Here is a 56,687-nt window from a genome sequence, read left to right as displayed (position 1 = left end):
ACCTCGTCGACTCCGCCGGTGACACGCTGCGCCGCGCGGTCGACCTCGGCGCGTTCGCGATGATGGATGCCGACCCCTCGCCCTACGGCTTCATCTCCGCCTTCGCCGACCCCCGGGGAGCCACGATCTTCGCCATCGGCGGCAAGTGACCGGCGCGGGGAGACCGATCTAAGCACCGCGCGCGGTCGCAGATCCTGCACGGAGCGCGAACCACGGGGTGACATCGAGCACGGACTGCGCGGTATCCGAATGCGACCGCGCAATTGCGTGCTCGGTCTCGGATACCGCGCAGTTCGCGGTGCTGAGCGGGCTCAGCGCCCGGGGGTGAAGTGCAGGGCGCCGAGGGCGGGCACGGTGACCTCGGCGGAGGCGTCGAAGCCGTTGAATCCCCCGGGCTCGCCGTCGATCCACCCCATGTTGCCCACGTCGGAGCCGCCGTAGGCCTCGGCGTCGGTATTGAGGCGCTCGGTCCACACCCCGCCGAACGGCAGCGGGATGCGGTAGTCGCTCAGCGTCCGCCCGGAGAAGTTCACCACGCACACGAGCGGCTCCCCGGAGGTCGACCAGCGGACGAAGGACAGCACGGAGTTCCCGGAGTCGGCCCCGTTGAGCCACTGGAACCCGGCATGCACCCCGTCCTGCTCCCACAGCGCCGGGGTGTCCTGGTACAGCTGATTGAGGTCGGCCACGAGCCGCTGCACCCCGCGGTGGCCGGGGATGTCTGCCACCCACCAGTCGAGGCCGTGCTGCTCGGACCACTCGGCCTCCTGGCCGAACTCCGAGCCCATGAACACGAGCTTCTTGCCCGGGTGCGCCCACTGGTACGCGAAGAAGGAGCGCACCCCGGCGAGCTGCTGCCAGCGGTCCCCGGGGAACCGGGCGAGCAGCGAGCCCTTGCCGTGGACCACCTCGTCGTGGGAGATGGGGAGCACGTACTGCTCGCTGAAGGCGTAGACGAGCGAGAAGGTGATGTCGTTGTGGTGCCAGCTGCGGTACATCGGGTCGCGTCCGATGTAGCCGAGCGAATCGTGCATCCACCCCATGTTCCACTTGAGGTCGAAGCCCAGTCCGCCGCCGGACGTCGGTGCGGTGACACCGGGGAACGCGGTCGACTCCTCGGCGATGATCGCGACCCCGGGGTGCTTCTTGCCGACCGTCGCGGTGACCTCCTGGAGCAGCGCGATCGCGTCGAGGTTCTCCCGCCCGCCGTGCTCGTTGGGCAGCCACTGGCCGTCCTCACGCGAGTAGTCGAGGTAGAGCATCGAGGCGACCGCGTCGACGCGCAGCCCGTCGATGTGGAACTCCTCGATCCAGTACAGCGCGTTCGCGACGAGGAAGTTCCGCACCTCGGGCCGGCCGTAGTCGAAGATCAGCGTGCCCCAGTCGGGGTGCTCGCCGCGCCGCGGGTCCGGGTGCTCGTAGAGCGGCTCGCCGTCGAACCGGGCGAGCGCGAACTCGTCCTTGGGGAAGTGGGCGGGCACCCAGTCGAGGACGACTCCGATCCCGGCCTCGTGGAGCGCATCGACGAGGTGACGGAACTCGTCCGGGGAGCCGAACCGGGAGGTCGGGGCGTAGTACGAGGTGACCTGGTACCCCCAGGAACCGCCGAAGGGGTGTTCGGCGACGGGCATGAATTCGACGTGGGTGAAGCCGAGCTCGGACACGTAGTCGACCAGCTCGCGGGCGAGCTCCCGGTAGCCCAGGCCCAGGCGCCAGGAGCCGAGGTGGACCTCATAGGTGGCCATCGGGCGGTCGGCCGGGACCGAGGCGTCGCGCGCGGCGATCCAGCCGGCGTCGCGGAAGGTGTACTCCGAGTCGGCGATCACCGAGGCGGTGCCCGGCGGCACCTCGGCGGCCCGGGCGAGCGGGTCGGCCTTCTCCACCCAGCGGCCGCCGAGGGTGAGGATCCGGAACTTGTAGATCTCGCCGGTGCCGAGGCCGGGGACGAAGATCTCCCACACGCCGGTGGCACCGAGCGAGCGCATCGCATGAGCACGGCCGTCCCAGCCGTTGAAGCTCCCGATCACCTGGACCGCGCGGGCGTTCGGTGCCCACACGGCGAAGCTCGTGCCGGAGATCGCAGGGCCGCCGAGCCCGTCGTAGGTGCGGCGATGCGCGCCGAGGACCGTCCACAGCTTCTCGTGGCGTCCCTCGGAGATGAGGTGGAGGTCGAGCTCTCCGACGGTGGGGAGGAAGCGGTAGGGGTCGTCGGTCACGACGGGGCCGGAGCCCCAGTCGATCGACAGCCGGTAATCGGGGACGTCGGCCCGGGTCAGGCGGGCCTCCCAGACGCCGCTGCGCACGTGTTCGGCAGGGATGTGCTCGCCGTCGACGACTACGGCGACGGAGTCGGCCATGTGGGCGACGGTGCGCACGACGACGTGCTCCGCGTCGAGGCGGTGGGCGCCGAGCTCGCGGTGCGGGTCGTAGTGCGCTCCCGCTGCGATCGTGTCGAGCAGTTCGGGGGTGAGTTCGCTCATGGTTCCGTCGTCCTCCTGTGCGCGGATCCGCGTCTGGGGTGGTCCGCGTCAGCGGTCGAATCCGAAGCGCGGCGGGGCGGGCGGCCGCGCCGGCATCGGGGGCGCGGCGTCCACCGTCGGGTCGGTGTCGGGGCGCGAAGGTGCGGGCGGCTCCGCGACCTCCAGGTCGAACTCGTCGTCCGGGTCGTCGGGGTCCGCCGTCATGCCGACGAAGGCTCCCGGCACAGGGTCCGCGGGTGCGGGTGCCGGAGCCGAGGCGGGAGCCGGCTCCGGAGTCGCCGTGTCCGAGGCAGGGGCCGTGTCCGAGGCAGGGGCCGCGTCCGAGGCAGGGGCCGTGTCCGAGGCCGGGGCCGGCTCCGGACCCCCGGCAGGCACGGGATCCGCGCCCGAAACAAGCTCCGGGTCGACGTTCTCGACCGGTCCGGGACCCGGCTCAGCTGACGCCGGCTCCCCACCGGGTTCCTTCGTGGGAGCCACCTCGCCTGCGACGGCCGCCTTTACAGGGGCCGCATTCGCGGAGATCCCCTGCGAGGCCTCCGCCTGCGTGGGAGTCTCCCCCCGGGTGCGGTCCTTTTCGGGCGGGATGACGGGAACCTGGTCCACCGAGGCCTGCGAGAACTGCTCGGCGCTGACCTCCGCGGCGGTGGCCGGGGCGGCCCAGGCGCGGGCGGCGCCCTCCTCGTCCGCGGTGGGCACGTCGTGCTCGAGCCGGCCGCCGAGCAGCAGGGTGAGCGTCGCGAGCGGGACGATGAGCCAGGTGGGGCGGTTGCGGAGCTCGGTGACGACCTCGACGAGGAGGCGGTCGACGAGCACCGCGCGCAGCACCGGGTCGTGGAGGCCGACGGAGGCGTTGACCGCGTGCGAGTAGCCGGTGAGGAGCGAGTTCTGCGCCTGCGAGGACCACAGGTACTCCGGGGAGTCGACGACCTCCTGCATGGACTCGCCCGATTCCTCGAGGCCGGAGAATCCGAGCACCACGGGCTGCGCGTCGAGCTCGAGGGCGCCGGTGCGGCGGAGCCGGGCGTAGCCGGCGGCGTAGTCGATGCTGCGGAGCAGGGCGACGAGGTCGATCGCCGGGGGCTTGGGGAACTCCTGCGTGTCCTCGGAGAAGTTCACCACCCGGAAGCCGGCAGCGGGGCTCGTCACCACCTGGTTGAGGGTGAGCTCCCCGTGGATCCGCTGCAGTCCGCCCAGCGTCGTGAGCTCGCCGAGCGCATCCCGGTGGGCGCGCAGGCGGGTGCCGAGAGATCCGAGGGCGAGCGGAGCCCGGGCGAGCGCCCAGTCCACCCGCTCCTGCCACTTCTTCACCCAGTCCGCGGTGGGTTCGCCGGTGCTGCGCACAACGCCGAACTCCGCAGCGAGGTCGAGGTGGAGTTCGCCCACCCGGGCGCCGAGCGCCATCGCCCGCTTGTTGTAGGAGCCGAGCGAGCCGGAGTCCACGGTGCAGGCGATCTCGACGGCCTCGCGCCAGGCGGGCTGCGATTCGCGCTCGGTGCGGCTGAGGATCGCCAGGGGGGCGCTCTGGGTGTCGAGGTCGGCGGCGTCGAACCAGCGGCCGGCCGACCAGCCGATGACCTCGGGCACGGCCCCGGATTCGGCTTCGGTGAGTGCGACCGGGATCCGCACCGCGGAGCTCAGACCAGGGCGGATGACGCGGAAGAAGGTGAGCACGCAGGGTTCGGCCGGGTCGTCGATGACGACGCTCGACTCGTTCGTGCGGCTGTCGATGAGCCCGAGCCGGATGACCTCGGAGTGGGCCAGGAGCGACTCGAGATCGCCGAGCCGGGTGAAGGGGTGCTCGTGCTCGCCGACGCGATCGGCCTGCACCTGACCGCCCTGGAACCGGTGACCGGTCGCCATGGCCTGAGCGTAGGCGAGGACGAACACGGGGTCGGCGGTGCCGTCGTAGACGTAGCAGCGGCCGAGCGTGATGTCGTCGACGGTGCCGATGAGATGCGGACGGAGCGCGTAGTCCTCCTGCGTGCGGAACGACAGGGGGATGTTGAGGCGGCGCAGGGTGCGGCCGTCGCCCACGGAGATGATCGCCTGGTGGCCCTGCACGGTGCCGAACGCCCGCAGCGGACCGGGGGTGGGCGAAGCGCCGGCGGCCGGGAGCTGCGCCGCCGGTTCCGGCTGCGGCGTGCGGTTGTCGATGATGCGGTAGTGCTCGGTCTCGGTGCCCGCACGCCCGGCACCGGTGCGCGGGGAGTCGGCGCGTCCGGGGTCGGTGCGGTCGGCGCTCGATCGTTCGGCGAGGGGCGCCTCGGCCGCGGAGCCGCCTGCCGGATCCGCGTCCGGCGATACGGTCCCGGGGGCGTCGTGGTTCGCACCCGCGACCGCGTCGGTGTCGAACTCGAAGAGCTGGGTGACGGACATCGGGGTGATGTCCGGGTCGGCCCCGAGCTCGGTCTCGAGCTTGGGGAACCACCCCTGGCGCGGCAACCACGAGGAGAGCAGCTGCTCCAGATCACTGCTGATGGCCACCGATGTCCCCCTTGCCGTTGAAATGCCTGCCCCCACTCTAGCGAAGGCGACGGCGCACGCGGACGAACGCGCCCCGCGACCTGCGGATTCGCCTGCCCGGTCCGATCATGGGAACGAACCCCCCTGCGGCCCACGCTCGGTCGTGCAGCCGGTTCGGCGCCCCGCGGCCGGCACCCATCCCTGCAGCCGGATCCGGGCCCCTCGGCCGGCTCCCTTCCCTGGGGGCGGGCACCGACCGGCGGCCGGCGCTCAGTCCTGCGGCCAGCGCACCTCGAGGATGTGGGCGGGCTCGTCGCGCGGGTCGAGGCGGACGTAGTTGTCCGCGCCCCACGTCCATGTCTGCTCGGTGATGAGGTCGTGGGCCTCGAACTCCGTGGCCGTGCGGGAGGCCGGCAGCGGCACCGGCGGGTGGTACTCGACCTTGCCCTCGGGGTGCTCGACGTCGTCGGGGGCGATCGTCGTGTGGCCGGGGGGTGCCTCGGTGAAGAGGGAGAACGGCCGCAGCGCGTCGAGATCGAGGTGGACCATGGTCTCCCGGGTGGCATGCGGGTCGACGTTGAGGACGACGATGAGGACGTCCTCGCCGGTGCGCTTGGAGAACACGAGCACCGCATCGTCGTCCGAGGTGTGGAAGGTGATGTTGCGCAGCTCCCCGAGCGCCGCGTGGGCGCGCCGGATCGCATTGAGCCGGGTGACGTAGGGCGCGAGCGACCGGCCCTCGGCGAGCGCCCCGGCGAAGTCGCGGTCCTTGAACTCGTACTTCTCGTTGTCGATGTACTCCTCCGCCCCGGGCCGGGCGACGTGCTCGTAGAGCTCGAAGCCGGCGTACATGCCCCACAGCGGGGACGAGGTGGCCGCGAGCGCCGCACGGATCCGGAAGGCCGCCGGCCCGCCGTACTGCAGGTACTCGGTGAGGATGTCCGGAGTGTTGACGAAGAAGTTCGGGCGCAGGAACGCACCGGTGTCGTCGCGCAGCTCGGTGAGGTAGTCCTCGATCTCCTCCTTGGTATTGCGCCAGGTGAAGTACGAGTACGACTGCTGGAAGCCGGCCTTGGCGAGCGACTGCATCATCGCCGGACGGGTGAACGCCTCGGCGAGGAACACGACGTGGGGGTGGTCGGCGTTGACCTTGCGGATGAGCCACTCCCAGAAGCGCAACGGCTTGGTGTGGGGGTTATCGACGCGGAAGATCGTGACGCCGCGGGAGATCCACAGCCGCACGATCCGCAGGATCTCCTTGCGCAGGCCCTTGTAGTCGTTGTCGAAGTTGAGCGGGTAGATGTCCTGGTACTTCTTGGGCGGGTTCTCCGCGTAGGCGATGCTGCCGTCGAGCTGGGTGGTGAAGTACTCGGGGTGCTCCGTGGCCCAGGGGTGGTCGGGGGCGGCCTGGAGCGCGAGGTCGAGCGCCACCTCGAGGCCGAGCTCGTGGGCGCGGGTCACGAAGTGCTCGAAGTCCGCGACGGTGCCGAGCTCGGGGTGGATCGCGTCGTGGCCGCCGGCCTTCGACCCGACCGCCCAGGGCGAGCCCGGGTCCTCCGGACCGGCCGTCAGCGTGTTGTTCGGGCCCTTGCGGTTGACCTCGCCGATCGGGTGGATGGGCGGCAGGTAGATGACGTCGAATCCCATGTCCGCGACGCGCTGCAGGCTCTCCGCGGCGGTGCGGAGAGTGCCCGAGGTCCAGGTCTTCGACTCCGGATCGTAGTGCGCCCCCTCGGACCGGGGGAAGAACTCGTACCAGGCGGCATTGCCGGCCAGCGGGCGGGAGACCAGGAGCGGCAGCGGCGCGGAGCGGGAGATGAGCGAACGGATCGGCCGGCGCGTCATGAGCTCGAGGAGCGCGGGGCTGAGCGCGCGCTGCAGGCGTTCGAGCGGTTCGCCGTGGGAGGACTCGAGGTGCCCGAGCGCCTCCTTGAGGATGTCGCGGTCGCGGGCCACCCGGCCCGGCGCCTTCCGGTAAGCGTCGAGGAGCTCGACCCCTTCGGCGAGCATGAGCTCGACGTCGGTGCCGGCGGAGATCTTGATCTCGGCGCGGTGCTTCCAGGTGGCGAAGTCGTCGCCCCAGCCCTCGATGACGATGTGATGGAGGCCGGTGGCCCGCGGCACGACGAAGCCGGAGTAGCGGTCGACGTCCTCGATCGTGTTGAAGAGCAGTGAGCGGTGCACCTCGCGCCCGGTGTCGTCGCTGAGCACGGCGTTGACGCCGATGATGTCGTGACCCTCGCGGAACACCGTGGCGGCGACGGGCACGGTCTCGCCGACGATCGCCTTCGCGGGGAACACGCCGCCCTCGACGAGCGGCTGCGGGTCGAGGATCGGGATGCGGGAGAAATGGGTGCTCACGTGCGACACGTTAGGACGGCTCATGGTCATCACCCTAGCGGCGCGATGAATGCGGTGTGAATGCCTCCGGGCCGGTGGTGGGGTCGGTCCGTGGGCCGGTGACGGCGAGCCCGGCGCGGCTCGACTCGGCGCCGTCCCGTCCCGGCACCGTCCCGACCCGGCGCGGCTCGATCCGGCGCCGTCCCGCCTCGGCGCCTGCCGACCCGGTGCCGTCAGCCCCGCGGTGCCGGCACGACGAGGACGGGGCACACCGCGCGGGCGAGGACGGCGCGGCTGACGGAGCCGAGCAGCAGCCCGGCGAACCCGCCGCGACCCCGGCTGCCGATGACGACGAGCGAGGCGGTCCGGGTCGCCTCGCCGATGACCTCGGCGGGCAGCCCGTCGTAGAACCGCCATTCGACCGGCAGGCCGGGGTGGGAGTCCGCGACCGCGGTGGCGATCTCCTTGAGGCGGCCGACCGCGGCACCGCGCACCCGGGGTGCTTCGAGCAGGGGCCGCTGGCTGCGGGTGGGCACCCAGGTGCTCGATTCGACGCCGAGTGCGAGGGCGGAGACGAGGGCGAGCCTGCGGCCGGCCTCCTCCGCCCAGTCCGCGGCCCGCTGTACGAGGTCGCTGCGCGTGTCGCCGGGGTCGACGGCGAGCACGATCGCACCGGCGAAGTCGAGGTCGGGCGGGACCGGCGAGGTCCCCGCGGCCGGGGCAACGGAGGCTTCCGGAGCGCCGGAACGCCCGCCGGCGGCGGAGGGTTCGGCAGTGTCCGGTGTGCCAGAGGCACCGGGATCTTCGGCAGGGGCAGGCGCGGGCACCTCGGCCTCGGGTGAGCGGGCGCGGAGCTCGGCGGTGATCGCGGGCACCGGCTCGCCGGCGACTCCCTCGACCTCGGGGGCATCGGCCGCCTGAGCCGGCTCGCCGGTCCAGGCCTCGGGCACGACGAGGACCGGACAGCGCGCATGGGACACGAAGGAGGAGGACACGCTGCCCATGAACCGCCCGCCGAACGGGGTCCGGCCGCGCTTGCCGACGACGCCGAACACCGCGTCCTCGCTCGCCCGCATGAGGACGCCGGCCGCATCCCCCTCGCGGATCTCGAGCCGGGTCCCGACGCCGGCGTCCGCCGCGCGGGCGACGAGCGGGTCCGTCGCCTCACGGATCCGGGCCTCGACGGCCCGCCGGAACTCCGCGCGCTCGTCGGCGACGGCGGGGTCGGTGGGATCGACGTAGGAGAACGGGTAGGTGAAGGCGCCGACGAGCTCGATGTCGAGGTCGCGGCTCGACGCGATCCCGAGTGCGATGTCGAAGGCGCGCGAGGCGTTGAGGGAGCCGTCCACGCCGACGAGGGCCGCAGCCCGCGCAACAGGGTCAGGGGTGCCGGCCGCTGGTTCCCGGCCGGAGGTGTCCGGTGCCATGATGCTCCTCCTCGCGGCATCGCCATCGGTGCCTCCCGACAAGGGTACGTGCCGGATCCGCAGCCCCGTCGAGTGGTCCACGTCACCGTCACCGCGTTCTCACACCGTGGACCTGCGACCCCTCGGCGGACCCTCGGCGGCTCCTCGTCCGCTCCCGAGCGCGCCTCGCCCGCACCCTGCCGGCACCCCCCGCCGATCCCACAGTGCGAGCGGACGTTGTCCGAAGGTTGGTACTGACCGGGTGCGAGGGCCACAATGGTGGGGTGCTCATCAACGAAGCGACGACCAGCGAGCTCGTCACCGCGACCGAGGTGGAGGCCGCCGCCGCGCGCATCGCGGACTCCGTGATCACCTCCCCCCTCCATGTCTCGGAGCGCCTGTCGGAGGCGACCGGGGCCACGGTCTACCTCAAGCGCGAGGACCTCCAGGCGGTCCGCTCGTACAAGATCCGCGGGGCCTTCAACTTCATGCTCCAGCTCACCGCCGCCGAACGCGCCCGCGGCGTCGTGTGCGCCTCGGCCGGCAATCACGCGCAGGGCTTCGCGCGGGCCTGCAACGAGCTCGACATCGCCGGTGTGATCTTCGTGCCCAAGACCACCCCGCGTCAGAAGATCGACCGGATCCGGCACTTCGGCGGGGAGGACGTCGAGGTCGTCATCGACGGCTCGACCTACGACGACGCCTCCGACCTCGCCAAAGTGTGCGCCGCCCGCACCGGGGCGCTGCTCGTGTCCGCGTTCGACGATCCGCGCACGATCGCCGGGCAGGGCACGATCGCAGCCGAGATCCACGCCCAGCTGCCCGCTGAGCCCGACGCGATCATCGTGCCGGTGGGCGGCGGCGGGGTGCTCGCCGGGATCGCCGCCTACGCCGCGGAGCACATGCCCGACACGACGGTCATCGGTGCCGAGCCGGAGGGTGCCGCCTCGATGATCGCCGCGCTCGCCGCGGGCCTGCCGGTCACCCTCGAGGACATCGACTCGTTCGCCGACGGTGCCGCGGTGCGCCGCGCCGGCGAGATCACCTTCCGGATGATCCAGGCGCTCGGCCTGCCGATCGAGCCGGTGCCCGAGGGCCGGACCGCCTCGGAGATGCTCGACCTCTACCAGGTCGACGGCATCATCGCCGAGCCCGCCGGGGCGCTCGCCTCGGCGGCGATCGGCGCACCCGGTTCGGCCGCCCCGATCACCGTGCGCCCGGGGTCGACCGTCGTGTGCCTGGTGAGCGGCGGGAACAACGACATCTCACGGTATTCGGAGGTCCTCGAGCGGTCCCTCGTCCACGAGGGCCTCAAGCACTACTTCATCGTGAACTTCCCGCAGGAGCCCGGCGCGCTGCGCCGCTTCCTCGACGAGGTGCTCGGACCCGACGACGACATCGCGCTGTTCGACTACGTCAAGCGCTCCGACCGGGAGACCGGCCCGGCATTCGTCGGCATCACCCTGGGGCGTCCGGACGATCTGGCCGGCCTGCTCGAGCGGATGGACGCCTCGCCGCTGCAGATCGAGAAGGTCCCCCAGGACTCCCCGCTCTTCCGCATGTTCGTCTGACACCTCTCAATTCTCGACGGTTCCTGAGAGCGATTCCGCGATTCTTTGCACGGTCACGCCCGGCATCGCCACCCCCGGATCCGCTCCGGTCACACCCGGCACCGCACCCTCCGGATCCGCTCCGGTCGCCCGAGCCCCGGACGCCTCCGAGCCGCATCCCGGCCGCATCCCGTTCGCTCCCGGACGGTTCCGGGGCAGTTCCCGGGCAGCCGGCCCTGCGCCGCGTCCCCATCTGTCGCTAGGCTGAGGACATGTTCGCAATCACGATCCCGAATCCCGGCGGGCCCGCCGCCCTGGTCCTCGACGAGGCGCCGGTCCCGGACCTGGCACCCGGCTCCGTCCTCGTCAAGGTCCACACCGCCGGTGTCAATCGCGCCGACATCCTCCAGCGGCAGGGCCATTACGACCCGCCGGAGGGCGCGACCCGGATCCCCGGGCTCGAGGTGTCCGGCACGATCATCGAGCTCGGCGCCGAGGTCACCGACTGGGAGGTCGGCCAGCACGTGGCGGCCCTCCTCACCGGCGGCGGTTATGCGGAGATCGTCGATGTGCCGGCCGGGCAGCTGCTCCCCGTCCCGGAGAACCTCACCCTGCAGGAGGCCGCAGCCCTGCCCGAGGCCCTCTGCACCGTCCATTCCAATGTCTTCGCCGCCGCCCGGCTCCTGCCCGGCGAGTGGCTGCTCGCCCACGGCGGCGGCTCCGGGATCGGCACCGCGGCGATCCAGCTCGCCAGGGCACTCGGTGCCAAGGTCGCGGTCACCGTCGGCTCCCAGCGCAAGGCGGACTTCTGCACCGAGCTCGGTGCGGACGCCGTCATCAACTACCGCGAGGAGGACTTCGTCGAGCGCATCCGCGCGATCACCGCAGCGGACCAGGAGGCGGCCGGTGCGAGGCCGGGCGCGGACGTCATCCTCGACCTCATCGGCGCGAAGTACCTCGAGCGCAACATCAAGGCGCTGTCCGACGACGGCCGGCTGATGATCATCGGCCTGCAGGGCGGGGTCAAGGCCGAGATCAACCTCAACGCCCTCATGCGCGCCCGCAAGTCCGTCATGGGCACCACGCTGCGCGCCCGCCCCGGCCGCCAGAAGGCCGCGATCGTCGAGCAGGTGCGCCGCGACGTGTGGCCGCTCGTGGCCGACGGCACGATCAAGCCGATCATCCATTCGGTGCTCCCGCTCGCCGACGCGGGCGAGGCCCAGCAGCTGCTGGAGAACGGCGACAGCATCGGCAAGGTCCTCCTCGATGTGGAAGGTGTGCGATGACGGACGAGACGACCGGGCAGCCCCGGCAGAACGCGCCCGAGGCGCCCTTCACCACCCCCGCAGAGGCGCCCCGGCCCGCGGCCGAGGACCGGCTGCCGGATCCGGCAGCCGACCCGACCGAGACCGACCAGCCGTCCGGCGCGCACACCCCCAGCGACGCCGGTGACACCGGCTCCTCCGAATCCGGGGACGCCGGTTCCGGGAACGCCGGCCCCGACGGCGAGGACGACGACAGCGGCGAGGTCGCGGTCTCCGAGCCGGGCAAGGTCATGCGCATCGGCACCATGGCCAAACAGCTCCTCGAAGAGGTGCGGAACATGGAGCTCGACGAGGCCGGGCGGGCGCGCCTGGCCGAAATCTACCGGCGCACGATCGACGAGCTGTCCGAGGGCATGTCCTCCGAGCTCGCCGATGAGCTCAAGCGCCTCAACCTGCCCTTCGACGGCGAATCCGCACCGACGGCGGGCGAGCTGCGGATCGCGCAGGCGCAGCTCGTGGGCTGGCTCGAGGGCCTGTTCCACGGCATCCAGACCGCGATCATGGCGCAGCAGGCGCTCGCCCAGCAGCGCGGGGGCAACGCCCAGGGCGCGCTGCCCCCGGGCATGGTCGTCGTTCCCCAGGGCGGCGAGGGTCGGTCCTCCGGGAACCCCAAGGACGACGGCCACTCCGGGACCGGCAACTACCTCTGAGCCGCGATGGGGATCTGGGATCGGCTGTCCCGTGCGCTGCGCGGGGCGGCCCGCAACCATGCGGCGGATCCGACCGGAGCCCTGCGCAGCACAGCGGGCGGACGCGGCCGGGCCCGGGGCGCCGAGCGTCCGGGCGGTGCCCGCGCTGCTGATGCCCAGGGCCTCGATCACCGGCTCGGGACCGGTCTGTGGCGGCAGCACCACGACCGCTTCCTGCGCGCCGTCGACCGGTTCTACGCGATCGCCGTGGATCTCCATTCCACGGCCGGGTCCGTACCCGGGGAGGCGGACGCACCGGTCACCTCGGCGACGGAGTCCGCTGAGATCATCGCCCAGCAGACGCTCGTGCTCAACGGGCTCGCGGACCGGGTCGGTGCCCTGACGGAGACCGTCCACGCGCGCTTCCCGCTCGACGGCCTGGTCGTCCCCGCCGAGGTGCGGGCCCGGGTCGGGCAGCTGCCCGCACTCCTGTCGAAGGCCGCGGCGAAGACCGCCGAGGCGGGTCAGGCCGCGGCGATGGCGCGAGCCGCGCTGCGCTCCGGCACCGACCCGCTGCCCGCCGCCCGCTCCGCGCGCTCCTACGCCACTGATGCCATCACGCTAGTCGACGCCTGCGAAAGGGCACTCCACCATGACTGATCTCTCGGCCCCGGAGCAGGCGCACGCCACCGCACTGCCGGACCCGGCAGCGCGGGCCCCTGCCGGCGTCCGGCTCATCGCGAGCGATGTCGACGGCACGCTCCTCCACGACTGGCAGCCGATCCCCGCGCCCACCGTGGCCGCGATCAGGGACTGCCTGAGTGCCGGCATCCCGTTCGTCCCCGTCACGGGCCGGCCGCTGCGCTGGCTCGCCCCGATCCACGCGACCGTGCCGGAGCTCGGCCCGGTGATCTGCGCGAACGGCTCGATCGTCTACGACCTGGCGCAGGCCCGGGTGCTCACCGCGCACACGGTCGACGGCGCAGTGCTCCGGGATTTCGTCGGGCTGGTCCGCGAGCGGATGCCGGCGGCCGTGCTCGGCTTCGAGACGCTGACCGGGCTGCTCCTCGAACCGGGGTTCCGGACCCGCTTCCCCGCGGACGCCACCTGGATCGACCCGGCGGACAGCCCGGAAGTCCGCGACGTCGTCAAGGTCATCCTCCGCACCGGGTCCCGGGACTCCGACGCGATCCTCGCGCAGGTGCGCGAGGTCATCGGCCCGGTGCTCCACGCCACGCATTCCAATCCGCGCAACGGACTCGTCGAGCTGTCGGCGAACGGCGTCACCAAGGCCCGGACGCTCGCGGCATGGTGCACGGAGGCGGGGATCACCGCCGATCAAGTGGCGGCGTTCGGGGACATGCCCAACGACATCGAGATGCTCGAGTGGGCGGGGCACAGCTACGCGATGGCGAACGGCCACCCGGACGCGCTCGCGGCGGCGGACGGCATCGCACCCGCAGTGCTCGACGGCGGGATCGCCGAGGTGCTCCGCACCATCGCCGCCCGCCGCTGAGCAGTCGTCAGAGCTCGAAGTACTCCTCGAGCGCGGTCGCCAGGCCGTCGTCGACGACGGAACCGGTGACGACATCGGCGACGCCCTTGAGCTTGTCGCCGGCCTGGCCCATCGCGATGGCGTGGCCCACCCATTCGAGCATCTCCATGTCGTTGGAGCCGTCGCCGGCTCCCACCGTATGCTCCTGTGCGATGCCGAGCTCGCGAGCCACGATCTGCAGTCCGCTCGCCTTCGAGACCCCGTCCGGGGCGATGTCGAGCCAGTTGCTCCAGCCCACCGCGTAGGTCACGCCGTGCAGGCCGATCCGTTCGACGGCGGCGGCGAACTCCTCGTCAGTGCCCTCGAGCTCGCGCATGACGATGCGTGTCGCGGTCTTGGTGGTGAGCTCCTCGAACGGCACCGTGCGAAGGTTGGTGATCGAGGCGAGCTCGCCCTCAGGGAAGTTGCCCGATGCCCAGCGGGTGAGCTCGGTGTCCTCGACCATGTAGAGCGCGGTCGGCAGCACCTCCGACATCCGGCGCAGCGCGGGCTCGGGGTCGAAGCTCTCGACGTGGAAGATCTCCCAGCCGTCCTCGAGGTCCTGGCTCAGGCGGGTGATCACCGAGCCGTTGGAGCTCACGACGAATCCCTCGACGAGCCCCAGTCGGTTGGCGACCTCATGGGAGCCGCTCACCGCGCGACCGGTGGAGATGACGACGTGATGTCCGGCCTCGGCGACCCGGGTGATGGTGTCGCGGACGCGCTCGGTCATCATGTCGTCGTAGTCGACGATGGTGCCGTCGACGTCGAGGGCCACGATGTGCGGTTTCATTCTTCCTCCGGTTCAGGGGATCAGGCGTGCACGGGCCCGTCGGGGCCGTAGGCGGTCATCCCGCCGAGGTAGGGCTGGAGCGCCGCCGGGACGCGCACGGTGCCGTCGGCCTGCTGGTGGTTCTCGAGCAGCGGCACGAGCCAGCGGGTGTTCGCCATGGTCCCGTTGAGGGTCGCCACCGGACGGGTGGTGCCCTCCGGCCCGCGCTCGCGGATCTTGAGGCGGCGCGACTGGAAGGTCGTGCAGTTCGAGGTCGAGGTGAGCTCCCGGTAGGTGTCCTGGGTGGGCACCCAGGCCTCGCAGTCGTACTTGCGAGCGGCGGAATCGCCGAGGTCGCCGGCGGCGATATCGATGACCCGGTAGGGCAGTTCGCACTTGGCGAGCATGTCCTCCTGGAGCGCGAGCATCCGCTGGTGCTCGTCCTCGGCCTGCTCGACGGGGACGTAGGAGAACATCTCCACCTTCTGGAACTGGTGGACGCGGATGATGCCACGGGTGTCCTTGCCGTAGGAGCCGGCCTCGCGGCGGTAGCACGAGGACCAGCCGCCGAACCGGATCGGGCCGTCGGATAGGTCGATGATCTCGTCCTTGTAGTACCCGGCGAGCGCCACCTCGGATGTGCCCACGAGGAAGAGGTCGTCCGCTTCGAGGCGGTAGATCTCGTCTGCGTGCTCGCCGAGGAACCCGGTGCCGGCCATGATCTCCGGCTTGACGAGGGTGGGGGTGATGACGGGGATGAACCCGGCCTGCTGGGCGGCGTCGATTGCCATGGTGAGCAGCGCGAGCTCGAGCCGTGCGCCGAATCCGGTGAGGTAGTGGAACCGCGCGCCAGAGACCTTGGCCCCGCGCTGGGTGTCGATCGCCTTGAGGCTCTCGCCGAGCGCCAGGTGGTCCTGCGGCTCGAAGCCCTCCGCGGCGAAGTCCCGCGGAGTGCCCTCGCGGCGCAGCTCCACGGAGTCTTCCTCGCCACCGGGCGGCACCCCGTCGATGATGAGGTTGGGCAGCTTGGCGACGAGAGAGTCGAAGGCGAAATCGGCCTCGTCGGATTCCGCCTGGAGCACCTTGACGGAATCGGACAGGGTCTTGGCCTGCATGACGAGCTTCGCCTTGGCCTCCTTGTCCTTCTCCTGGGCGACGGTCTTGCCGAACGCCTTCTGCTCGGCGCGGGACTCCTCGAACGCGGCGAGCGCCCGGCGCCGGGCGGAATCGGCGGCGAGGACCTCGTCGACGAGCGACTCCTCCGCGCCGCGAGCGCGCTGGGAGGCCTTGAATGCCTCGGGATGGTCTCTGAGCTGCTGGATGTCGATCACGATTCCAGCCTACATTCCGGCGCGGACACGGGGTGACCCGCTCGGGGCGCGCCGGTGGTCGGGCCAAGAAGTCAGCGGGCGGCGGAGCGGGCCGCCCGCCTGACCGTGACGTCAAGGCCCCCTGCATCCGGACCGACCTGCATCCGGCACGCAGGCCCAGCGGCTAGATTGGTCACATGGACACCGGAACCGATCTGCTCATCGGCATCATCATCGTCGTCGTCATGCTGCTCGTCGGTCTGGGGGTCGGCCTCGCGGTCGGCCGCCGCTCCTCGGCCTCCCGCGGCGGGGACGGCAAGGGGCGCGACCGCAGGGTCGACCTCGCCGGCGGTGCCCAGGACCTCACGCCGATGACGAGCGCGGACGAGGATTCCGGTCAGGAGACCGTCGTCCCGCCCAAGCCGCGCGTCGCGATCATCGTCAATCCCTCGAAGCCCGATGCCGCCGGCCTCGAGGCAACCGCCGGGGCCGTGTGCCGGCAGGAGGGCTGGGACGCCCCGATCATGTTTGAGACCGAGGTCGAGGACCCCGGCTGCACGATGGCCCGACAGGCGCTCGAGCAGCAAGTCGACCTCGTCGTCGCCGCCGGCGGCGACGGCACCGTGCGCGCCGTGGCCGAAGTGCTCGCCGGGACCGGCGTCCCCATGGGCGTCGTGCCGATGGGCACCGGCAACCTGCTGGCCCGGAACCTCGACATCGTGCTCGGCCGACCCGAGTGGGCGCTGCGGATCGCGCTGTGGGGCGAGGACACCGCCGTCGACGTCGCGCACGCGCAGATCGAGCCCGGCGGCAAGGACCACGCGTTCATGGTCATGGCCGGCCTGGGCTTCGACGCCGCAGTCATGGCCGACACCGATTCCGACCTCAAGTCCAAGGTCGGCTGGCTCGCCTATCTCGAGGCCGGCAGCCGCAAGCTCGTCGGCACGCGCACCAAGGTGCGTGTGACCGTGGACGGCGGGGAGCCCTTCACCGAGAAGATCCGCTCGGTCGTCGCCGGCAACTGCGGCAAGCTCCAGGGCGGCATCACCCTGCTGCCCGAGGCCGAGCTCGACGACGGCATCCTCGACGTCATCGTCATCGCCCCGAAGAACGCCGTCCAATGGATCGGCGTCGCGGCGTCGGTGCTCGGCCGGAACAAGCGCAAGGGCCTCCACACGGAGATCCACCGGTGCAGGGAGATCATCATCGAGTCCGAGGAGGAGATCGAGGTGCAGCTCGACGGGGACGCCGTCGGCTCGTCGACCTACCTCGCGATGCAGGTCGAGGAGCATGCGCTCACCATGCGCACCGCGACCCGTCAGCAGAAGCGGGCGATCCGCGCCGAGGGCTGGCCGATCCCCGTCGGATGATCCGGCCCCGGCGGGTGCCGGTCGGGTGAGCGCGGCACCGATCCGAGCAGGACTCGGCCTGAGCGGGCAGGCGGGACGAGCAGGACGATGATCCGTACTCTGCTGGCTGAGCACCAAGCGCGATTCACCTGTTGTTCATGTTCTATTCAGCACATATTCACGCTCATTCCGCGCGATCGGATTGAATGAGGCCAAGGATCACTGCTGCTCCCGAACCGCGGGCGCGCCTTCCCTGTGAATGAGGTTGTCATGAAGAAGTCGATCGTCCTCGCTCCCGCCGTCGCCATCGCGCTCACCGGCCTGGGCACTCCCGTCGCTTTCGCGCAAGATGCCGAGCCCACCGAAACCCCCAGCGAGGCGACTCCGGAGGCGGCTGCCGAGGCCGAGGAGCCCGCCCCCGCCGAGGAGCCGAAGGCCGAGGAGACCACGGACGAGGCCGAGGAGCCGGCTCCGAAGAAGGAAGCCGAGCCGAAGCCCGCCGAGGAGCCGGTCCCCGAGAAGGCCGAGAAGGACTCGGAATCAGCACCGGACGGTTCTTCGGAGTCGGACGATTCCGAGGACCAGGATGCGAACGATGCCGAAGCCTCGACGGGTTCGATCACTACCGAGAAGACCACAGTCAACGCCGATGAGGTCGAAGCCGGTTTCGTCATCACCGTGAAGAATGATTCGACGACGGCGGGCATGTCAGTCACCGCCACCGCGGAGCCAGGCGGATCGAAAGAGCTCACCGTCGCACCCGGGGCAGAAGCACGAATCAACGTCACCGAGCTCTCAGCCGACATCGCCGCTCTGCGGACAGATGGTGGCACGATCACCGTCACGGGGACTATCCCCGATGACGGGGACGGTCAAGTCGAACCACTCAACATCACGGTCAATGCCGACGACGGCAACGAAACTCCTCCCCCGGGTGACGGCGACGAAGGCAACGAGACCCCTCCCCCCGGCGACGGTGACGACGAGACTCCCCCTCCGGGTGACAACGAGGACGGCGAAACCCCTCCCCCGGGCGACGGGGACGAGGACGACGACACCCCGAGCCCCGAGACGCCTCCGAGCGAGGACGACGATGCGGACGATGCAGCGGCCCTCAGCCTCTCGATCTCGCCCGAGCAGATCAGCGCGGCGGACTTCGTCGACGAGGACAAGGGCGTGACGATCGTCGCATCCGGCTGCGAGCCGGGCACCGAGGCCACGATCCGTGTCAACCTCGACGGGTCCGGCGACATCGACGGGCTCGACGACGTCGAGACCGTCGCTGAGGACGGCACCGTGTCGTTCCGCGTCTGGGGCGACTCCGCCCGCAACCCCGCGGCCTACGAGGGCACGTACAACGTCGTCGTCGACTGCGAGGGCGAGGACGCGCTGACCGGCAGCTTCCGCGTCGGCGATCCGACCCCGACCCCGGGCGACGACGATGACGACGACGGCGCCCGCCCCGGTGACGATGACGACGACGCGCGCCCGGGCGACGACGACCAGGACGAGGCGGTCGCGCGGTCGCTCGCGATCGACCCGGAGCGGATCTCCGCGGCGGACTTCGTCAAGGAGCAGGCCGTGTCGATCACTGCGACCGGCTGCACGCCGGGCACCGCGGCGACGCTCACCGTGACCCCGTCCGGCTCCTCGGGGGTCACCGGCCACACGGACACGCAGACCGTCGGCGAGGACGGCACGGTCACCTTCGGCGTCCGCGGCATCAACGCCGACGCCCCGCACGTCTACGTCGGCACCTACGAGGTGCGCGTAGCCTGCGAGGGCGGCGAGGACCTCACCGGCCGGTTCGTCGTCGGCGATCCCGGTCGCGGCGGATCCGACGGCGGCCACGACGACGGCCGCACCCTGCCGCGCACGGGCACCGAGCTCAGCGGTCTCGCCGCAGGGGCCGCGCTGCTCGTCATCGGCGGTGCCTCGCTCCTCGTCACCCGCCGTCGCGGCGCCGGCAGCGCTCCCGGCGACATCTGATCCCCGGCCCGCAGCTGCGGCCCCCGTCCTCTTTCGGACGGGGGCCGCAGTCGTCTTCGCAGACGTTCGGTTCGCGACCACAATGAACACAAGTTTTCACGCCGGATGCGCCCGGTTACGTTGAGGCCAGTCAATCTTTTCATCCACGAAAGGCACCACCGTGAAGAAGTCGATCATCCTCGCCCCTGCTGTCGCCATCGCGATCAGCGGCTTCGGCGCCACCGCCGTGTCCGCCGCCCCCACGCCGTCCCCGGCTCCGACCCCCACCGAGACGGAGACCGCGACCCCGGAGCCGGAGGCTGCCGAGCCGACCGCCTCGCTCAGCGCTGAGACGGTTTCCGCTGATGACTTCGTGAACGAGGACACCGCTATCAAGGGGTCCGGCCAGGACTTCCCGACCGGGACGTACACGCTCCAGGTCAACCCCTCCAGCGATTCGGTCAAGGACTACGAGCTGGACGCCACCGTCGCTGAAGACGGCATCCTCGGCGTGACCATCTTCGGCCAGAGCGCCGACAACCCGGATGCCTACGTCGGTGACTACACCGTCCAGATCATGGGCCCCGACGGCAACCAGGTCGGGGCTGCTCTGCAGTTCACCGTCACCGCCTCCGACGATGACGACGAGACCGAGACCCCGTCGCCGACCCCCACTGAGACCGAGACCGCGACCGCTTCGCCGACCCCCACCCCGACCGAGGATGACGACGCGGACGAGGACGAGTGGACCTGGAACGGTGCCGAGCTCAAGGAAGGTCTCAACCTCGAGTCCGATCGGGTCACCCCGGAGAAGTTCGTCGACGAGGGCGTCGCCTTCGCCGTCCGCGGCTGCGAGCCCGGCCAGGACGTGACCTTCGAGGTCCGCGCCGGCCGTGACGACGTCCGCCCCTACACCGAGACCGTCGCCGCCGACGAGAACGGCATCGCCGTCCACGGCGTCAAGGGACTCGACGCCGACCAGGCCGAGGCCTACATCGGCGAGTACACCGTGACCGCCACCTGCGGTGAGAACTCCTGGACCGACGCGTTCACCGTGGGCTACGGCGACGACGATGCCAACCCGGGTGACGACGACTCGAGCGACGACAACGGCTCGGACGACAACGCCGGGGGCAACGACCTGCCGCGCACCGGTACCGAGCTCACCGGCCTCGCCGCCGGCGCCGGACTCCTCGTCATCGGTGCTGCGACGATGATGCTCACCCGCCGCCGCGGCGCCAAGACCGGCCCGGCCGACATCTGAGCCAGCCCGAGCTGAGCGCTGCCGCACCGGCACCGCGCACCCGGAAGGCCCGCGAACCCCACGGTTCGCGGGCCTTCCGCATGCGCCGACGGGAGTGTGGGGCTTTCGACGAAGAGTGGTGGCGTCATCGGTCGCACTCTTCTTCGAAAGCCCCACAGTCTGTGCAACTGCCCGCAGATCGCACGCGCCGCATCCGTCGCACGCTGTAACCGGGAACACAGCGCGCCCTGCCGGAATCGTGCGCATGAGATGAGGGGAACCGCAGGTCAAGACCCCCACCCGGATCGACCGGCCGACTCCTATCCTGGTCCCGGAGACCCCCACCGGGGCCTCGCACCCGGACACGGAATCAGGTGAACCCGATGATCCCCCCGCAGAACAGCTCCCGGCTCCGCTCGAAGGCGGTCAAGCGCTCCCGGCTGCAGGACGAGGCCCGCGCAGAGCAGCAGGCCGTCGCCCGCCAGGAGACCGCGACCGCGGGCTCCCGCCAGCCCGACGGCTTCTTCGCCCACCTCAACCTCAAGCCGATCTGGTTCGGCGTCGCCTTCCTCGCGATGTTCGCCGTCATCCTCTTCGTCCCCACCGGCGACGGCCTCTCCGTCGCCGCCCAGCGCGCGCTCGCGATCCTCGTGTTCGCCGTCATCATGTGGGTGACCGAGGCGGTGTCCTACTCGGTGAGCTCGGTCCTCATCATCGGGCTCATCGCGATCCTCCTCGGGTTCTCCCCCGGCCTCGAGGACCCCTCGACCACGATCGGCTCCTCCGACGCCCTGCGGATGGGACTCGCCGGCTTCTCATCCACCGCCGTCGCGCTCGTCGCCGCCGCCCTCGCCCTGGCCGCCGCCATGCAGGCCACCGGCCTCCACAAGCGCCTGGCCCTGTGGGTCCTCCGATTCTCCGGCGAGAAGACCCGCAACGTCCTCATCGGCGGCATCGTCATCGCGATCATCCTCGCCTTCTTCGTCCCCTCGGCCACCGCCCGTGCCGGTGCCGTGGTGCCGATCCTGCTCGGCATGGTCGCCGCCTTCGGGCTTGCGAACAACTCCCGCCTCGGCGCGCTCCTCATCATCGCCGCCGCCCAGGCCGTCTCCATCTGGAACGTCGGCATCAAGACCGCGGCCGCCCAGAACCTCGTCGCCGCCGGCTTCATCGAGGATCAGCTCGGCATCACCATCTCCTGGGGCCAGTGGTTCCTCTACGCCGCCCCGTGGTCGATCCTCATGTCGATCGCGCTCTACTTCATCATGCGCTGGGCGATCAAGCCCGAGGTGGATTCGATCGCCGGCGGGCGCGAGGTCGTCAAGCAGAACCTCGCCGAGCTCGGTCCGATGACGGGCAAGGAGATCCGGCTCATCGTCATCGCCTGCCTCCTCCTGCTCATGTGGGCCACCGAGGGCATCCTCCACCCGCTCGACTCCTCGACGATCACGATCATCGCGATCGGCCTGCTGCTCGTCCCGAAGATCGGCGTGTTCTCCTGGAAGTCGCTCGAGAAGCTCGTCAACTGGGGCACCCTCATCGTGTTCGCCACCGGCATCTCGCTCGGCACCCTGCTGCTCGACACCGGCGCCGCCGCATGGCTGTCGCAGAACACCTTCGGTGCGCTCGGCATCAGCCAGATGCCGCTTCTTACGACGATCGCGCTCGTCTCGCTCTTCACGATCCTCATCCACCTCGGCTTCGCCTCGGCGACCTCGCTCGCCTCGGCCCTGATCCCGGTCTACATCGCGCTCGCCGCGACCCTGCCCGGGGCCGCCGACGGCGGATTCGGATTCGTCATCATCCAGCAGTTCGTCATCAGCTTCGGCTTCCTCCTGCCGATCTCCGCGCCGCAGAACATGCTCGCCTACGGCACCGGGGCCTTCACCGCCAAGCAGTTCCTCAAGACCGGCATCCCGCTCACCATCGTCGGCTACCTGCTCGTGCTGCTCCTGTCGGCGACCTACTGGAGCTGGATCGGCCTGGTCTGAGGGAGGCTCCGGCGCAGTCCGGCACCCGCCGCATGCCGCCGGCGCCGGCGGAGTCCGCTCGGCACCCGCAGCACCCCTCCGGCACCACCGGCACCCGCCAGGCACCCGCCCGGCGGGGAACCGCACCCGCGGCCGGGAGGCCGAGTCCACCGGCACGCACCGGCCTTCGTGTGCCCCGCGAATCCGGGGCACACCGCGACCTCCCGGCCCGGGACGCACCGCGTCCCGGGCCGGTTCGCACCCCTCGCCATCGGGCCGCACCGCCTTCTGCCAGGAACTTCACACACCGGGAGCCTTGCCGAAATCCCCCAGAAGTGGTTGGGTGAAAAGGCAAGGGCCCTTGAAAGCGGGGCCCATTTCCACCGATTCCTCAAGGAAGGTCTGATCGATGACCGACAACTACAACTCCGCGGATTCGGGCAGCGCACTCGGCTCCGACACCCCGTACCCGGGAACCGATGTGCCGCAGCAGCCGGTGCACTCCGCATCGCAGGGTGCCGCGCTCAGCAGCGACCAGCCCGCATCCTACGGACGCCACGGCGTCAGCACCGACAGCACCGGCACCGCCGATGTCGCCAAGGACGAAGGCCGCCGCCTCCAGGGCGAGGCCGGCGCCGCCGCGCAGAACGTGGCCTCGACCGCGCAGTACGAGGCCGGACAGGTGGCCGAGGAGGCCAAGCAGCAGGCTTCGAACCTCTGGCACCAGCTCCAGCGCGATGCCGGCGACCAGGCCTCGCACCAGCAGGGTCGTGCCGCCAAGTCCGTCCGCGCGGTGTCCGACGACCTCGCCGGGCTGCGCCGCGGCGAGGAGCCCAAGGACGCCGTCACGCGCGACCTGCTGAGCATGGCCGACGAGCGCGTCTCCGCGATCGCCGACCGGCTGGAGAACTCGAACCCGCAGGATCTCGTGCAGGACGTGCGCCGCTTCGCCTCCACCCGTCCCTTCACCTTCCTCGCGATCGCCGCCGGCGTGGGCCTCATCGCCGGTCGCGTGACCCGCGGTCTCGCCGACGCCAACAACGACTCGAACGGCGGAGGCACCTCGGGAACGGGCACCGGCGAGTACGGCTACCCCGTCCAGGGCGGGTACCCGACCACCGGCTACCCGGCCCAGGGCTACGGCCAGCAGGGCTATGCCGCACAGGGATACGCGCAGCAGGGCTACCCGACCGGAGGCCAGTACTCCGCCGGGCAGTACAGCGATGCGAGCGGTCAGTACGGCCAGCAGGGCTACGCCGCCGGGCAGCAGTCCGCAGGCCAGTACGGCGCGGGCCAGGGCTATGAGGCCGGCCAGTACGACGACGGCCAGCAGGGCTACGGCACCGGGGAGACCAACCGATGAGCTACGACCCCAACCAGGGCGCGCACCCGGGGCAGCACCCCGGCCAGCACCCGGGCGGCGGGTACCCGGGCCAGCAGGTCCCGCACGCGGGCCAGCCGGTCCACCCCGGCCAGCCGCATCCGGGCCAGCCCGGCGTGGTCCCGCCCGGGCCCAATCCGCAGACCGCCTACGTGGCGCAGGAGCCGCCCCGACCCGGTGAGGAGTACCCGGCGAACGCCGCCGGGCACGGCTGGGACCGCGGCTACGACCGCGAGGCCTACGCCGAGGCCCAGGCCGAGGTGCGCGCCGAGAGCCAGTCGATCGGCGAGATGTTCTCCTCCCTGAGCCGGAACACCACCCAGCTCATCCAGCAGGAGATCGCCCTCGCCAAGGCCGAGGCGACCCAGTCGGCGAAGCGCGCGGGCGCAGGTGCCGGCATGCTCGCCGGGGCCGCGATCGCCGCGCTGTTCTTCCTGCTCTTCCTGTCCAATGCCCTGTGGATGGCGCTCGCCAACCTCATCGGACTGGGCTGGGGGGCGCTCGTCGTCGGAGTCATCTGGGCGATCGTCGCCACCGTGCTCGGCCTCGTCGGCAAGAGCAAGCTCCAGCAGGTCAAGGGCATCCCCGAGACCGTGGACACTGCCAAGGACATCCCGCCCACCATGAATCCCGCAAAGGAAACGCCATGACCTACACCCATGATCACGGCTACCAGGCCGACCCCAACCGTCCCGTCGCGACCCACGGCAACGCCGGCTACGGCACCGCAGACTACCCGACGGACAACTCGAACAAGTCCCCCGAGCAGATCCGCGCGGAGATCGAGCAGACCCGTCGCAACCTCGGCTACGACGTCGACGCGATGGCGGAGAAGGTCTCCCCGGCCAAGGTCGTCGAGCGCCGCAAGAACAAGGTCGCCGATCGCCTGAACCACTGGAAGGAATCCATCATGGGCTCCGCCGACGACGCCAACGCGCAGCTCAACCACCAGCGCCAGCAGTTCGCCGACTCCGCCCACGGTGCGGCCGACCAGGCTCGCGACGCCGCCTACCAGGCCCGTGACGCCGCCTCCCAGGTGCCCGGCCGCATCAAGCAGGGCACCCGCGGCAACCCGCTGGCCGCCGGCGTGATCGCGCTCGGCGCCGGCTGGCTCATCGGCTCGCTGATCCCTGCCTCGCAGAAGGAGCAGCAGCTCGCCGGTCAGGCGAAGGACGCCGCTCAGCCGCTCGTCCAGGAGGCCCAGAGCGTCGCCAAGGACATGGGGCAGAACCTGCAGGAGCCGGCGAAGGAGGCTGCGGAGAGCGTGAAGTCGCAGGCCCAGTCCGGCGCCGAGCGCGTGAAGTCCGACGCCCAGTCCGAGGCCGACCACCTCAAGACCGAGGCCCAGTCCTCCGGTCAGACGGTCAAGGAGACCCGCGAGTGACCCTCGCCCTCCGATGAACCATCGCAGCGCCCGCGGAAGCCCCGAGCTCCCGCGGGCGCTGTGCTGTCCGGGCACTCCAGCCCGGGCACCGGCGGCATTCTCGCCCGAAGTGGATGCCGCACCGTCGCCCGGGCGCGCCTGACCTCCCCCGCCGTCGCCCAGGCGAACTAGAGTGACCACCATGGACATCGACACGAATGCGCTCGAGCGCGACCTCGGCTTCCGGCTGCTCGGCGAGACCTTCTACCTCCAGGCCCTCGATCAGCTTTCCGTCAACGGCCTCGATGAGCCGTCCCTCGTCCCCGATTGGACGCGCAAGCATGTGGCCCTCCACGTGCTCTACAACGCCGAGGGCTTCCTCCGGCTGCTCGAATGGGCGAAGACGGGCGTGCAGAATCCGATGTACCCCTCCCGGGAATGGCGCGACCAGCAGATCGCCGACGGGGTGGCGCACACCTCGGGCGCGGACACGATCACGCTCGCGCATGAGGTGGCCGACGACCTCACCGCCGAGCTCGACTCGATGTCCGACGACGACTGGGGATCACAGGTGGTGTCCGGGCGCGGTGCGGACATCCTCGCCGCGGAGATCCCCTGGCTGCGGGCCCGCGAGGTGTGGATGCACAGCCTCGACCTGGGGATCGGCATGACTGCCCGGGATTTCCCGGCCGAGGTCGTCGACCGGCTGCTCGATGACGTCGATACGGCCTGGGGTGCCCGCGACGAGCCCGTGCACTACCGGGTCCGGCTCACCGACCGCGACGACCGCTCGGAGCGGGTGATCCGCCACGGCACCGAGGGCAGCACGCCCGCCGAGCCGATCGAGGTCACCGGCGAAGCCGCCGAGGTGCTGTCCTACCTCACCGGCCGCGGCTGGCCGGCCTCGGTGTCCGGGGACACGGACAAGGGCGGCACCGGCAGCACCACGCCGCAGGACCTCCCGGCGCCCCCGAACTGGCTCTGAGCCGCCGGCGCGGCATGTGTGCCCGGGAGTGTGGGACCTTCGACGGAGTGTGGGGCCATCAACGGCACCACTCTCGTCCGAAGGTCCCACAGTTGCGCGGGGTGCCGGCGGTGGGTGCCGGTGACGGGCGTATCCGGATCCGGTGGAGCCGGGCGCGCCGCTTGCGCTGCGCCTCAGCCGGAGCGGCGGCGGTAGAGCGTGAGCTCACCGCTGCGCCGTCCGCCGGCGCGCGCGGTCGCTCCGGGTGCCAGCGCCCCGGCGATCCGGAGCTCGGGCCGGGTGCCGTGGACGATCGAGACGACGTCACCCGCGGCGCCGGCGGCGAACACGCGGCCGCCGCCGCTGCGCATCACCTTCTCGAGGCGCTGGGCGAGGGTCCGGGTATGCGCCCCGAGCGTCTCGACCTCGCGCTGCAGCTCGAGTATCCGCTTGATCCCGGCGAGGTTGATTCCCTCCTCCTGGGAGAGGCGCTGGATGAGCTGGAGCCGGGAGATGTCGGCGGCGGAGTAGCGCCGGCCGCGGCCGGCGGTGCGCTGGGGCACCACGAGCCCGAGCCGGTCGTACTGCCGCAGGGTCTGCGGGTGCATCCCGGCGAGCTCCGCGGCCACCGAGATCACGTAGACTGCGGCGTCCTTGTCGATCTGCATCGTGCTCTCCACCTCCTTCGCTCGGTCGTCGCTCTACTTGCTGTGGTCTCCTGCGCTGCGCCCCGATACTCAGGGCTCCCTGTCATCGTCCGGCCGCGGGAATCGAGTCCGGCCCGGATCCAGCCGGTGCGCGCTCAGCTCGCCTTCGCCCGGGCGTACAGCTCGGCACGCGGGTCCTCACCCTCGGTCGCCTTCCGGTAGGCTTCGACGGCCTTTCTGGCGTCCGGGCTGAGGTTCCGCGGCACGGCGACCTCGATGGTGACGAGCAGGTCACCGGTGTGATTCTTGCCCTCGATGCCCTTGCCGCGGATCCGCAGCACGCGACCCGACGGAGTGCCGGCGGGCACCTTCATCCGCACGGGCATGCCGGACAGGGTAGGCACCTCGACCTCGGCGCCGAGCGCTGCCTCGTCGAAGCTCACCGGCAGCTCCATCCTCAGGTTGTCGCCGTCGCGGCTGAACACCGGGTGCTTCTCGACGTTGATGGTGAGCACGACGTCGCCGTTCTCCCCGCCGTTGGGGCTCGGCTTGCCCTTGCCCTTGACGCGGATCTTCTGGCCGTCCTTGACGCCCACCGGGGTGCGCACGCTCAGCGGCTTGCCCGAGGGCATCGTGAGCTTGACGGTGGCACCCTTCGCCGCTTCGGTGAAGGACAGCGAGGTGCTCGCCTTGATGTCCCCGCCCTTCTGCGGGCCGGTGGAGAACCCTCCGCCGTAGGGGCTGCCGCCGTAGGGCTGACCGCCGAACAGGTCCGACAGGTCGGGCGGCACGTCACCGTAGCCGCCGTAAGGGCTGCCGCCGCCGCGCGTGGTGTAGCGCGGGTACTGGCTCCTGCCCGCGCCGGTGTTGAACAGGCCGGAGAAGATGTCCTCGAACCCGCCGCCGGATCCGCCCGCACCGGTTCCGCCGCCGGAGCCGGCGGAGAAGCGGGCGCCGCGGCCCATGGCGCGGACCTGGTCGTACTGCTCGCGGGTCTCCTTGTCGGAGAGCACCTGATTGGCCTGGCTGATCTGCTTGAACTTCTCCTCGGCGGCCTTGTCGCCGGGATTCGTGTCCGGGTGGTACTTGCGGGCCAGCTTGCGGTAGGCCTTCTTGATCTCCGCGTCCGTGGCGTCCTTGGAGACGCCGAGGGTTGTGTAGTAGTCCTTGTCGAACCATTCGTTCTGAGGTCCCGTATTCACCTGGCACCTCCTTCCTGTGAGCTCACGCTCGCATCGATCTGCTGATTCTCATGTGTCATGTGTGCTGCTGTCTTCCTCACGTGCCGAGCGGCAGGCGGTCGGATGGGCGCGTCCTGCTCGCCGGGCCCGTGCCCGAGGCGCCCCGCCGGGATGCCCAATCTCCCACCGGTGGGGTGGGCCGGGTGCCGGCGGGCGCCTCGGGAGCGGATCATTCGGCCGGCGCCTGCACACCCACGCGGGCGGCCCGGATGACGCGTTCGCCCAGCCGGTAGCCCGGCTGCATGACGAGGAAGACCGTGGCGGTCTCGACCTCGTCGGACGGCTGCTGCATGAGCGCCTCGTGGATGCTCGGGTCGAACTCCTCGCCCGGCTCCCCGAACTGGACGACCCCGACCTTCTCGAGCGACGCGATGAGCTTCTTCGCGTGCGTCTCGAAGGGACCGGTGAGGTCGCCGTTCTCCCGGGCGAGCCGGAGCTCGTCGAGCACCGGGTAGAGCGCCTCGACGACGGACTGGACGCCGGCTTCCCGGGCCCGGTCCTGCTCGCGCTTGGCGCGCATCCGGAACGCCGCGTACTCCGCGTTGATCCGCTGCAGGTCGGCGAGCCGTTCGGCCGCGAGGCGGGCGTCGGCGGACTGCTCGTCCTCGACGCCGCCCTCGACCGGGGCCGCGGTGTCGTCGATGCCGGAGATGTCGTCCGGGACCTCGACGCCGGGTTCGGCGGGCTCCGCGCCGGGGTCCGCAGGCGCTGCGGCCTGCGGGTCCGGCTCCGGGTCCCCGCCCGACCCGGCAGCTGCCTGGGCCGACGGATCAGCGGGGTTCCGGACCTCCCCGGTCTCCGGGTCGATGCGGCGCTTGTCGCTGAACGAGAAGCCCTGCTCGGCTGCGCCGTTGTCGGGATCCTCGGCAGTCATTACTTCTTCTCCTCGTCCTCGTCGTCCACGACCTCGGCGTCGACGACCTCGTCCTCGGTGTCGGCGGATCCGCCTGCGGCATCGCCCTCGGGCGCACCGGCGGACTCGTCGGGCTGCGCGTAGAGCGCCTCACCGAGCTTGGTCTGGCTCTGCGAGAGCTTGTCGACGGCGGCCTTGACGGCGTCGTCGTCATCGCCCTTGAGCGCTTCCTTGACGGCCTCGACGTCCGCGCTGACCTCGGACTTGACGTCCTCGGGCAGCTTGTCCTCGTTGTCGGAGATGAGCTTCTCCGTCGAGTAAGCGAGGTTCTCGGCGAGGTTGCGGTTGTCCGCCGCCTCGCGGCGCTGCTTGTCCTCGTCGGCGTGCTCCTCGGCCTCGCGGACCATCCGGTCGATGTCCTCCTGCGGGATCGCGGACCCGCCGGTGATCGTCATCGACTGCTCCTGACCGGTGCCCTTGTCCTTGGCGGACACGTGCACGATGCCGTTGGCGTCGATGTCGAAGGACACCTCGATCTGCGGCAGGCCGCGCGGGGCCGGCGCGATGCCGGTGAGCTCGAAGGTTCCGAGCGCCTTGTTGTCGCGAGTGAACTCCCGCTCGCCCTGGAAGACCTGGATCGACACGCTCGGCTGGTTGTCCTCGGCGGTGGTGAAGGTCTCCGACTTCTTGGTCGGGATCGGGGTGTTGCGCTCGATGAGCTTCGTCATCACTCCACCCTTGGTCTCGAGACCGAGGGACAACGGGGTGACGTCGATGAGCAGCACGTCCTTGCGCTCGCCCTTGAGGACACCGGCCTGGACGGCGGCGCCGATCGCGACGACCTCGTCCGGGTTGACGCCCTTGTTGGGGTCCTTGCCGCCGGTGAGCTTCTTGACGACCTCGGACACGGCCGGCATCCGGGTCGAACCGCCGACGAGCACGACGTGGTCGATGTCGGAGAGCTTGATGCCGGCGTCGGCGATGACCGCCTCGAACGGCTTCTTGGTGCGCTCGAGGAGATCCTTGGTGAGGTCCTCGAACTTCGCGCGGGTCAGGGTCTCATCGAGGTGGATGGGCCCGTTCTCGCTCATCGACAGGTACTGCAGCGAGATGTTCGTGCTCGTCGCGCTGGAGAGCTCCTTCTTCGCCTGCTCAGCGGCCTCCTTGAGGCGCTGCATCGCAGTGGTGTCCTTGGACAGGTCGACGCCGTAGCCGTTCTTGACCTCGGACACGAGCCAGTCGACGATCCGCTGGTCCCAGTCGTCGCCGCCGAGCTTGTTGTCGCCGGAGGTGGCGCGCACCTGAATGGTGGAGAAGTCGTCCTCGTCCTTGCCGACCTCGAGCAGGGAGACGTCGAAGGTGCCTCCACCGAGGTCGAAGACGAGGATGAGCTCGTCCTCCTTGCCGCGCTCGAGGCCGTAGGCCAGGGCGGCGGCGGTGGGCTCGTTGATGATGCGCAGGACATTGAGGCCGGCGATCTGCCCGGCGTCCTTGGTGGCCTGACGCTGGGCGTCGTTGTAGTAGGCCGGGACGGTCACGACGGCGTCCGTGACCTCCTCCTGCAGGTACTCCTCGGCATCGTGCTTGAGCTTCTGGAGGATGCGGGCGGAGATCTCCGGGGCGGTCAGGGTCTTGCCGCCGATCTCGGTGCTCCAGTCGGTGCCCATGTGGCGCTTGACGGAGGCGACGGTGTTCTTGACGTTGGTGACGGCCTGGCGCTTGGCGATCTCGCCGACAAGCCAATCGCCGTTCTTGTTCACCGCGACGACCGAGGGGGTGGTGCGCCCGCCCTCGGCGTTCGCGATGACCTTGGGCTCGCCGCCCTCGAGGACGGCGACGACCGAGTTGGTGGTGCCGAGGTCGATGCCTACTGCACGTGCCATGAGTAGAACTCCTTTTCGTAGTTGTGCGAGCCGGTGCCCCGATGTGCTCGGCCGGACGGCTCCGCGGCCGGACTTCCGACCGTGGCCCCTGGAGCGGGCCCCGCCCGGGGAGCCGGAGCGGAACCGCGCGCCCGAACACATTGAGCGCCATTGGCTCAAGTCTTGAACGCCGCGATCGCGGTGTCAAACCACGATCACGAAAGTTGCGTACACCTGACTCAACTTTGCTCAGCGGGGTTTTATTCCGGCCGTCGGAGAGGTTTCTCCGGTCCACCCGGTGATCTCCGGGCTCCGAGTGCTAGGCCGACGCTCGCCCGCGCGGCCGCACGGGCGTTCCGTCCCAGCGGCGCACGCAGCGCCAGCGGTCGACGACCGAGGCGTGGGTGAGCCGCTCGGGCTCCGACCACGGCAGGGTCATGAGCATCCAGACCACGGCGACGACGGCGATCTCCACACCGATGTACCACGGCCACCCGCCGAGCAGGTCGAGCACGGAGAAACCGGCCGGCGCCTGCGCCAGGTAGCCGTAGTTCGCTCCGGTGGCGCAGTTGACCGCCGCCGCGAGGACGGCCCAGGCGAGCGCCGACACGTAGGCGACGCCGAAGCCGCGCCAGGTGGGCCGGTAGCCCAGCCCCCAGACGAGGACGATCGGCGCCCACTGGGCGAGGGCGTGGAGGATCCAGAACACGGTGAACTCGAGCTCGGGGTTCTGCATGTAGTTGAGGTCGGGGGTGACGACCGACTGGAGGTTGAGCGTGAGCCCCCAGTAGTAGGTGATGGCGATCGCCCAGCCCGCGCGGGTGATGAGGGCGATCGCAGTGACGATGCGGAGCACGTCGGAGAAGTGGAAGGGCAGCGACTGACCGATGTCCCAGTGGCTCGGCAGCATCCCCCACACCGTCCACCCCACGGCCACGACGAGGAGCACCCATCCGGTCGCACGGGTGATCCGGAGCTCGGTGCGGGTGCCGCGCTTCCGCCGCGCCATGACCACGAGGACGACCGCCCCGACGACGATCCCGGCGAGCGCGGTCAGGTGCTCGGGGCCGAAAAGGGCCATCCGGCCGATCGGCTCCGCGATCTCCATGGGCGCCCCTTCCCTGCTCGTCCTCGACAGGCACGACGGTGGTGCCCGCACCGCTCCGGCCTCATCATGAGTGTAGAGTCTGCCCGGCCCGCAGGCGCGCCGTTCTCCGCACCGGCTTGCGCAAGACCGGCCGCTGCGGGAGAGTCCGGAGAGGACCACACGACGAGGATGAGCGGGAGCACACCATGACCGGCCCAGCACGGAACCCCCACCGGCCACCCCCACCCAGCGGGGGCCGGGGTCAGGCCCCGCCCCCTCCACCACCCGGCGCGCCGCCTGCGCCCCCGCAGCCCGGGGGAGCCCCGGGCGCGCCTCGGAAGAGGCGCCACTTCATCGCCCCCGGCGTGACGCTCCTCGTCCTCGGTCTGCTCGGCATCGCCGCGGCGGTGCTGATCTTCATCATGCCGTTCGGCCTGTTCCTCTTGGGCGGCGGCGGGAACACCGAGGCGTTCGACGATATCGCCGCGAACTTCCGCCTGGTCGCCTCCCTCGTCGCCGGAGTGAGCGTGCTGATGGCCGGCGGCGGGATCGCCCTCATCGTCGTGGCCGGCCGCCGCGGGTGACCCGAGCACCCGTTCCGCGCACCCCAGTCCGACCCGGCCCGCGAGGGTTGCCCTGACCACAGGCCGCTCCAGGACGAATTGGCAGGCGACCCAGAGCCCGACCGCCTCCGCAGGCCGTCTCGGAGAGCGGTGGCACCACCCGCCCGGCTTCACCGGCTACCATGACACGAACGCCTGCGGACCCCGGCGGGCTCCGCGCTCCTCGCGCCGCTCGATCACTCTGCGCCCACCCCGACACCGAAGGACAGACCGTGGTCCCCGAACCGTCATCCCCGCGCCCCGAATCCCCGGGCGCACCCGGCCCGGCGAGCGACAGCACCCAAGCCGAGGACACCGCATCACCTGCGGACACGGCGTCATCCACGGTCACCGCTCCTGCTGACGGCTCGGCTTCCGCGGACAGCGCAGACACCGCCGGCGGCATGAAGAAGGAGCCGCCCCAGTCCTGGGACGACCTCAAGCCGTGGAAGGGCGCGGCGGCTCCGACGGACAAGTTCCTACTGTTCGCGATCTTCGCCGTCCCAGCGTTCTACCTGGGCATGATGCCGTTCCGGCCGTTCCTCATCGCGCACCAGCCGATTCTCCTCGAGTTCCTCACCGGCGCGAAGACCGCGATCGTCGGCGCAGCCGCCTATGCGCGGGTGGGCGAGTTCCCGCTCTGGCTCGTGCTCGTCGCCGGTTTCGTCGGGATGACGAAGTTCGACTGGCTGTTCTGGCTCGCCGGCCGCCGTTGGGGCGACGGCATCCTCAGCATCTTCACCTCCACCGACCGGCAGCGCCGGCAGGTCGAGAAGTTCCGCCGGATGCCCCCGTGGCTCCTCTTCCTCCTCGTCGTCATCAGCCGCGTGCCCGGCATCCCCGGGACCCTCGTATGGCTCGTCGCCGGCTGGAGCGGGATGCGATTGTGGGTGTTCCTCATCGCCGATTTCCTCGCCTGCCTCATCCTCACCGTCGGTGTCGCACTGCTCGGCTACTCGCTCGGCCAGGCGGCCGTCGACGTCATCCAGACCATCGACCGCTACGCGCTGTGGCTCAGCCTCGGCCTCGTCGTCCTCATCGCCGTGTGGTCCGGCGCGAAGGCGAACAAGCAGGCGAAAGACGCCCAGGCCTGACCTCGTCCACGGCTTTCCCGGCTTCCACGGATCCGGCCCCGGGCCGAGGCGCCGGCACACCCCGCAGGCCCGTGCGGATCGCCGTGCTCCGCGCCGTAGACACCGTGGCCCAGCAGCGCGCCATGCGCGCCATGCGCTCCTTGCGCGGCTGAACCCGGCAGGCGCTCGAACAGCTTGGCATTGGAACCCTGAACCGGGCCTGCGGATCCCCGCACCGGATGTGCGGGGTCCCGTCGCGGCGCCGGGCGTCGACTACGATGACGAGCATGCATCCCCCGCGCCCGATGCTGCCGCTTGCCGCCGCGTCCCTCGTGCTCGCCGTCTCCGCCTGCACCCCGGCGGACTCCGCACACCAGGTGAACGCCGGGGCCACGCCGACCGCGGCCGTCGCCCCGGAATCGATCCCGGCACCCGGGCAGGCCGCCCCGGGCACTCCGACACCCACCGAGGTCCCCGTCTCCGGCAGCGGCGAGTGGGCGAGCAGCGATGAGCCGGTGGAACCGTCGACCGAGGACGGCCGGCCCTTCGCCGTCGCCATCCGGGTCGAGGACGACATGCCTATCGACGCGGATGAAGCCGCGGAGTTCGTCATCGCGACTCTCCAGGACGAACGCGGCTGGCAGACGCTCGACGGCGTCGCCTTCGAACTCGTCGTCGACACCGCGGAGGCCGACTCGGTGATCAGCATCGCGAGCCCCGACACCGTGGACCGGATGTGCGCACCGCTCATCACCGACGGCGAGCTCTCGTGCCGCAACGGCCCGAACGTCAACCTCAACGCCAAGCGCTGGATGCAGGGCACGGAGGATTTCGAGTCGCTCGAGGTCTACCGCCAGTATCTCATCAACCACGAGGTCGGGCACGCGCTCGGGCACGGCCACGTCAGCTGCCCCGGTGACGGGGAGCCCGCTCCTCTCATGCATCAGCAGTCGAAGGGGCTCGACGGCTGCCGGCCGAATGCCTGGCCCACCGTGGCCTGAGCGGAGGTAGGATCTCCTATACGCAGTTTCGAGCACCACTCGCATGATCGCCCTTCCGCACCATGAACCCGGACGGCCGCTGCCTTGCATGCGGGCCGCATGGAGCGATCCCATCTCGGTGGAATGTCATTGAACGGCAGAATGTTCAGTCAAACCGGTGTACAGTGACCGGGAATCCGCCGGATTCCGTCGGTCATCAACACGGCGCGTTGCCTCACCCCGTCCTCAAATGGCCGACCCACTGCTTTGTCCACCGAAAGGTCCTGACGTTGTTCTCCCGTGCCGAAAGCGGTACCACGCGCCCCAACCCGGTATGGAAGCGCATCCACGACGACCTCAGCTCCCGGATCTACTCCGGCGAGTTCACCGAAGGCTTCCCCGGTGAGGTGCAGCTCGCCGAGGAGTACGGCGTGAGCCGAGGGACAGTGCGCCAGGCACTGCGCCCGCTGCGCGAGGCCGGCATCATCATCTCCCACCGCGGCCGCGCGCCCCAGGTCCAGACCACCGACCCGTGGACCTCGAGCGGCCCGGTCCACAGCCTGCTGCCCCCACTCGAGGGCGACATCTCCCGGGGCACGACCCACACGACGGTCCAGCGGGCCGAGCTCAACAAGGAGGCGGCGGCGCATCTCGGCGTGGAATCCGACACCGCGCTCCTCCACCTCGCCTGGACCTACCACCCCGACGGCCCGCCGATCTCGCTGGGTCACAGCTGGATCCCGCTGCGGTACGCCGAGCCGCTCACCGATCTCGACTTCACCCATACGAGCGTGTACCGGGAGCTCAGCGTGGTCTGCGGCATCAGCGTGGACGGGGGCAGGGAGACACTCCGGGCGGTCGCGGCCGATGCGGAGGAGGCCGCGGCGCTCGAGTGCGAGCCCGGTACTCCGCTGCTCGCGTATACCCGCATCTCCGCGTCCGGCGACACCCCGGTCGAGTACCGCACCGGGTCGATGCTCGGCTCCGCGATCAGCGTCACCCACCGCTTCTGAGGCTCTCCTCCCCGAGATCGAGACGCCGACCGGTCCACCCGGCGCGCAGCCGGCGATCGTGCGAGGCGATGACGACGGCACCCGGATAGTCCGGCAGCGCATCCTCGAGCTGGGTGACGAGGAACAGCGAGAGATGATTCGTCAGCTCGTCGAGCAGCAGCACGTCCGACCGACTGAGCAGGAGCCAGACCAGCGACAGCCGCGCCACCTGGCCGCCGGACAGTTCGCCGGTGCGTCGACCGCGGGCGATCCCGCCGAGGCCGTGCCCGGTGAAGGTGGCCTCGACGTGCGCGTCGACCGACCATGCGTCGGGCCGCCGCGCGCGTTCGAGCGCGGCGACGGACTGCGCACCCTCGGGGTCTTGAGCGAGGGCCGCCGCTGAGGTGTCGACGGCGGCTGCCGCAGCGCGCGGGGGCGCGGCCGCGCGCTCGCGCTCCTCGCCCACCGTGGTCCCGGCGGTGAACGGCGGCTCCTGGTGGAGCAGGCCGGTCCGCGCCGCACCGCCGGGCGCATGGGCGACGACCACGATCGGTGTGCCGCACGGTCCACGGGCGAGCGCGGCCCAGGCGCGCACCCGGCGACGTGGACCGGGCGCGCCCCCACAGATGTGCCTCAGGCGCGCAGGGCGAGCGCGAAGGGCAGCACGGCCGCGGCGCCGGCGCGGCGGAGCTCCCGGGCGGCCGCCGTCATGGTCCAGCGGGACACGATCTCGTCGTCGACGAGCAGCACCGTGCGGCCCTCGACCGCAGCGGCGAGCTCGGGGCTCACGGCGAAGGCGTCGTGCACGTCTCGCACGCGGAACGCACTGTTGACGTCGGGGCTGCCGGTCTCCCGGCGGGCCGTCAGCGGCCCGGCCTCGTGCAGCCGGCCCACGCGGGCGAGCTCCGCGGCGAGAGAGGCGACCGTCGTAGGCCGGCGCGCGTTGGGGATGGAGACGACGACCTCGGGCCGGGCGTCCCAGCCCCAGTCCGCGAGCACGCGGAGGCAGTGCGCGCCGATCTCCGGCGGGACGGGCAGGTCCTCCGCCCCGGGCGCCAGGAATCCGCGCAGCAGCTGCCCGGGGCCGAGGTCGGTGAGCCGCGCGACGACCCGGCCGACGGCGCTGCGCTCCGATTCCGGGATCCTCCCCTTGAGGTCGACCCCGATCGACGGGAGCCCGGACGGCCACGAGGCGCGGGGTTCGACCGGCAGCCCGACCGCGCTGAGCACCGAGCGGGCGGCGGAGCGTCCGGAGTCGGAGACCTCGTCGGACCACCACTGGCCGGCGCAGGTGTCGCACCGTCCGCAGTCGGCGGCCTCCGGGTCGTCGAGCTGCTCGGCGAGGAACCGCATGCGGCAGCCGCCCGTCGCCTCGTAGTCGAGCATCGCCTGTGCCTCCCGCTTCCGCGCGGCGGCGACGTTGGCGTAGCGCTCGGCATCGTAGGTCCACCCGCGGCCGGTGGAGACGAACCCGCCGGCCACCCGATCCACGGCACCGTCGACCTGGAGGGTCTTGAGGAGCAGGTCGAGGCGGGCGCGCTTGACGCCCACGAGGGTCTCCAGCCGCGGCACGGACAGCGGCTCCCCGCCAACGTCGGTGAGGGCTGCGAGGACTGCGGCGGCATCGTCCTCCGCGGGCATCGACGCGGTCGCGAAGTACTCCCAGATGTCGGAGTCCTCCGCGCCGGGCAGAAGCAGGACGTCGGCGGACTCCGTGGCACGGCCGGCACGGCCGACCTGCTGGTAGTACGCCACCGGGGAGGACGGCGCACCGAGGTGGACGACGAATCCGAGGTCGGGTTTGTCGAATCCCATGCCGAGCGCGGAGGTGGCGACGAGCGCCTTGAGCCGGTTCGCCTTGAGGTCGCCCTCGAGCCGTTCGCGCTCCTCCGGGTCGGTGCCCCCGGTGTAGGCGGCGACGTCCCAGCCCGCGGATCGCAGGGCGCGGGCGGTGTCCTGGGCGGCGGCGACGGTCAACGTGTAGATGATGCCTGATCCGGGGAAGTCCCCCAGGCGCTCACCGAGCCAGGCGATCCGCTCGCTCGGCTGGCGCACCGGGGCGACGCCGAGGCGCAGCGAGGCCCGCGACAGGGGGCCGCGGATCACCAGGGTGTCCGCGCCGAGCTGCTCGGCGACATCGGCGACCACCCGCTCGTTGGCCGTCGCCGTCGTCGCGAGCACCGGCCGGTCCGCCGGGAGCTCGGCGAGCAGGGCGCCGATGCGCCGGTAGTCGGGCCGGAAGTCGTGCCCCCAGTCGGAGATGCAGTGCGCCTCGTCGACGACGATCATGCCGACCTCGGTGAGGAGGTTCTGGAGCACGTGGTCGCGGAACTTCGGGTTGTTGAGCCGCTCCGGGGAGATGAGGAGGACGTCGACGGCGCCGTCGCCGAGCGCGGCGAGCACCGAGTCCCACTCCGTGACGTTCGAGGAGTTGAGGGTGACGGCGCGGACCCCGGCGCGTTCGGCGGCCCCCACCTGGTCGCGCATGAGGGCGAGCAGCGGGGAGATGATGAGGGACGGGCCGCGGCCGGCGGCACGGAGCAGCCGGGCGGCGACGAAGTAGACGGCGGATTTGCCCCAACCGGTGCGCTGCACGACGAGGGTGCGGCGGCGACCGGCGACGAGCGCCTCGATCGCCTCGAACTGCCCGGGATGGAACTCCGCGTCGGGACGACCGGTGAGTTCGCGCAGTGCGCTGAGGGCCTGGGTCCGGAGTTCGCTGCTGTCCATGGTCCCGAGTCTAGGTCCGGGCACGGACACGGGAGAGGCACGGACACGGAAGATGCCCGGGCACGGGAGAGGGGCACCACGATCCCGGCAGTAGACTCCATCGCATGAGCGAATCCTCCGAGCACCCTGTGATCTCGACCGCGCACGTGCGCACCGACCGCCCCGCGCGCTACGCCAAGCAGCTCGTGTCGCACATGAGCCGCAAGGTGCCGGGCGTGTGGGATGCCGACACCGGCAAGGGCACGATCGAGTTCGCAGACGGGTCCGTGCTCGCCGCACTCACCGACCGCGGTGACTCCCTCGACATCGAGCTCACGGCCACCGCCGATTCCGTCGAGCGCTTCGAGGGCGTCGTCGGTCGGCACCTCGTGCGCTTCGGCTCCCGCGACGAGCTGGTGTGCACGTGGACCCGCTCGGATGACTCCCCCGGCACCGAGCAGCGCTTCACCGCCGACGCCGACTGACACGTCCGGCCCGGCCGGTGGATCCGGCCCGGCCGATCGGCCGGTCCCGGACCGATCGGTCCCCGTCCGATCGGTCGCCGGCCTGCGACATCGGTCTGCCGCGGAGCCTGCCCGTCAGCCGGCCTGCGATTCGAGGGACTCGACGAGCTGCCCGTATCCCTCGTCGAGCTTCTGCTGCCCGTCGACAGCCATCTCCGGCACGAACGCGCCGAGGACGAAGGCATTGCCCACGGTTCCGAAGACGATGTTCACGTCGATGGCGACCCCGCCGGCCTGCGTCGTCATCGTGTATCCCGTCGCCCCGTCCGGTGCCTGGTCATACGGGGCGATGGCGACCTCACCGGTCTCGCCCGCCGCGTTCGTCATCGTGAACTCCGCGCACCGCTCCGGCATCTGCTCCTGGGCGGCGAGCAGCTCCTCGGCGGTCTGTGCATCCTCGAGGGCCGAGCCGCCGAACATCATCCCGTTGTTCGCGATGCCGGAGACGGCTGCGCTCTCCGAACTGCCGACGCCCGGCATGTTCTCGAGCGCCGCCCGGCACTCCGCCGGCTCGACCTTGTTCTCGTCGAGCGCCTCGTCCGCGCCCTCGGTGGCCGCGGAATCGGTGACCGTGAGGTCGACGCCCTCGACGTCGATCGCCTCGATCGCGGTGCGGATCTGCTCATTGGTCACGGCGGCGGGAGCGGGCTCCTCGGCGGGCTGCTCCGGCTGCTCCGCCGAAGCCTCCTGACCGGGGGCGGGGTTCTCCTCGCCACCGGCCGGCTCACCCCCGCCGGAGGAGCACCCGACGAGCAGCAGGGTGCTGCCGAGTGCCATGGGAACGAGGGTCCGCAGGGAGGAGGGTGTGCGCATGGGTGCGAGTCCTTTCGCATGGGCCGACTGTCGCGGTGCTGTCGACTCCAGGGTAGGCGCCGCACCGCGGTCCCTGCCCCGTGCGCATGTTCCGATCCGGGAACAGCGGTGGGCTCAGATGTTCCTCCACGACAGCTCGTTCCGCTTCTTCGCCATGAGGGCGATCGCACCGAGAGAGAGCACGAGCACGCCGATTCCGATGAGGTCGAGCAGGCTGTCCGGGGTGAGGAACAGCACGGACCCGACCACCAGCGCGATCCGCAGCACCCAGGGCACGGCGACCATGAGGAAGCCCTCCGCGGCGACGGCCAGCAGGAGCACTCCGACGGTCGCGGTGACGATCACCTGGATCGCCTCGAGCACCTGCACGTCCTGCATGAGGAGCACCGGGTTGTAGACGAACACGAACGGCACCACGTACCCGGCGAGCGCGAGCTTCATCGCCGCGAAGCCGGTGCGCATCGGATCGCCTCCGGACAGCCCGGCTGCCGCGAAGGCCGCGAGCGCTACGGGCGGGGTGATGTTGGCGAAGAGCCCGAAGTAGAACACGAACATGTGCGCCGCGAGCGGCTCCACCCCGAGCTGGGTGAGCGCGGGGGCGGCCATCGTCGCGGTGATGATGTAGGCCGGGATCGACGGCAGGCCCATGCCGAGGATGATGCAGGCGAGCGCCGTCATGATCAGGGTCGGCAGCAGGAAGCCGCCGCCGATCGTCACGATCGCGTTCGCGAGCTTGACCCCGAACCCGGTCTGGGTGGCGACGCCGACGATGATGCCCACGCAGGCGCACGCCACGGCGACGGACACCGCGGTGACCGCGCCGTCGCGCAGGGCGTCGATGATGTCGCCGAGGCCCATGCGCGTGGTCTTCCGGATCATCGCGACGATCACGGTGACGAAGATCGTGGTGACCGCGGCGAAGAGGATGGTGAAGCCGCTGAAGAACAGCATGTAGAGCAGGTAGGCGAGCGGGATGAGCAGGTGGCCGCGCTCCTTGAGCACGTCCATGACGAGCGGCAGGTTCTCCCGCGAGATCCCCTTGAGGCCGAGCCGGGTGGCGCGCAGGTGCACCTGCATGATGATGCCGATGTAGTAGAGCAGCGCAGGGACGATCGCGACGAGCGCGATCGTGCGGTAGGGGATACCGAGCGTCTCGGCCATGATGAAGGCGGCCGCACCCATGATCGGGGGCAGGATCTGACCGCCGACCGAGGCGGAGGCCTCGACGCCGCCGGCGAAGTTCGGCTTGTACCCGATCTTCTTCATCAGCGGGATGGTGAAGGCGCCGGTGGTGACGACGTTGGCGATCGCCGAACCGTTGATCGAGCCGAGGAAGCCCGAGGCGATGACGGCGACCTTGGCGGGCCCGCCGCGCGTCTGGCCGGCCAGTGCGAGGGCGATGTCGTTGAAGAACTGCCCCATCCCCGACTTCTGCAGGAAGGCGCCGAACAGGATGAAGAGGAAGATGTAGGTCGAGGACACCCCGACGGCGGTGGAGTAGACGCCCTCGGTGGTGGTGAGCATGAAGTTGAGGATGGTGTCGAAGTCGTAGCCGCGGTGCCGGAACAGCCCGGGCATCGACCGCCCGTAGTAGTCGTAGACGATGAAGAGGACCGCGAGCGCCGGCAGGATCCAGCCGGTGAGCCGCCGGGCCCCTTCGAGGACGACGAACAGGAGCACTCCGCCCATGACCACGTCGATCATCTCGAAGCGCCCGCCGCGGGTGGCGATGGTCTCGTAGTTCGTCGCGAGGTAGATCGCCACCGACGCCGAGGCGGCGATGAGGATGTAGTCGAACCAGGGGATGGTGTCGCGCTTCTCCTTCTGGTACGGCCGGTAGATCGAGAAGGCGAGCACGAGGATCGCGGCGACGTGGATGCTGCGGTGGACCAGTGTGGGCGGCGTGCCGAGCAGCGCGGTCCACACGTGGTAGACCGACAGGGCGACCGCGACGATCGTCACCGGCCACTTGAGGAAGGTCGTCTCGACCTTGCGCGTGCGCGATTCGCGGTCGTACTTCTCCAGCGTCTCCTGGTCGACGACCTCGGCCTCGGCCAGGGGCTGCGGGGTGTGGCTCATGGGACTCTTCGCTTTCAGACGACTGCCAGCTCGGCGCGGCAGTGATGGGGGACGGCTTCGGGAGCGATGAGCAGGGCGCCGCCGACGACGATGCGGTGGTCGACGGCGCGGGAGTGGATCCAGCGCACTGCGTCGAAGGTGAGATCGAGACCGCACATCCGGGTCTGGTCCCCGGAGTAGCTGACCTCCGGCGCGCTCGACGGGGTCCCCGCGCCGGTGAGGCTCATCTCGGTGCAGTCGAGGACGAGTTCGCGCCCGGCCACCCGGTAGAACTCCGTCCACGGGGTGCCGTCGACGGAGTGGATCCAGGAGAACTCGACGATGTCGCCCTGGCCCGCCGGGATCCGGGCGAACTCCCGCCTGCCGGGCCGCTGCTCCCGCACCACGAGCGCGGCGACCGGGGTCGCCGAGGTCAGGAGCGGCAGTGCGAGTGCGGCGGCCAGCACCCCGCGGCGCGCGATCATCGCGATCGCGCCCCCGAGGTGCCGGCCGTCGTGCTCATGGGATCAGCTGCCGGCTTCGTCGTAGTAGCGCTGCGCACCCGGGTGGATGTCGGTGACGGTGACATCGGTCGCGTTCTCGAGCGTGATGTCCTTCGCCGCGTTGTGCGTGGCGTGCACCTGGTCGATGTTGTCGAAGATCGCCTTGGTGATGTCGTAGACCGCGTCCTCGCTGAGCTCGGGGCTGGCGAGCAGGAGGTTCGGGATGGTCAGGGTCTCCGCGGCCTCGGCGGTGTCGTAGACATCGGCGGGCACCTCGCCCTCCCCGAAGTAGTCGTAGTCGTTGAGCAGGGTCTCGCGCCCCTCACCGGTGATCGGCACGACCACGACGTCCTCGGTGGTCGACAGGTCGGTCACCGCGGAGTTCGGCAGACCGCTGGTGACGAACGCCGCCTGCACCTGCCCGTTCTTCATCTGGTCGATCGCCTCGGCGTAGGACAGGTAGTCGGCGGTGAAGTCGTCGTAGCTCATGCCGTAGGCGTCGACGACGGTGCGGGCGTTGAGCTCGACGCCGGAGTTGATATCGCCCACGGAGACGCGCTTGCCGGCCAGGTCCTCGACGGATTCGATCCCGCTGCCCTCGACGGTGATGAGCTGGAGGTACTGGTCGTAGAGGCTCGCGATCGCCGGCAGGGAGTCGACCGCGCCGTTCTCCTCGAACGGGCCCGCGCCCTCGAGCGCCTGGGTCGTGGCATCGGCCATCGCGAAGGCGACCTCTGCGCCGCCCTCGGTGAGCAGGGTGATGTTCTCCACCGAGGCGCCGGTCGCCTGCACCGAGGTGTCGGAGCCGAGCTGGTCGGCGAGCAGCTCGGACATGCCGGCCCCGACCTGGTAGTAGACGCCGGAGGATCCGCCGGTGGCGATGGTGATGAATTCGGTGCCGAGGTCGCCGCCGCCCTCGGCGGATCCGTCACCTCCGCCGCTGCCGCCGCTGCCGCCTCCGCAGGCGGAGAGGACGAGTGCGGCCGAGGCCAGTCCGGCGGTGAGAAGTGTGGTGCGAGTGCGCATGATGCGGTCCCCTGTCGACGTCGGTGTCAGTTGCGATCGGTGTCGGTTGCGAGCGGATTCGGTTGCGGCCGGGCCCCGGTGCGATCACTGGGATCGCGCCGGAATGTCCGGGTGCGTCGGTCACCACTCACCCTATGAAGTAATCCCCGTCACACCTCGCAGACCTCCCGACCCGTTACGGAAGCGTTACGGCAGCGCGGGCGATACAGGCGGTGCGGGTGAAGCGGGCGGCGCACGATCGGACGGCGGGGACAGCACAGTCGGCCGGACGAGATCACTGCGCACAGCCGTCCGTGTGACTGCACCGCAGTCCGTGTGACCCGTCTCACCATGAGGGACCATCGCGCCACTCCCCGCCGAACGTCTGTATGCTGGGCCCACGAAGTTCCGGGGACGGTGAGATTCCGTACCGGCGGTACAGTCCGCGAGCCGCTCGACCTGCAGCAGCAGGGAGATCCGGTTGACTCGGTGAGATTCCGAGACCGACAGTCAAAGTCTGGATGGGAGGAACTCGACGCGCACGGGTGTGCCGTCTCGACTTCGCAGTCGAACGCATCCCCTGCATTCATCGAACCGTTCGGTGACGATCCTCCCTCCTCCCGGTGCAGACCAGGAGGAGACAGTGGACGCAGACCGGACGGTTCCGTCGTTCCCGGAGACACAGGCGTTCCCGGAGGCCGGGGCATTCCCGGAGACACAGGCATTCCCTGAGACACGTGCGTTCCCCGGGACACGGGTGTTCCCCGGGACACGGTCACATGCAGGGACACGGGCATCACAGGAGGCGCGGGCGATGTCCGCCGCGCTCGAGGCGGCGGCCCGCGGGGAGCGCGGGGCCAACCCGCTCGTCGGCGCGGCGGTGCTCGCCGCGGACGGCACCGTGGTCACCGGCTGGCACCACGGCGCCGGCACGCCCCACGCCGAGGTCGACGCGGTGCAGCGCGCCCGCGCGGCCGGCATCGACCTCACGACCGCGACGATGGTCGTCACCCTCGAGCCCTGCAACCACACCGGGCGCAGCGGGCCGTGCTCTCAGTTCCTCCTCGACGCCGGGATCCGGCGCGTGGTCCACGCGATCGACGACCCCAACCCCCGTGCCTCCGGCGGTGCGGCCCATCTGCGCGCCCACGGGGTCGAGGTCGTCTCCGGCGTCCGGGCGGAGGAGGCCGAGCGGCTCAACGCCCGCTGGATCGCCGCCCAGCGCGCCGCGCGTCCCTATGTCACGCTCAAGCTCGCGCAGAGCCTCGACGGCCGGATCGCCGCCGCCGACGGCACGAGCCGGTGGATCACCTCGGCGGAGTCCCGCGCCCACGCCCACACCCTGCGCGCCCGGGTCGACGCGATCCTCGTGGGCACCGGCACCGCGCTCGCCGACGATCCGCGGCTCACCGCCCGCACCCGGGACGGGCGCCCCGCCGGGGCGCAGCCGCGCCCGGTGATCATAGGGTTCCGCGAGCTCGCCGCCGGATCCCACCTCGCCCGCGATCCGCGCACCCTGCACCTGCGCACCCGCGACCCGCTCACCGCCCTGCGCGCACTCGCCGGCGCCGGGGTCGGGCACGTGCTCGTCGAGGGCGGGGCGCACATCGCCGGCGCGTTCCTCGCCGCCGGACTCGTCGACGAGCTCCACCTCTACACCGCCCCAATCCTGCTCGGCGACGGCCTGCCCGCCCTCGCCGGGCTGGACGTGGGGACGCTGGCCGAGGCGCACCGCTTCGTTGCCGACCCCGCCGGGCCCGCCGTACCCGCGCGACTCGGACCCGACACCTTCCACCGCCTCGTCCCCGCCGTTGCGCACGACAGCGAGCAGAGCACCGGCGACGGGGGAGCACGCACCCCTGCCGTCATCGCGGGGAACGGGGATCCGCCCCTCTCCCCCGCGCCCACCCCTGCCGTCACCCACGACCCGCCCCGCCTTTCCGCGCCGGCCCTGTCGAATCACTGAAGGAGCCACCATGTTCACCGGAATCATCGAATCGCTCGGGACCGTCACCGCCGTCGACGTCCGCCCCGACGGCGGATTCGCCCGCATCACCATCGCCGCCGGGGAGATCGTCGCCGACCTCCCGCGGGGCGGATCGCTCGCAGTCAACGGGGTGTGCCTCACCGCGGTGCCGGGCACGGGCGCGGACCACGATCCCCACGGCACCCACGACCCCCACGGCACCCGGCCGGTCGGCACGGACCCCTCCGGCGTGTTCTCCGCCGAGGTCATCGGCGAGACCCTCGCGCGCACGAACCTCGGCTCGCTGCGCGTCGGCGACCGGGTCGACCTCGAGCGCTGCATACCCGCCGGGGGCCGCTTCGACGGGCATGTGGTGCAGGGTCACGTCGACGGCGTCGGCACCGTCAGCCGGTTCGACGACGAGGGCGGCTGGGTGCGGATGCGCGTCGACCTGCCCGCCGAGCTCGCGCCGTACACCGCGGAGAAGGGCTCGATCGCGCTCGACGGGGCGAGCCTGACGCTCACCGCGGTGAGCGCTCCGGGCGCCTCCCCCGCCTGGGTGGAGGTCGGTCTCATCCCCGCCACGCTCGAACACACGGTGTTCGGCTCCGCGGCCGTGGGCCGGACGGTCAACGTCGAGGTCGACGTGCTCGCGAAGTACGCGGCCCGACTCCTCTCATTCACCACCGGGGGTCACACCACCCCGGACCTCGCCCCGATCGGAGACCCGTCATGACCGCCCAGCTGCACGTCACGCACCCCGCAGCGCCCGCCCCGGACGGGCGGGCCCAGGACCAGGCGCACCCGGGGCAGCCACGGCACCGGCCGGCCCGCACCCTCGACACCATCGACGCCGCGATCGCCGAGGTCCGCGCCGGCCGGCCGATCATCGTCGTCGACGACGAGGACCGCGAGAACGAGGGCGACCTCATCATGGCCGCCGAGCTCGCGAACCCCGCATGGATGGGGTTCATCGTCCGGCACACCTCAGGCGTGATCTGCACCCCGATGACTGCGGCACGGGCGAGCGCCCTCGAGCTGCCGCCGATGACCGCGGTCAACGAGGATCCCAAGGGCACCGCCTACACCGTGTCCTGCGACGCGATCGAACACACGAGCACCGGCATCAGCGCCGCCGACCGCGCGCGGACCGTCCGCGTGCTCGCCGAGGCCCGGCCGCGCCCGCAGGCGCTCTCCCGACCCGGGCACATCTTCCCGCTCATCGCGAAGGACGGCGGGGTGCGCGAGCGACCCGGCCACACCGAGGCGGGCGTCGAACTCTCCCGGCTCGCCGGCCTGCAGCCGGTCTCCGTCATCGCCGAGCTCGTCCACGACGACGGCTCGATGATGCGTCTCGATGCGCTGCTCGCCTTCGGGCGGGAGCACGGGCTCGTCACCGTGTCGATCGAGGACCTCGTCGCCTGGCTCGAGGCGCACGACGACGGGGAGGCGGACGGCGGGAGCACGGCCGGTGCCGGTGCCTCGGCGTCCACCTCGACTGCCGGAGCACGGCCGGCCGCGCCGGCGCTGCCCACGCCGGTCCTGCCCACACCGGACCTGCCCGGAACATCCCTGCCCACAGCTCCAGTGCCGGGAACGAGTCTTCCCGAGGCGGCCCCGAGCGCACCCGTCGCGCTCCCCTCCGCCCATGGTCAGCTGCGGGCTCAGGCGTGGACGGTCGGCGGCGTCGAGCACCTCGTCATCAGCGGGGAGACGCCCGCCGGCACGGTTCCGCTCGTCCGCCTGCACTCGGAGTGCCTGACCGGAGACGTGTTCGGGTCGCACCGGTGCGACTGCGGCGAGCAGCTCCACGTCGCACTGCGACGGATCGCGGCCGAGGGCGGAACGCTCGTCTACCTGCGCGACCACGAGGGGCGCGGGATCGGGCTGGCGAACAAGCTCGCCGCCTATGCACTCCAGGAGCAGGGCATCGACACGGTCGATGCGAACCGGGAGCTCGGCTTCGCCGACGACGCCCGCAGCTACGCGGCCGCCGCTGCGATCCTCACCGCACTCGGTCTCGACCGGGTCCGGCTGCTGACGAACAATCCCGCGAAGATCGCCGCGCTCACGGCCCACGGCATCGCAGTCGAGGCGCGCGAGCCGATCGAGGTGCCCGTGCGCGTGGAGAACGCCCGCTACCTGGAGACCAAGCGGGTGCGCATGCACCACTCGCTCACCGCCGGCACAGATGGGACGGAGGCGGCGGGAGAGGCGGCAGGCGCGGCAGGCGCGGCGAGCACCGAACGCACAGGGCCATTCGACCAGGCAGAGCCATTCGACCAGGAAGTGCCATTCGACCAGGCAGTGCCATTCGACCAGGCAGTGCCGCCCGAACGAACAGAACACGGCGAGCAGACAGCACCCACCGAACAGACAGAACCCTTCGAACAGATGGAGAGGACCGACATGGACGAACAGAGGAGAGCCGGCTGATGGCACACCACGGAGCACCGGATCTGGCACCGAGCGCGGACAGCGGACTGAGCATGGCGATCGTCGCCTCGTCGTGGCACGACACGGTCATGGACGGACTCATCGCCGGCGCGCAGAGGGCGGCCGCGGAGGCCGGGATCGAGGCGAGGCTCGTGCGGGTGCCGGGCAGCTTCGAGCTCCCGGTCGTAACGCAGCGGCTCGCGGCGACGCACGTTGCGGTGGTGGCGCTCGGCGTCGTCATCCGCGGCGGCACCCCGCATTTCGACTACGTGTGCGCGGCTGCGACCGAGGGGCTGAATCGGGTCGCCCTCGACACGGGCACCCCCGTGGGCTTCGGGCTGCTCACCTGCGACACGGACGCACAGGCGCTCGACCGCGCGGGCCTGCCGGATTCGCGCGAGGACAAGGGCTACGAGGCCGCGACCGCCGCTCTCGCCACCGCCGAGCTCCTCCGCACCCTCTGACCTTGAGAGTGCAATCCTCGAAGGTTTCTGGGAAGAGATCCTCCAGAGATTGCACTCTCGAGCAGCCGCCGGTGGGCCCGGAGCCTCACGTCAGGTGGTCGAACTCCCCGGATACCCAGGCGATGTAGCGCTGTGCCGACTCCTCGACCGCGGCCTTCCCACCCGTGCGGAGCTGCTGGCCGAAATTGCCGTACATCCGGTCGAAGTCGAGGTCGGCCACGGCGTCGGCCATGCGCCGGACGACGGCGCCGGACAGCGGCAGGTAGTTGGGGAAGCTCCGCATGAAGGTCACCCATCCGCTGCGCACGACCGGGCTGATGGTGTCGCCACCGAGGAACACCCCGACGCCGTCCTCCGGCGAGCGCCACACCACGATCGAGCTGCCGGAGAAATGCCCGCCGATCTGCCGCACGAGCACGCCCGGGACCGGCTCGATCTGCCGGTCGTACTCGACGAGCGGACTCGCGCCGGCACCCGCCTCGGCCGGCCCCTCCGCCTCGGCGGTCTCCGCGTCACCCGGCGGGCCCGCACCCGCCCCGGCATCCGCGCCCGCCCGGGTGCGGCGCTGCACCCAGCCGGCGTCCGCGCGGGACACGAACACCGGGGCGTCGTCGAAGGCCGCACTCCACTCGAGCTGCATACCGTACATGTGCGGGTGGCTCGCGACGATCGCCGCCACCCCGCCGAGCTCGGCCACTGCGGCGACCGCCTCGGCGTCGAGGTAGGGCGGGACGTCGAACAGCAGGTTCCCCTGTTCCGTCCGGGCGAGGTAGCAGGTCTGGCCGATGCCCAGGCGCGGCTCCACGCGCAGCGCGTGCAGGCCGGGTTCGACCTCGCGGATCGTCACCGCGTGGCCGGCGGCTTCGAGCTCGGAGCGGCGCGCCCACTCCTGCCCCGAGCGCGGTACGAACTGGCGCTCGTCGGCGCAGACGGGACACACCTCGGGCACGGGCGCGGAGAACTCGACGCCGCAGGTGGCGCAGATCGTGACTTCGGCGGGCTGCCAGTTCGTCATGGTCCGAGTGTAGGCCCGGCCCCGGTTCCCGGTCATCGCCCGAGTGCCGAGTCCACTGCCCTGAGTGGCCTGCTGCGCTGAGCCGCCCACACCCCTGAGCCGCCCACTGCGCTGAACCGCCCACACCCCTGAGCCGCCACTGCACTGAGCCCAGCAACCCGCGCCCCTGCCACCTTGCCACCCCTGCCGCCCCGAGCGACCCCGCTACGCTGACCGTATGCGGACCCTGATCTTCGCACCGGTGACGTTCAATCTCGCCGAGACCACCCGGATGATCGTCATCGCCCGGGCGCTCGGCCCCGAGTGGCGCGCGATCTTCCAGGTCTACGAGGACCCGTACACGCACCTCATCCGCGACGCCGGGTTCGAGGTGCGCAGGCTCGCCCCCGTGCTGACACCGGATCAGCAGGCGCAGGCGCTCGCGCTCGACCAGGGCCGCTCGATCCGCCACCCGTTCAGCACCCGGCTGGTGCGCGCCCGCGTCACCGCCGAACGGCGCCTCATCCGGCAGACCGGGGCCGAGGCGGTCGTCATGGGCACGAACGTCACCTCGCTGATCTCCGCCCGGGCCGAGGCGGTGCCGCTGTTCTACGCCGTCCCCTTCGCGCTCACCCGCCCGCACGTCGAGCAGACGGCCCGGTTGGGACTCGTCCCCGCGAGCGGGCCGCTGCCGGGCGCCCTCGCTGCGGTGTCCGGTGCGGTGTCCGGTGCGCTCGATGCGGTGTCAGATGCGGTGTCCAGTGCGGTGCGCGGTGCACTCGATGCGGCGGGGTCGGCCGCCTTCCGGCTCGTCTACGACCGGCTGCCGATCGCGCCGCGCGCCTTCACCGCCGTCGCCCGGGAGGTCGGGGTCCCTCCCCTGCGCACCGGGGCCGCGCTGTTCGAGGGCGACATCAACCTCCTCACCGTCATGGGTTCCGAGCTCGCCGGGTACTCCCTGCCGGCCGGGTACCGCCGGGTAGGGCCGATCTTCGCCGAGCTGCCCGGTGAGGTGCCCCCAGTGGTCCGGGAGCTCGCCGCCGGCCCGCGCCCGCTCGTATATCTGGCGCTCGGCTCCTCGGGAGACCGCCGCACCGTGCTCGCCGCCGTCGCATCGCTCGCCCACCTCGACGTCGAGGTCGTCGCGCCCGTCCGGCACCTCCTCGAGCCCGGGGACGAGTCGGAGCTGCCGGAGCGCGTGCACCTGGTCGACCTGCTGCCGGCACACCGCCTGAGCGGGCTCGTCGACGCCGCGGTGATCCACGGCGGGCAGGGCACGGTGCAGACGGCGTGCGCCACCGGGGTGCCGTTCGTCGGGATGGGGATGCAGCCCGAGCAGTCGTGGAACATCGCGGTGTGCGCTCGGGAGGGCAATGCCATCGCGCTCCCCCGCCGGGCCGCCGGGACCCGCAGGCTCACCGAAGCGGTCCGCGCGCTGCTCACGGACCCGCGCTACCGGCAGGCGGCGGACCGGGTGCAGGCGGAGTTCGCGGCGGAGGACGGAGCGGCGGCTGCGGTGGCCGCGATCGAAGAGGTGCTCGGCGCCGCCGGGTGAGGAGTAGTCAGGCGAGGGGTCGTCAGTTGACGTCGCTCCCGAGGCGGGTGGCGCCGGGGTCGAGGTGGCCGGCGCCTCGGCGCCCTGTCCCACCTCGGCACCGTGTCCCACCTCGGGACCCGATCACACCTCGGCGGCGGGTCAGCGCACCGTCCAGCGCGGCTCGCGCTTCTCGAAGAACGCGCGGATCCCCTCTTCCCGGTCGGGGGACGCCCACAGGGTCTGCGAGGCGCGGTCGGTGAGCGGCCACAGCGGCTCCTCGGCGAGGTCGCGCGCCTCGATGAGCGCCCGGGTGGTCTCCGCGACGGCGACCGGGGAGTTCGCGGTGATGCGTCCGGCGAGCTCGAGCGCCCCGGCGAGCGCGTGCCCGGGCTCGGTCACCGTGTTGACGAGGCCGAGCTCGACGGCGCGCGGCGCGGAGATCGGGTCGCCGGTGAGGAGCATCTCGGTGGCGGCAGTGGCCGGCAGTTTTGCGGGGGTGCGGAAGAACGCCCCGCAGTTCGCCACCACGCCGCGCTTGACCTCGGGCAGACCGAAGCGGGCGTCGCGGGCGGCGACGACGAGATCGCAGGCCAGCACCATCTCGAACCCGCCGCCGAGGGCGAATCCCTCCACCGCGGCGATGACGGGCACGCTGCGCCGGCGCCGGACGAAGCCGTAGGAGCCGCCGTCCGGGGTCTTCGGCGAGGTGCCCTCGCTGAGGTCGGTGCCGGCGGAGAAGTACCCGCCCGCCCCGGTGAGGACGATGACGCGGACGGAGGCGGTCGCCTCGGCGATGGCGAAGGCCCGGTCGAGCGCATCGGCGAGCTCCTGGTTCACGGCGTTGCGCCGTTCGAGGCGGCGCAGCGTGAGCGTCATGATCCCGTCGTGGATCTCGACCTGCAGCGGGGCGTCGGAGGGGAACTCCGTGGTGGCAGCGCCCGAGGAGCCCGACGACGACACGTCAGTGGATGAGGCGCCGGTGGACGAGGTTCCTCGTGACGCGGCGTCGGCGGACGGGGAGCTCGATGCCGAAGTGCTCGATGGAGAGGAATTCGATCGAGAGGTGCTGGGGTCGGACACGGCAGACCTCCTTGTAGGCGTGAACGTCGTCAGTCTATCGGCACCGGTCATCAGGGCCTGGGCGTCTGCTGTCAGGTCTCGGGGACCGCGCCAGGTCGCACGCGCTGACATCGCAAACTCCGGCGAAAACGCTCTCAGGAACCGTCCGAAATCGAGGTCTCAGCGGGAGAGGATCCGGTCGAGGGCGAGGTTCGCATCGATCAGCGGACCGACGAACCGGGACGGCCCCCCGGTGTGGTCGAGGTGCGCGAACCGCTCGGGGTTCCAGTCGAGCTCCGGCTCCCGCCCGGTGGCGACCGTCTCGGACGCGATGAGCAGCGCGCGCAGATGGGTGTCGAGCGCGCTGTGCCCGTGCTCCGGCAGTGCGACGAGTCGACCCTGCGGTGCGAGCCGGACGATCTCCTCGGCCACGGGCCGGGGTGTGCGCAGGTCGCGGTCGCCGGACAGCACGACGACGGGGAAGTCGAAGCCCGGCAGCGCCGCCGGCAGGTCGTAGGGCTCGCCGACGTAGTCGGAGTACTGCGCCCGGATCGCCTCGAACTCGTGCGTCTGGTCGAAGATCCGGCCGTCGCCGGCGGCGAAGAAGCTCAGCTCGCGGAACGCGATCTCGCCGACGAGGTCGAACTCCATGAAGTAGGGCAGCCCGTCGCCCATGTCGCCGGAACCGGCCTTGTCGAGGAACGCGAGCGTGCGCTTCGCCCGGCCGAGCTTGACCTGGTTGAGGAAGCGGTCGAGAACCTGCGGCCCGGCGAACTCGAAGATGATCCGCACATCGCGGCCGAGCGTGAGCTCGTCGACGTCGCCGGAGGTCACGAGGTCGTGGACCTTCGCCGCGAGCAGCCGTGTCTCCCGCGACCCCGCGGTGCCGTGGAACAGCAGGTCGCGCGAGTACTCGCGGGCGACCTTCTCGTCCGTCGCGGCGAGCATCGGGGAGTCGAGGACGAGGCCCGCGACCCGTTCGGGGTGCTCGACGGCGAAGGCCTGGGCGAGGTAGGTGCCGTAGGACGAGCCCACGATGACCGCCCGCTCGATGTGCTCGGCGTCGAGCACCGCAGCGATGTCCGCAGCGGCGAGCGCGACGGACAGCGCCTCGCGGGGCAGGTCGTCTCCGTCGAGGTCGCGGCGGGAGAGCCCGACTCCGCGGTGCTCGATCATGATGACCTCGAGGCCGCGCGCCGCCGCCTGCTTCCGCACCTCACCGTAGGGCAGCGCCGAGGCGAGGCCGGGCCCGCCGGGGAGGATGACGAGGGGGACGGACGCCGTCCCCGAGGCCGGCGCCACCGGGTCCGGTGACCTCCGATAGGTGTCCGGGCCGGTGCGCACGTAGTGGAGCTCGAACTCGGGCCCGGTCGAGGAGGCGGCTGGCGCCTCGGCGGGTGGTGGGGAGGACAGCGGAGATCCCGCCGCCGAGCGCGGGTCGCGGGTGCCGATCGGGCGGCGGATCGAGCGGAGGCCGGGCGTGCGCAGCGCCTGTCGGCGCATGGTCGCTGATCTGTCCATCCGGCCAGTCTAGGAGGTCGACCTGGACGGTGTTCGAGTGCGGCATCGGTGCCCGGCGGCCTCAGTCGAGGAGGTCGACCTCGCCCACGGTGTCAGCGGCGAACCCGCGGAGCAGCCGGGCATAGCGGCGAGGGTGCTCGAAGTGGAAGCTGTGTCCGGAGTCGACCCGCTCGAATCGCACGTCGGGGATGAGGTCGCGCGCCTGCTCCGCGTCCTCGCCGCTCATCGCCGCCATGAGCACGCCGTCCTCGTCGCGGAACCAATTGCAGTGGATGAGGAGGGTGGGCGCGCTGATCGCGGCGAGAGTGAGCGCGTGGTCAAAGTGGTCGTGGAAGCTGCCGTCGAAGAAGGCCTGTCCGAACCGCGGGTCGTAGTCGCCCATCCCGCGGAAGTACTCGTTGAGCACCGGCGGCATGAGCGCCCAGCGCACGGGCTGCGCGGTGTCAGCGGCTCGCTGGGCGAGCGCCTGGGCGCGCATGCGCGGGCCGAGGTCGCCGAACATGTCGAGCATGGGGGTGTGCTCGGCGTAGTAGGCGACGAAATCCGCGGCGCGCGGGTCTGCTTCGGACGGGTCTGCCGCGGGCTGGTCTGCCGCGGACGGATCCGCCGCAGGCGGGCCGGGCAGGCCGGGCGGGCCCGAGCCCGGGGAGTGCTGCGCGAGGTAGGCGTGGGCGGTGGTCGCCAGGTCGACGTGGTTCGTGGTCTTCTCCGCGGCCGGCAGCACCGAGGAGAAGAACGGGGGGTCCTCGAGCACGAGCGCGGCGACCACCTCGGGCCGGGACGCGGCGAGCCAGGCGGCGATGAGCCCGCCCGAGGAGTGCCCGGAGACGATGGCCTGCTCGCCGACGACCCCGGCGATGAAGTCGGCGAACAGCTCCCCGAGCACCGCGCCGGAGTAGAGCTCGGGGTCGTGCTCGGACCCGCCGTGGCCGGGGATGTCGACGACGTAGACATGGAAGTCGCGGGAGATGGCTCGCGGGGCTGACAGGACCGCGGCCCGGTGGCAGGCTGGGTGGATGGATGAGCAGACGTTCCCCCGCCTCCGCTCCACCGTGCTCGATGCCGAGGACCACCGTGGACTCGCGGAGTTCTACCGCGCGCTCCTGGGGTGGCCGTACCGCCCGGGCGACGAGCCGGGCGGGAAGCACGACGGGGAGTTCCTCATCCTCGTCTCGCCCGACGGTCAGCGGCTCGCGTTCCAGCCGACCGAGCACCTGCCGCGCTCGACCTGGCCGAGCACCGAGGTGCACCAACAGCTCCACCTCGACTTCACCGTCGAGGACACCGCGCAGCTCGAGCGGCACCGCTCGCGGGCGCTCGAGCTCGGTGCCCGGCAGATCGAGGACGGCCGGGCCGACCCGGACGAGCCGATCGTGATCTTCACCGATCCCGCCGGCCACCCGTTCTGCATCTTCGTCGGCTAGGTCGTGATCATGGTGGTGCTCGCGATCGTGGTTGTCGTCGGGCTCGGTGTGGGTGTGGGAGTGGCTCTGCCGGCCGCCGCTCCCGGGGTCAACGTGCGGAGACATGCCGCCAGCATACCTGCATATCTTCGCAACTATGCGGGAACGTTAAGCTGAGGCCATGGATGTCCGATCGCAGGTGCAGGTGCCCGATGGTCCTCATGCCCGGCTGGCCAGCGAGTCGTTCCGGATTCTGGCCGATCCGACACGGGTGCGGATCATGTGGGTGCTTCTGCAGGAGGAGTGCAACGTCACGAGACTGGCCGAACTGATCGAGGCGTCGCCGACGGTGGTCAGCCAGCATCTGGCGAAGCTGCGGGCCGCGAACCTGGTGCAGACCCGACGGGCAGGAACGTTCGTCTACTACTCCGCCAGTGACGCGCACGTGCACCGGCTGCTGTCCGAGGTGCTGTCGTATGCCGAGCACCAGTCCGGGGCCGCTCACGGACGGGATCCCCACACTTACACCTCTTGAGCCTGTCGGATCGCAGCTGTCTACCTTCTACTCCCGTGAGGTCCGACCGAACAATGGCGGTGACAATCAGCCGATGACGGCCAGGAGGTCAGCGCAGGCCTGTTCGCAGCGGCGGCATGCTTCAGCGCAGACCCGGCAGTGCTCGTGCATGTCGGCGTGTTTCTCGCACTCGGCTGCGCATGCTGCGCATGCTGTCCGGCAGGATTCGAGGACGGCTTTAACGGTGGCGAGGTTTTGCCCGGTACGGCGGCTGAGGATGCTGCCCGTGGTTGCGCAGATATCGGCGCAGTCGAGGTTGAGACGGATGCAGTTGCGCAGGTCTGCGACCATGTCTTCGGCCAGACAGTCGTCGGCACAGGCGGTGCAGGTCTGGGCGCATTCGAAACAGGCGGCGATGCAGTCGGCCAGTTTTTGGACGTCGAGGTCAGTGGTGCCGTTGGGATGGGTTTCGATCATCGAGCTGATGTGCGTCATCGGAGTGCTCCTTCTTCTCCCAGTCGTCGGTACCGGAAAAATGCCCGGTCCATGTTCGACGCTAGTGATCCGCCGCGGGCGAGCACAGCCCCTGACGACCGATCTTCGCAGAATCTTCACAGTGGCGCGGACTCGTGCAGACGTGCGGGGCAGGGTCGCTTCGGCTGCCGACCTTATTCGTGGTTGCTGCTAGGGCTGGACCGGTGATCCTCCTGCTCGTTATCGGTGTTGCCTGACGATGTGAGTCCCTCCTGGGCCAAGCGGTCGGCGACATCGGAGATCGCGCCGGTCATGATGTTCAGCGCCTCCTCGTTGATGTTGCCGATGTCATCACCTGAGGTGTGGTAGTTGGGATCACGTGGCTGTCCTGCTGTTCCGCCGAAGAGGGCGGCGTCTCTGCGGGATTTGCTCTCGCTGCTTCCGGTGAACAGCCCGCCCACTGCAACATCTGCCTCGGTGAACGCCACTTGATCGGAAGCGAAGTTCCAGTGGGTAGTCGACCAGCGCTGCTCCCGCGCGTCGAAGTAGTCGGTGAGAATGTCCATGACCGCCACCGACCCATCAGGGACGGCGGTCCCGGGATCTGACTCCCGTGCGTCATAGACTCCGATGACGTAGTTGGGCGAGGCGATCATGTCGATGTTGATGTAGGCGGTGATGCGGTCGAGTTCATCAGGATCGTGGGCGGTCAGGCTGTCCACGTAGTGGCGGGAACCGGGCGTCCTGCGGATTTCCTCGGCGCCCCACCAGGCGAAGCGCACCTTATTGGTGATCCCATCCTGGTTGCTGAGTTGTGTAGCGGCCTCCAGCAGTGCCGCGACGCCGGAGGCGTTGTCATTGATCGCTGGGCTGTCCGGAACCCCGTCGAGGTGGGCTCCGAGCATGATCACGTTGTCGTCGTCGCCGCCGGCCGTCTCCGCGATGATGTTGAAGGACTCGATCTCTTCACCACGGTGTTCGAAGGTGAAGTACTGGCGCCTGCTCTGATATCCAGCGCTGGCCAACTGTTGTTCGACGTACTGGGCGGCGGCCTCGTACCCGGGAGTGCCGGCAGCACGGTCGCCGTGTTCATCGGCGAGGGTCTGGAACTGCTGCAGATGCGCGTCGACGGGACTGACCGGGGCCTGGGATCCGGTGTCGCTCGAGCGTTGCGCGGAGTCGTCTGATCGTTGCCCGATCATTCCGATGGCGACAGCGACGGCCACTATGAACCGCCCCGGGTTCTCTGCCGCTACTTTGCGGGTTCGGGCTCTCGGTTGAGGGCCTCGTAGTGGAGCGTCTCGAACTCTATCGGGGTGAGCA

48 protein-coding genes, 1 pseudogene and 1 riboswitch (1 of these 50 running past the window's edge) are annotated in these 56,687 nt (G+C 70.9%); of the genes and pseudogenes, 26 read left to right on the top strand and 23 right to left on the bottom strand.

Features of this window, described 5'->3' with window-relative positions; genetic code table 11:
* Positions 1-149 carry the 3' portion of a VOC family protein gene (locus AB0I45_RS12945; RefSeq protein ID WP_247425617.1) on the top strand. It extends 658 nt beyond the left edge of the window, so only the last 149 of its 807 coding nucleotides appear in the window; its start codon lies off the left edge, out of view; the stop codon is at positions 147-149.
* 162 nt (positions 150-311) lie between these two features.
* Here the strand turns inward: AB0I45_RS12945 and glgB are convergent.
* From glgB to AB0I45_RS12925, 4 genes and pseudogenes are all read right to left on the bottom strand, one after another.
* A pseudogene (gene glgB / locus AB0I45_RS12940) lies at positions 312-2,447 on the bottom strand (1,4-alpha-glucan branching protein GlgB); the annotation flags it as partial.
* 81 nt (positions 2,448-2,528) lie between these two features.
* Positions 2,529-4,964, bottom strand: a complete 2,436-nt coding sequence (locus AB0I45_RS12935; protein WP_360318700.1) for a hypothetical protein — start codon at positions 4,962-4,964, stop codon at positions 2,529-2,531.
* Between the two features lie 249 nt (positions 4,965-5,213).
* Positions 5,214-7,328, bottom strand: a complete 2,115-nt coding sequence (locus tag AB0I45_RS12930) for an alpha-1,4-glucan--maltose-1-phosphate maltosyltransferase (protein WP_360318697.1) — start codon at positions 7,326-7,328, stop codon at positions 5,214-5,216.
* 188 nt (positions 7,329-7,516) lie between these two features.
* A complete protein-coding gene (locus AB0I45_RS12925; RefSeq protein WP_137318216.1) occupies positions 7,517-8,710 on the bottom strand; it encodes a universal stress protein in 1,194 nt (397 codons plus the stop codon).
* Between the two features lie 263 nt (positions 8,711-8,973).
* Here AB0I45_RS12925 and ilvA point away from each other — a divergent pair, with 263 nt between their 5' ends.
* From ilvA to AB0I45_RS12900, 5 genes are all read left to right on the top strand, one after another.
* Positions 8,974-10,260, top strand: a complete 1,287-nt coding sequence (gene ilvA, locus AB0I45_RS12920; RefSeq protein WP_360318694.1) for a threonine ammonia-lyase IlvA — start codon at positions 8,974-8,976, stop codon at positions 10,258-10,260.
* A gap of 251 nt (positions 10,261-10,511) precedes the next feature.
* Positions 10,512-11,525, top strand: a complete 1,014-nt coding sequence (locus tag AB0I45_RS12915) for an NAD(P)H-quinone oxidoreductase (protein ID WP_295690357.1) — start codon at positions 10,512-10,514, stop codon at positions 11,523-11,525.
* Entirely contained in the window at positions 11,522-12,214 is a 693-nt protein-coding gene (locus AB0I45_RS12910; RefSeq protein ID WP_295690359.1) for a proteasome activator, read from the top strand. Before AB0I45_RS12915 ends, AB0I45_RS12910 begins: the two co-directional genes overlap by 4 nt.
* A 6-nt stretch (positions 12,215-12,220) precedes the next feature.
* Positions 12,221-12,853, top strand: coding sequence for a hypothetical protein (locus AB0I45_RS12905; protein WP_295690360.1), 633 nt, complete (start codon positions 12,221-12,223; stop codon positions 12,851-12,853).
* Complete coding sequence (locus AB0I45_RS12900) at positions 12,846-13,709, top strand: HAD family hydrolase (protein ID WP_295690362.1); 864 nt, start codon at positions 12,846-12,848, stop codon at positions 13,707-13,709. Before AB0I45_RS12905 ends, AB0I45_RS12900 begins: the two co-directional genes overlap by 8 nt.
* Positions 13,710-13,716: 7 nt before the next feature.
* Here AB0I45_RS12900 and AB0I45_RS12895 read toward each other — a convergent pair whose 3' ends face one another.
* A complete protein-coding gene (locus tag AB0I45_RS12895; protein ID WP_137318221.1) occupies positions 13,717-14,520 on the bottom strand; it encodes an HAD family hydrolase in 804 nt (267 codons plus the stop codon).
* A gap of 20 nt (positions 14,521-14,540) precedes the next feature.
* The gene (gene serS / locus AB0I45_RS12890; RefSeq protein WP_345030405.1) at positions 14,541-15,830 is read right to left on the bottom strand and encodes a serine--tRNA ligase; all 1,290 of its coding nucleotides are present in this window, start codon (positions 15,828-15,830) and stop codon (positions 14,541-14,543) included.
* Between the two features lie 176 nt (positions 15,831-16,006).
* On the opposite strand from serS, the gene AB0I45_RS12885 reads away from it, so the two are divergent.
* The 8 genes from AB0I45_RS12885 to AB0I45_RS12850 all read left to right on the top strand — a co-directional run bounded on the left by AB0I45_RS12885 (position 16,007) and on the right by AB0I45_RS12850 (position 26,068).
* The gene (locus AB0I45_RS12885; RefSeq protein WP_345030408.1) at positions 16,007-17,179 is read left to right on the top strand and encodes a diacylglycerol kinase family protein; all 1,173 of its coding nucleotides are present in this window, start codon (positions 16,007-16,009) and stop codon (positions 17,177-17,179) included.
* Positions 17,180-17,428: 249 nt separating this feature from the next.
* Positions 17,429-19,147 (top strand): LPXTG cell wall anchor domain-containing protein, encoded by a 1,719-nt coding sequence (locus AB0I45_RS12880; RefSeq protein WP_345030410.1) that lies wholly within the window; start codon positions 17,429-17,431, stop codon positions 19,145-19,147.
* Between the two features lie 160 nt (positions 19,148-19,307).
* The gene (locus AB0I45_RS12875; RefSeq protein ID WP_345030412.1) at positions 19,308-20,390 is read left to right on the top strand and encodes an LPXTG cell wall anchor domain-containing protein; all 1,083 of its coding nucleotides are present in this window, start codon (positions 19,308-19,310) and stop codon (positions 20,388-20,390) included.
* Positions 20,391-20,752: 362 nt separating this feature from the next.
* The gene (locus AB0I45_RS12870; protein ID WP_345030415.1) at positions 20,753-22,360 is read left to right on the top strand and encodes a DASS family sodium-coupled anion symporter; all 1,608 of its coding nucleotides are present in this window, start codon (positions 20,753-20,755) and stop codon (positions 22,358-22,360) included.
* A 388-nt stretch (positions 22,361-22,748) separates the two neighbouring features.
* Positions 22,749-23,702, top strand: a complete 954-nt coding sequence (locus AB0I45_RS12865) for a hypothetical protein (protein WP_345030418.1) — start codon at positions 22,749-22,751, stop codon at positions 23,700-23,702.
* Positions 23,699-24,370, top strand: coding sequence for a phage holin family protein (locus AB0I45_RS12860; RefSeq protein WP_345030420.1), 672 nt, complete (start codon positions 23,699-23,701; stop codon positions 24,368-24,370). Before AB0I45_RS12865 ends, AB0I45_RS12860 begins: the two co-directional genes overlap by 4 nt.
* Entirely contained in the window at positions 24,367-25,104 is a 738-nt protein-coding gene (locus tag AB0I45_RS12855; RefSeq protein ID WP_345030422.1) for a DUF3618 domain-containing protein, read from the top strand. The genes AB0I45_RS12860 and AB0I45_RS12855 overlap by 4 nt, the downstream gene beginning before the upstream one ends.
* Positions 25,105-25,285: 181 nt before the next feature.
* Positions 25,286-26,068, top strand: a complete 783-nt coding sequence (locus tag AB0I45_RS12850; RefSeq protein WP_345030424.1) for a maleylpyruvate isomerase family mycothiol-dependent enzyme — start codon at positions 25,286-25,288, stop codon at positions 26,066-26,068.
* Between the two features lie 173 nt (positions 26,069-26,241).
* Here AB0I45_RS12850 and AB0I45_RS12845 read toward each other — a convergent pair whose 3' ends face one another.
* The 5 genes from AB0I45_RS12845 to AB0I45_RS12825 form a co-directional block, all read right to left on the bottom strand.
* Positions 26,242-26,715: a helix-turn-helix transcriptional regulator gene (locus AB0I45_RS12845; RefSeq protein ID WP_345030427.1), complete on the bottom strand. Its 474-nt coding sequence runs from the start codon at positions 26,713-26,715 to the stop codon at positions 26,242-26,244.
* A 134-nt stretch (positions 26,716-26,849) separates the two neighbouring features.
* The gene (locus AB0I45_RS12840; RefSeq protein ID WP_345030430.1) at positions 26,850-27,896 is read right to left on the bottom strand and encodes a DnaJ C-terminal domain-containing protein; all 1,047 of its coding nucleotides are present in this window, start codon (positions 27,894-27,896) and stop codon (positions 26,850-26,852) included.
* 208 nt (positions 27,897-28,104) lie between these two features.
* Positions 28,105-28,809, bottom strand: coding sequence for a nucleotide exchange factor GrpE (locus AB0I45_RS12835; RefSeq protein ID WP_345030432.1), 705 nt, complete (start codon positions 28,807-28,809; stop codon positions 28,105-28,107).
* Positions 28,809-30,671 carry a molecular chaperone DnaK gene (gene dnaK, locus AB0I45_RS12830; protein ID WP_295690190.1) on the bottom strand — a complete coding sequence of 621 codons (1,863 nt, stop codon included), beginning with the start codon at positions 30,669-30,671 and terminating at the stop codon, positions 28,809-28,811. The genes AB0I45_RS12835 and dnaK overlap by 1 nt, the downstream gene beginning before the upstream one ends.
* 298 nt (positions 30,672-30,969) lie before the next feature.
* Positions 30,970-31,758 carry a TIGR02206 family membrane protein gene (locus AB0I45_RS12825; RefSeq protein ID WP_345030436.1) on the bottom strand — a complete coding sequence of 263 codons (789 nt, stop codon included), beginning with the start codon at positions 31,756-31,758 and terminating at the stop codon, positions 30,970-30,972.
* A gap of 344 nt (positions 31,759-32,102) precedes the next feature.
* Here AB0I45_RS12825 and AB0I45_RS12820 point away from each other — a divergent pair, with 344 nt between their 5' ends.
* From AB0I45_RS12820 to AB0I45_RS12805, 4 genes are all read left to right on the top strand, one after another.
* The gene (locus AB0I45_RS12820) at positions 32,103-32,321 is read left to right on the top strand and encodes a hypothetical protein (protein ID WP_137318236.1); all 219 of its coding nucleotides are present in this window, start codon (positions 32,103-32,105) and stop codon (positions 32,319-32,321) included.
* Positions 32,322-32,572: 251 nt separating this feature from the next.
* The gene (locus AB0I45_RS12815) at positions 32,573-33,433 is read left to right on the top strand and encodes a VTT domain-containing protein (protein ID WP_345030439.1); all 861 of its coding nucleotides are present in this window, start codon (positions 32,573-32,575) and stop codon (positions 33,431-33,433) included.
* Between the two features lie 266 nt (positions 33,434-33,699).
* Positions 33,700-34,413, top strand: coding sequence for a DUF3152 domain-containing protein (locus AB0I45_RS12810; protein ID WP_345030441.1), 714 nt, complete (start codon positions 33,700-33,702; stop codon positions 34,411-34,413).
* 269 nt (positions 34,414-34,682) lie between these two features.
* Positions 34,683-35,405, top strand: a complete 723-nt coding sequence (locus tag AB0I45_RS12805; RefSeq protein WP_175406810.1) for a GntR family transcriptional regulator — start codon at positions 34,683-34,685, stop codon at positions 35,403-35,405.
* On the opposite strand, the gene AB0I45_RS12800 is transcribed toward AB0I45_RS12805, so the two are convergent.
* Positions 35,389-35,979, bottom strand: coding sequence for an ATP-binding cassette domain-containing protein (locus AB0I45_RS12800; protein WP_217494880.1), 591 nt, complete (start codon positions 35,977-35,979; stop codon positions 35,389-35,391). The two genes, AB0I45_RS12805 and AB0I45_RS12800, sit on opposite strands and share 17 nt — an antisense overlap.
* A gap of 38 nt (positions 35,980-36,017) precedes the next feature.
* Entirely contained in the window at positions 36,018-38,114 is a 2,097-nt protein-coding gene (locus tag AB0I45_RS12795; RefSeq protein WP_345030445.1) for a RecQ family ATP-dependent DNA helicase, read from the bottom strand.
* A gap of 104 nt (positions 38,115-38,218) precedes the next feature.
* Between AB0I45_RS12795 and AB0I45_RS12790 the strand changes: the two genes are divergently transcribed.
* Positions 38,219-38,578, top strand: coding sequence for a DUF2218 domain-containing protein (locus tag AB0I45_RS12790; RefSeq protein ID WP_137318242.1), 360 nt, complete (start codon positions 38,219-38,221; stop codon positions 38,576-38,578).
* 114 nt (positions 38,579-38,692) lie between these two features.
* Here AB0I45_RS12790 and AB0I45_RS12785 read toward each other — a convergent pair whose 3' ends face one another.
* From AB0I45_RS12785 to AB0I45_RS12770, 4 genes are all read right to left on the bottom strand, one after another.
* Positions 38,693-39,430 carry a hypothetical protein gene (locus tag AB0I45_RS12785; RefSeq protein ID WP_345030448.1) on the bottom strand — a complete coding sequence of 246 codons (738 nt, stop codon included), beginning with the start codon at positions 39,428-39,430 and terminating at the stop codon, positions 38,693-38,695.
* Between the two features lie 114 nt (positions 39,431-39,544).
* On the bottom strand, positions 39,545-41,509 hold the full coding sequence (locus AB0I45_RS12780) for a TRAP transporter permease (protein ID WP_345030450.1): 1,965 nt from the start codon (positions 41,507-41,509) through the stop codon (positions 39,545-39,547).
* Positions 41,510-41,523: 14 nt separating this feature from the next.
* Positions 41,524-41,973, bottom strand: coding sequence for a DUF1850 domain-containing protein (locus tag AB0I45_RS12775; RefSeq protein ID WP_345030452.1), 450 nt, complete (start codon positions 41,971-41,973; stop codon positions 41,524-41,526).
* A gap of 42 nt (positions 41,974-42,015) precedes the next feature.
* A complete protein-coding gene (locus tag AB0I45_RS12770; protein WP_247618211.1) occupies positions 42,016-43,017 on the bottom strand; it encodes a TAXI family TRAP transporter solute-binding subunit in 1,002 nt (333 codons plus the stop codon).
* Positions 43,018-43,396: 379 nt separating this feature from the next.
* Positions 43,397-43,533: riboswitch (FMN riboswitch) on the top strand.
* A 220-nt stretch (positions 43,534-43,753) separates the two neighbouring features.
* On the opposite strand from AB0I45_RS12770, the gene ribD reads away from it, so the two are divergent.
* From ribD to ribH, 4 genes are read left to right on the top strand one after another with little or no spacing between them, the layout of a single operon-like run.
* Entirely contained in the window at positions 43,754-44,962 is a 1,209-nt protein-coding gene (ribD, locus tag AB0I45_RS12765) for a bifunctional diaminohydroxyphosphoribosylaminopyrimidine deaminase/5-amino-6-(5-phosphoribosylamino)uracil reductase RibD (RefSeq protein WP_360318671.1), read from the top strand.
* A gap of 10 nt (positions 44,963-44,972) precedes the next feature.
* On the top strand, positions 44,973-45,698 hold the full coding sequence (locus AB0I45_RS12760) for a riboflavin synthase (RefSeq protein WP_360318668.1): 726 nt from the start codon (positions 44,973-44,975) through the stop codon (positions 45,696-45,698).
* Positions 45,695-47,398, top strand: a complete 1,704-nt coding sequence (gene ribB / locus AB0I45_RS12755) for a 3,4-dihydroxy-2-butanone-4-phosphate synthase (protein ID WP_360318665.1) — start codon at positions 45,695-45,697, stop codon at positions 47,396-47,398. The genes AB0I45_RS12760 and ribB overlap by 4 nt, the downstream gene beginning before the upstream one ends.
* Positions 47,398-47,862, top strand: coding sequence for a 6,7-dimethyl-8-ribityllumazine synthase (ribH, locus tag AB0I45_RS12750; protein ID WP_360318662.1), 465 nt, complete (start codon positions 47,398-47,400; stop codon positions 47,860-47,862). Before ribB ends, ribH begins: the two co-directional genes overlap by 1 nt.
* Positions 47,863-47,947: 85 nt before the next feature.
* On the opposite strand, the gene AB0I45_RS12745 is transcribed toward ribH, so the two are convergent.
* The gene (locus AB0I45_RS12745) at positions 47,948-48,877 is read right to left on the bottom strand and encodes a hydrolase (RefSeq protein ID WP_247618216.1); all 930 of its coding nucleotides are present in this window, start codon (positions 48,875-48,877) and stop codon (positions 47,948-47,950) included.
* Between the two features lie 217 nt (positions 48,878-49,094).
* Between AB0I45_RS12745 and AB0I45_RS12740 the strand changes: the two genes are divergently transcribed.
* Complete coding sequence (locus AB0I45_RS12740) at positions 49,095-50,411, top strand: nucleotide disphospho-sugar-binding domain-containing protein (protein WP_295690427.1); 1,317 nt, start codon at positions 49,095-49,097, stop codon at positions 50,409-50,411.
* Between the two features lie 141 nt (positions 50,412-50,552).
* Here the strand turns inward: AB0I45_RS12740 and AB0I45_RS12735 are convergent, their stop codons facing one another.
* The 3 genes from AB0I45_RS12735 to AB0I45_RS12725 all read right to left on the bottom strand — a co-directional run bounded on the left by AB0I45_RS12735 (position 50,553) and on the right by AB0I45_RS12725 (position 54,024).
* Positions 50,553-51,353, bottom strand: a complete 801-nt coding sequence (locus AB0I45_RS12735) for an enoyl-CoA hydratase-related protein (protein ID WP_247618218.1) — start codon at positions 51,351-51,353, stop codon at positions 50,553-50,555.
* A gap of 279 nt (positions 51,354-51,632) precedes the next feature.
* The gene (locus tag AB0I45_RS12730) at positions 51,633-52,973 is read right to left on the bottom strand and encodes an alpha/beta fold hydrolase (protein ID WP_295690424.1); all 1,341 of its coding nucleotides are present in this window, start codon (positions 52,971-52,973) and stop codon (positions 51,633-51,635) included.
* Between the two features lie 61 nt (positions 52,974-53,034).
* Positions 53,035-54,024, bottom strand: coding sequence for an alpha/beta hydrolase (locus tag AB0I45_RS12725; protein ID WP_295690422.1), 990 nt, complete (start codon positions 54,022-54,024; stop codon positions 53,035-53,037).
* Between AB0I45_RS12725 and AB0I45_RS12720 the strand changes: the two genes are divergently transcribed.
* Entirely contained in the window at positions 53,990-54,397 is a 408-nt protein-coding gene (locus tag AB0I45_RS12720) for a VOC family protein (protein ID WP_137318254.1), read from the top strand. The genes AB0I45_RS12725 and AB0I45_RS12720 overlap by 35 nt on opposite strands.
* Before the next feature lie 160 nt (positions 54,398-54,557).
* Positions 54,558-54,911 carry a metalloregulator ArsR/SmtB family transcription factor gene (locus AB0I45_RS12715; RefSeq protein ID WP_137318255.1) on the top strand — a complete coding sequence of 118 codons (354 nt, stop codon included), beginning with the start codon at positions 54,558-54,560 and terminating at the stop codon, positions 54,909-54,911.
* A 66-nt stretch (positions 54,912-54,977) separates the two neighbouring features.
* On the opposite strand, the gene AB0I45_RS12710 is transcribed toward AB0I45_RS12715, so the two are convergent.
* Together AB0I45_RS12710 and AB0I45_RS12705 are read right to left on the bottom strand one after the other, a co-directional pair.
* Positions 54,978-55,385: a four-helix bundle copper-binding protein gene (locus AB0I45_RS12710; protein WP_137318256.1), complete on the bottom strand. Its 408-nt coding sequence runs from the start codon at positions 55,383-55,385 to the stop codon at positions 54,978-54,980.
* A 173-nt stretch (positions 55,386-55,558) separates the two neighbouring features.
* Complete coding sequence (locus tag AB0I45_RS12705) at positions 55,559-56,590, bottom strand: M20/M25/M40 family metallo-hydrolase (protein WP_295690430.1); 1,032 nt, start codon at positions 56,588-56,590, stop codon at positions 55,559-55,561.
* Between the last annotated feature and the right edge of the window lie 97 nt (positions 56,591-56,687).

Source organism: Brevibacterium sp. NPDC049920 (genome assembly GCF_040656435.1).
Lineage (GTDB): Bacteria > Actinomycetota > Actinomycetes > Actinomycetales > Brevibacteriaceae > Brevibacterium > Brevibacterium pityocampae.
The sequence above is the reverse complement of the archived record's forward strand: the minus strand, read 5'-3'. Positions and strand labels throughout refer to the sequence as shown.

What these genes read in the sequence shown, in the direction of transcription:
- AB0I45_RS12930 (WP_360318697.1), bottom strand. Translation starts at nt 7,328, where the DNA reads ATGAGCCGTCCTAACGTGTCGCACGTGAGCACCCATTTCTCCCGCATC.
- AB0I45_RS12925 (WP_137318216.1), bottom strand. Translation starts at nt 8,710, where the DNA reads ATGGCACCGGACACCTCCGGCCGGGAACCAGCGGCCGGCACCCCTGAC.
- AB0I45_RS12915 (WP_295690357.1), top strand. Translation starts at nt 10,512, where the DNA reads ATGTTCGCAATCACGATCCCGAATCCCGGCGGGCCCGCCGCCCTGGTC.
- AB0I45_RS12910 (WP_295690359.1), top strand. Translation starts at nt 11,522, where the DNA reads ATGACGGACGAGACGACCGGGCAGCCCCGGCAGAACGCGCCCGAGGCG.
- AB0I45_RS12905 (WP_295690360.1), top strand. Translation starts at nt 12,221, where the DNA reads ATGGGGATCTGGGATCGGCTGTCCCGTGCGCTGCGCGGGGCGGCCCGC.
- AB0I45_RS12900 (WP_295690362.1), top strand. Translation starts at nt 12,846, where the DNA reads ATGACTGATCTCTCGGCCCCGGAGCAGGCGCACGCCACCGCACTGCCG.
- AB0I45_RS12895 (WP_137318221.1), bottom strand. Translation starts at nt 14,520, where the DNA reads ATGAAACCGCACATCGTGGCCCTCGACGTCGACGGCACCATCGTCGAC.
- AB0I45_RS12885 (WP_345030408.1), top strand. Translation starts at nt 16,007, where the DNA reads ATGGACACCGGAACCGATCTGCTCATCGGCATCATCATCGTCGTCGTC.
- AB0I45_RS12880 (WP_345030410.1), top strand. Translation starts at nt 17,429, where the DNA reads ATGAAGAAGTCGATCGTCCTCGCTCCCGCCGTCGCCATCGCGCTCACC.
- AB0I45_RS12870 (WP_345030415.1), top strand. Translation starts at nt 20,753, where the DNA reads ATGATCCCCCCGCAGAACAGCTCCCGGCTCCGCTCGAAGGCGGTCAAG.
- AB0I45_RS12865 (WP_345030418.1), top strand. Translation starts at nt 22,749, where the DNA reads ATGACCGACAACTACAACTCCGCGGATTCGGGCAGCGCACTCGGCTCC.
- AB0I45_RS12860 (WP_345030420.1), top strand. Translation starts at nt 23,699, where the DNA reads ATGAGCTACGACCCCAACCAGGGCGCGCACCCGGGGCAGCACCCCGGC.
- AB0I45_RS12855 (WP_345030422.1), top strand. Translation starts at nt 24,367, where the DNA reads ATGACCTACACCCATGATCACGGCTACCAGGCCGACCCCAACCGTCCC.
- AB0I45_RS12850 (WP_345030424.1), top strand. Translation starts at nt 25,286, where the DNA reads ATGGACATCGACACGAATGCGCTCGAGCGCGACCTCGGCTTCCGGCTG.
- AB0I45_RS12845 (WP_345030427.1), bottom strand. Translation starts at nt 26,715, where the DNA reads ATGCAGATCGACAAGGACGCCGCAGTCTACGTGATCTCGGTGGCCGCG.
- AB0I45_RS12835 (WP_345030432.1), bottom strand. Translation starts at nt 28,809, where the DNA reads ATGACTGCCGAGGATCCCGACAACGGCGCAGCCGAGCAGGGCTTCTCG.
- dnaK (WP_295690190.1), bottom strand. Translation starts at nt 30,671, where the DNA reads ATGGCACGTGCAGTAGGCATCGACCTCGGCACCACCAACTCGGTCGTC.
- AB0I45_RS12825 (WP_345030436.1), bottom strand. Translation starts at nt 31,758, where the DNA reads ATGGAGATCGCGGAGCCGATCGGCCGGATGGCCCTTTTCGGCCCCGAG.
- AB0I45_RS12810 (WP_345030441.1), top strand. Translation starts at nt 33,700, where the DNA reads ATGCATCCCCCGCGCCCGATGCTGCCGCTTGCCGCCGCGTCCCTCGTG.
- AB0I45_RS12795 (WP_345030445.1), bottom strand. Translation starts at nt 38,114, where the DNA reads ATGGACAGCAGCGAACTCCGGACCCAGGCCCTCAGCGCACTGCGCGAA.
- AB0I45_RS12790 (WP_137318242.1), top strand. Translation starts at nt 38,219, where the DNA reads ATGAGCGAATCCTCCGAGCACCCTGTGATCTCGACCGCGCACGTGCGC.
- AB0I45_RS12785 (WP_345030448.1), bottom strand. Translation starts at nt 39,430, where the DNA reads ATGCGCACACCCTCCTCCCTGCGGACCCTCGTTCCCATGGCACTCGGC.
- AB0I45_RS12780 (WP_345030450.1), bottom strand. Translation starts at nt 41,509, where the DNA reads ATGAGCCACACCCCGCAGCCCCTGGCCGAGGCCGAGGTCGTCGACCAG.
- AB0I45_RS12775 (WP_345030452.1), bottom strand. Translation starts at nt 41,973, where the DNA reads ATGATCGCGCGCCGCGGGGTGCTGGCCGCCGCACTCGCACTGCCGCTC.
- AB0I45_RS12770 (WP_247618211.1), bottom strand. Translation starts at nt 43,017, where the DNA reads ATGCGCACTCGCACCACACTTCTCACCGCCGGACTGGCCTCGGCCGCA.
- AB0I45_RS12760 (WP_360318668.1), top strand. Translation starts at nt 44,973, where the DNA reads ATGTTCACCGGAATCATCGAATCGCTCGGGACCGTCACCGCCGTCGAC.
- ribB (WP_360318665.1), top strand. Translation starts at nt 45,695, where the DNA reads ATGACCGCCCAGCTGCACGTCACGCACCCCGCAGCGCCCGCCCCGGAC.
- ribH (WP_360318662.1), top strand. Translation starts at nt 47,398, where the DNA reads ATGGCACACCACGGAGCACCGGATCTGGCACCGAGCGCGGACAGCGGA.
- AB0I45_RS12745 (WP_247618216.1), bottom strand. Translation starts at nt 48,877, where the DNA reads ATGACGAACTGGCAGCCCGCCGAAGTCACGATCTGCGCCACCTGCGGC.
- AB0I45_RS12740 (WP_295690427.1), top strand. Translation starts at nt 49,095, where the DNA reads ATGCGGACCCTGATCTTCGCACCGGTGACGTTCAATCTCGCCGAGACC.
- AB0I45_RS12730 (WP_295690424.1), bottom strand. Translation starts at nt 52,973, where the DNA reads ATGGACAGATCAGCGACCATGCGCCGACAGGCGCTGCGCACGCCCGGC.
- AB0I45_RS12720 (WP_137318254.1), top strand. Translation starts at nt 53,990, where the DNA reads ATGGATGAGCAGACGTTCCCCCGCCTCCGCTCCACCGTGCTCGATGCC.
- AB0I45_RS12715 (WP_137318255.1), top strand. Translation starts at nt 54,558, where the DNA reads ATGGATGTCCGATCGCAGGTGCAGGTGCCCGATGGTCCTCATGCCCGG.
- AB0I45_RS12710 (WP_137318256.1), bottom strand. Translation starts at nt 55,385, where the DNA reads ATGACGCACATCAGCTCGATGATCGAAACCCATCCCAACGGCACCACT.